Genomic DNA, 57,537 nt, shown 5'->3' on the forward strand with positions numbered 1-57,537 from the left:
GAGCGCCGGTCTTCCCCTGCCCAAAAGCGTTTTCGCCCACGGCTGGTGGACTGTTGAGGGGCAGAAGATGTCCAAATCCCTCGGCAACGCCATTGACCCTTACTGGCTGGCGGATACCTTCGGCGTGGACGCCATCAGGTATTTCCTGCTCCGTGAAGTGCCTTTCGGACTGGACGGCGACTTCTCGTTCAGGGCGCTGATACACAGGGTCAACGGAGATCTGGCAAACGATCTCGGCAACCTGCTGAACCGTACCCTCGGCATGCTCACACGCTACTTCGGCGGTGTTCTGCCCGAGTACAGGGTCGGCGATCCCATTGATACTGCAATGGATGCGAAAATTGACTCGGTATTTGCCGATGTGGAAAAGCATCTGGATACACTCGCCTTCAATAAAGCGCTGATAAGCATTTGGGAGCTGGTGAGCGCATTCAATAAGTACATTGATGACACAGCTCCTTGGGCTCTCGCCAAGGATGATGCGCATAAGGACAGACTCGGTTCCGTTCTCTATAAAATTCTGGACGGCGCAAGGCTCATCGCCACGCTTATCTCCCCGTTTATGCCCGAAACGGCAAGAAGCATGCGTGTTCAGCTCGGTCTTGAACCTGAGATAGCGCCCGCACCCATCGAAGAGCTCAAAAAAAACGGCGGACTGAAAGCGGGAACACTCCTTGACAAGTCAGTGCAGCTTTTCCCCAGAATAGATGAAAAGGAAATGCTGGATAGCATACAAAAAACCCGCATGCCTGAGACAAAAAAGGCGGAGGAGGACGCAAAACCGGAGGCGATCTCTGTTGCCATCGAGTTCGCGGATTTCCAGAAGGTTGCGGTCAAAGCGGGTAAAATCCTTGATGCTGAAAAGGTTGAGAAAAGCGAGAAGCTCCTCAAGCTGAAGGTCTCTCTCGGTGAAAACAGCGAGAGAACCATAGTGGCGGGCATAGCGAAGAGCTATGAGCCCCAACAGCTTAAGGGCAAAACAGTGGCAGTTGTCGCTAACCTAAAACCGGCTAAGCTCATGGGCATAGCGTCAGAAGGGATGGTGCTTGCCGCCTTCGATGGCGAGCGTCACCATGTGCTGATCCTCCCTGACGGAATACCCGCAGGCACACCCATAAAATAAAATGTTGCGTCAGGCGGTTGATCCGCCTGCGAGCGTGTCAGCAAACTGACAGGACGTACACGTTTGCTGCTGTTATAACTCATATTATTCCACGGAAGGAATAACGCCGTGCGGAGCGAAGACGAACGAAGTTCGGCGCGAGCGTGTCAGCAAACAGGCAGGACGTACACGTTTGCTGCTGTTATAACTCATATTATTCCACGGAAGGAATAACGCCGTGCGGAGCGAAGACGAACGAAGTTCGGCGCGAGCGTGTCAGCAAACTGACAGAGCGTACACGTTTGCTGCTGTTATAACTCATATTATTCCACGGAAGGAATAACGCCGTGCGGAGCGAAGACGAACGAAGTTCGGCGCGAGCGTGTCAGCAAACTGACAGGACGTACAGTTTGCTGCATTAATATGATATTGCCTATCAATAATATTGACACAAACACATAAATAAAATAATCTGTCTTCGGACTTGATTTTTCACGAATCGATCCGCATCTTAAACAAAAACATGGGAACAGATTATAAATGATTTCAAAAAAGGATACGCCCGAACACAGGGAATTTCTTGATAAATTAGCCGGACTCAACGGCTTTTTCACCGATTCACATGCGCATGTACATATGCAGCCGCTTTCTGAAGATGCAGACGCTGTGCTTTTAAGAGCGGCGGAACATAAGATCGGACGCATTGTCACCATCGGCATAGATGTTGAAGACAGCCGCCGGGCGGCGGACTTTGCGGCGAAACACAGCAATGTATACGCAGCCGTTGGTGTGCACCCGCACGACACGAAGGATTTCCCCGAAAGCGGGCTTGACTCTCTGCGGGAACTTCTCAAGGCGCCGAAGGTCATAGCGCTGGGCGAAATCGGGCTGGACTTCTATTACGACCACTCACCGAGAGAAACACAGGAAAAGTGCTTCGCCTCTTTTCTCGCAATCGCGGAAGAAACGGGCATGCCCGTTATTATACACAACAGAGACTCAACCGCCCGCCTGACGGAAATAATGAAGGCGGAGCTGCCCCCAAGGGAAAAGAGCGGCATAATACACTGCTTCAGCGGAGATACTGATCTCCTGCGGTATGCGCTGGACAACGGATTTTATATATCTTACGCGGGGGTGGTGACCTACCCCAAGTCGGAAGAGCTGCGCAGAACGCTTCAATTTGTGTCGAAGGACAGGCTGCTGATCGAAACAGATGCCCCGTACCTAGCGCCCGCTCCCTACAGAGGCAGAACAAACGAGCCCGCATACACGGCATACACCGCGGAAACAATAGCGGCGGAGCTTGGTATGAGCTTGGAGAAAACGGCGGAGCTTCTGGAAAGTAACTTTCAGTCACTATTCGGGGACAGGTTATGAAAAAGAAAATTTTGATTGTTGAGGACAACAGATACGAACGGGAAGGTCTCGCTTCTCTCCTTTCCGAACAGAACTACGATGTGGACACTGTGGAAAACGGGCGTTTCGCTCTTGACAAGCTTCATGAGACAGAGTTTGACCTAGTGGTGACAGATCTGATGATGCCCGCCACCGACGGGCTCCAGTTTCTGCATAAGCTCAGAAGCAACGGAAGCAGTATGCCCGTTCTCGTGATCACCGGCAACGAAAACATGCAGAATATGCTCTCGGCTTATCAGCTTGGCGCATTGGATGTTATATACAAACCGTTCCAGTTCAGCGAGCTGATGGACGTAATCAAAAGAGTAATTCCCGTCTGATTTAGTCTTTCTTAACTGTCAGCTAAGGTATATAATAGATTTATCTCGATAATTTATTATGTTCCGGAGGACAGTGATGATAAAGATTAAAAAAATACTTTACCCTACGGATTTTTCCGAACCTTCAAAAATTGCCCTTGAATATGCCGCTGAACTCGCCAAGCAGTTCGGAGCAGAGCTTGAGATACTGCACGTCATGTTTGACGAAACTCAGGTGGTCTCTTTCTATCTTCCGCAGGTGACTATGCAGTCCCTCTCAACCGATATAGAAACGGGCTCCGCAAAGCAGCTTGATGAGTTTATACAGAATCAGCCCGTGCTCAAGGGAATTAACTACACCACGACGCTGATAAAGGGTACGCCCTTCATTGAAATCACCAAGCACGCCAAGGAAACAGGCGCGGATATGATAGTAATCGGCACCCACGGCAGAACAGGGCTTGACCATGTTCTCTTCGGGTCAACTGCCGAAAAGGTAGTACGCAAGGCGCCGTGCCCCGTATTTACTGTGAGACCGGAGAAATAAGGGCAGAAAATTTTAATAATTGGGAGAACCTTTCTTTAACGAAAAAGAACGGTTCTCTTTTTTTATGATCTGAAATTCACCCTCCATGGGAATTTCAGATACACGCTCGCGCCGTGGTAAACACGGCTTCGCTTCACACGGCGCAGTCCCATCCATGGGACTGTACAGTTTACGTCATTGCGAACTCCGCAGGGGTGAAGCAATCTCTCTGTATAATAATACTTAGTGCGCTCACTCCAGCTCAACCGATGCCAATATCCTTTCAGTGAGTTTCTCAAGTTTATCGTCATTTCCGTCAAAGCTGACCGCTACGTGTCTCAGCAGTTTTCCGGAGGAAAAGCTCAGCGCCTCCACACGGATTTTCTGCCCGCCGGTGTTTGCTGTTCCCGTGAGCCGCCAGCCGGAATGCCCGCCTGCCTTTTCCGGTTTTATTTCATACTCAAAAACAGATGCAGCGCCGGAATTTTTTATCTTATTCACAAGATCCGCCGAGAAAGCCTCCCCGCTGATCTCCGCGGGAGCCTCCGCCGCAAGGACAGTAAGCCCGAAGGTTCCCAAAGAGAACTGCCGGACATCCTGCGCCGTGGCATTATCAAAGATTTCTGCCGCCGCTGAAACATCCCTCATATTATCAGGCGCCAGTATCTTTATGCCGGTATTGCCCACTTCCCGCTCTTCCCAGTTCTGCGCGAGAATCACATCAGCTATTCCCTTCTCCGCTTTCGCCGCTTTTTTGTGATATTTAAAAGCCGCCGTTCCGGCGAATACTGCAAGCACCACAGCCGCTGCTATTACAAATGTCCTGATCATACCGTTCAAAATAATCCCTCCGAATGTCTCTGCTGTATTTTTTCAAGCTATCAGACAAAAGACCGCCGACCAAGCAAAACATTCCATTGACTTAGTAATAAAATCGGATGTAATATTGCAGACTTTTTTACTTATCAAGAGTGGTGGAGGGACAGGCCCGTCGAAACCACAGCAACCGCCCTTTGAGGAAAGGTGCTAATTCCTGCCCTGCGTGCCGTGAAGACAGGGGAGATAAGAACCGTTAAGACGACTCTAACGCCTCTTTCCCCTTGGGACAGAGGCTTTTTTTGTATTCAGGAGGCAAACTATGAGCAAGCACCGCATTGAAACCATCGCAGTACACGGCGGACAGACACCAGACCCCGTAACAGGCGCCAGAGCCGTACCCATATACCAGACAACGGCTTACAAATTCCGTGACGCCGACCACGCGGTGAAGCTGTTTGATCTGGAAGAGGCAGGCTACATTTACACTCGCCTGAACAACCCAACGGTTGAGGTACTGGAAAACCGCATAGCGATGCTTGAAGGGGGAACAGGTGCTGTCGCCGCTTCCTCCGGTCAGTTTGCAGAGTTCATGGTTTTCTCCACCATAGCCGAAGCCGGAGACGAAATAATCACCACAAACAGGCTCTACGGCGGGACGAACAACCTGTTTTTCCACACCTTCAAAAAGCTGGGAATAACCTTCCGCCCTTTTGACCAGAATAACCCTGACGAAATTAAGTCTCTGATAAATGAAAAAACCAAGGCAGTCTATCTTGAGACAGTAGCAAACCCCGGCAACGATATAGCTGACTTTGAGACAATAGCAAAAATCACCCATGAAAATGGTCTGCCACTTGTGATAGACAATACATACCCCACTCCTTTTCTCTGCCGTCCGAAGGACTTCGGCGCGGATGTGGTTGTCCACTCCGTAACCAAATTTTTAGGCGGACACGGGAACTCCATGGGCGGCGTCGCCGTTGACCTCGGCACATTCGACTGGGCGAAGAGCGGACGCTTCCCTTCCTTCACCACTCCCGATCCCAGCTACCACGGCATAGTGTATGCGGAAAGGTTCGGCAATATGGCGCTTGCGGTTAAGATGCGCGTGCAGACCATGCGTGACATAGGCGGCTGCATGAGTCCCATGAATGCCTTCCTCCTTCTTCAGGGGCTTGAGACACTTCATGTCCGCATGGAAAGGCATGTGGAAAACGCCCGCAAGCTTGCCGATTATCTTCAGAAAAGCGACATGGTGGACTGGGTGAATTTTCCCGAGCTTGAGGGTAACCCCAACTGTGAAAGAGCGAAAAAATACATGCCCAAGGGAACAGGCGCAATGCTGAGCTTCGGCATCAAAGGCGGGCAGCAGGCGGGCAAAGCCTTCATAGAGGGGGTAGAGCTTGCCACTCACCTCACCAACCTAGGCGACACAAGAACCCTTGTCACCCATCCCGCAAGCACAACTCACCGCCAGCTCAACGCAGAGCAGAAAGCAAAAGCGGGCATAACGGACGGGCTTATCCGCCTCTCTGTGGGCATAGAGCACATCGACGATATAATAGCCGACATAGAACAGGCATTTGCGAAGGCAAAGAAGGCTTAATATATGGAAAACTCCGCAGGCATAGTAAAACCGCAGTACGTCACCTTCAGGGATGATTTCTCATTTGAGAGCGGCAGGGTTATATCCTCCGTCACCTGCTGTTACGAGACATACGGTAAGCTCAGCGAAGACAAATCAAACGCAGTCCTCGTCTGCCACGCCCTCACCGGAAGCGCCCACGCAGCGGGCTTTCACAGGGCGGATGAGCAGAAGCCCGGCTGGTGGGACTCCATGATAGGTCCGGGCAAGACCTTTGACACGAATAAATACTTCGTTATCTGCTCCAACTTCCTCGGAAGCTGCTTCGGAACCACCGGACCTTCCTCTGTGGATCCGTCAACAGGCAAGAGATACGGTATCCGTTTCCCCGTGGCGTCTGTTAAGGACATGGTGAAGCTTCAGAAAAGGCTCATAGACCATTTAGGAATTGAAAAGCTTCTCGCTGTGGCGGGTGGCTCCATGGGCGGCATGCAGGTTCTGGAATGGGGAGCGACATATCCGGACATGATGAAGACTCTGATCCCCATTGCCACCACTCACGCCATAACACCCATGGCGATCGCCTTCAACAGCATAGCCCGCTTCTCCATCACCAAAGATCCCAGATGGAACAAGGGCGACTACTACGAAGGTGAATTCCCCGTGGACGGACTGGCGATCGCGCGCATGGCGGGGCACATCACCTATCTTTCCGATCCGGCTTTTAACGACAAGTTCGGGCGGAGATATTCGGCTTTTGAAGGCTTTTACGATTTTAACGGCTTTTTTGAAGTTGAGAACTATCTCCGTTATAACGGCTATAAATTCACAGAGGTCTTCGACGCCAACACATACCTTTATGTGCTGAAGGCAATGGATATTTTTGATCTTTCCTACGGCAGGGGCTCTTTGTCGGACGCTGTGGAGCTCATAAAGGCGGACACGCTGCTCATATCTGTTTCGTCAGATTTCCTTTTCCCCCCGTACCTTACAGAGGAAATATATGATATAATGAAGTATCAGGGCAAAAAAGCCTTCTGGTACAACATACAATCAAACTACGGACACGACGCCTTCCTCCTTGAGTTTGAAGAGCTGGACAGGCTGATAAGGGAATTTTTCGCTGACAGAGGGCTGTAAATAATGGGATTCAATGAAGCGGCGTTCAACTACTACATAAGCTCGGATCACATCAAGGGTGACGACCTTGATTTGATAAGAAAAAACTTTAAGAACAAAGAGTTTGAATGCCTGCTGGACATTGCCGCTGGCGCAGGGCACTGTGCGGCGGCTGTTCCGGCGAAGAGACGTTATACACTTGACCCCAGCATGCCCATGCTGAAAACCGCCAAGGAAAAATTCGGTCTTAATCTCCCCGTATGCGCCGTGGCGGAGTCGATCCCGTTTTCGGACAACACTTTCGACATTCTCACCTGCCGCATAGCCATGCACCATTTCAAAAACCCCGACCTCTTCTTCCGTGAGGTGAAAAGGGTTCTGCGCCCTCTCGGCTGGATGGTTCTCATAGACAACATAGTGGATGTTGAGGACTCATACCTCAATGTGATAGAATACATAAGAGACAACACGCACATACGCAGCTACAGGCTGGATGAGATACTCAGGTTCGCCCGTGACGACTTCCGCCTGATAGATTACGCCTGCATATTCAAAAAGCATGACTTCCCCGAATGGGCAGGCAGGCTCGCCGAAGGACCTGAGGCTGTGGAGCGGATTGAGCAGGCATTCAAGGATCTGCCGGACAGCATACAGAAGGAGCTGGAGGTGGAAAAGACCTACGGCAGAATTTCCGCATATACGGATAAGAAAGGATTCTTCATTTTCCGCTCCGTGTGATAAGGATGGTAAGTGTTTAAATTCAGATTAAAGGAATTTAATCTGCCGGTAATCGGCAGATGGTTCATACTCGGCTCGCTTGTGGGAATCGTGGCGGGCTTAGGCGCGATTATTTTCTTCCTGATGCTTCAGGGATGCTCGTATATCTTCCTCGACTACATCGGCGGCATGAGGGTGGAGGAGACGGCGGGAGAACCTGCTTTCTTCGGTCATGCGGCAACTCAGTTCAACAGATGGATAGTCCTCTTCCTCCCCGCTCTCGGGGGGCTTATCAGCGGTTTTCTCGTGTATAAGTTCGCACCGGAAGCGGAAGGGCACGGCACTGACGCCGCCATAAAAGCGATTCACCATAAAAACGGCTATATAAAATGGAACGTCCCGCTGATCAAAACCTTAGCAAGCTCCATAACCATCGGAACAGGCGGTTCCGGCGGGCGTGAGGGTCCTATAGCGCAGATAGGCGCAGGCTTCGGTTCCTTTCTCGGAAGAGTGCTGAACCTCACCGACAGGGAGAAACGCATACTGACAGCCGCTGGCATGGGAGCGGGCGTGGGCGCCATATTCCGCTCACCTCTGGCGGGCGCGATCTTCGCTGCGGAAGTGCTTTACAGCAGTTCGGACATGGAGTTTGAAGTCCTTCTGCCATCAACCATAACATCAATCATAGCCTACTCAATATTCTGCTCTTTCTTCGGTTGGGATCCGCTGTTCGCCACTCCGGGCTTCCGGTTTGACAGCCCGCTGGAGCTCGCCGGATATACAATACTCGGTTTTGCCTGCGCCTTCTTCGGCTGGCTTTACGTCAACACCTTTTACCGCATCCGTGATTTTTTCAAGGTAATGAAGCTTTCTCCTTATCTCAAGCCCGCCCTCGGCGGTCTGCTCACGGGGATAATCGGTTTCTGGCTTCCTGAGGCTATAGGCGGCGGCTACGCCAATATAGAGCTGGCGATGAACGTTCACCTGAGCATCCTGCTCTTGTTCGTGCTGATATTCGCCAAGATACTCACCACCTCCTTCAGCATAGGCAGCGGCGGCAGCGCCGGCATTTTCGGGCCCTCCATGGTGATAGGCGCCTCCGTCGGCGGTTTTATAGGTCTGGCGCTGAACATGACACTCCCTGTCATTGCGCCTGAGCCCGGGGCATATGTAGTAGTGGGGATGGCGGGCTTCTTCGCCGGAATCGCGAGCGCACCCCTCTCAACCATAATTATGGTCAGCGAAATGACAGGAAACTATCACCTTCTGGTTCCCTCAATGTGGGTAAGCACTCTGACGTTTCTCCTGCTCCGCAAAACAACCATGTACCGCAGTCAGGTGGAGTTCCGCAGCGATTCACCGATTCACAAGGGCGAGTTCTTTCTTCAGGTGCTTCAGGACATCAGAGTGAAGGACATTATGCGCCCTGATCCCATTGTCATAAGAGAAGATATGAGATTCAGCGATATTGTTCACTTCATATCAGCCACCAAGCACAACAACTTTCCCGTGGTGAAGGAGAACGGCGAGCTTGTGGGCGTTTTGCTGTTTGAGGAGATAAGGGAGTTCGTATTTGAGGAAGGGCTTGAGAGTATTGTTGTGGCGGGAGAGGTCTGCGAGAAAGACATCCCGGTGATCAAACCCGCAAATAATCTCGCCGACGCCATAGAGATGATAGGCTTCAAAAACATAGAGCTCCTGCCCGTGGTCGACACTGATAAGGATAATATCCTGATCGGCATCATCACCCGCAGGGACATCATATCCACATACAACAAGGTGCTCCGCAAGCGCAAATTTGAAAACGAGCAGGAAGCGGACTTCTAGCCAGCTATCTTCAGTCCGGTTATCCCCGCCGCAATGAGCAGAACGGACAAGCCTCTGATAAAACTCAGCGGTTCATTGAGAAAAATCACCCCGCAGATGAAAATACCCGTCGCTCCTATTCCCGTCCAAACGGCATAGGCTGTGCCCATGGAAAGAGTTTTCATGGAGTACGAAAGCAGATAAAAGCTTACGGACATTGCTGCGATTGTGATAACTGACGGAAGGGGTTTTGAGAAGCCCTGACTGTATTTAAGCCCCATAGCCCAGATGATTTCAAAAAGTCCGGCGATGAAAAGAGACGTCCAAGCCATTTTAGACCTCATTTAAAAAAGCGGAGCCGTCCCCTGATGTAACCGAGAGGTGAGGTCGTCCTCACATCGACAGTTTTTTAAATTAGGCTTTCCCCCGGAAAATCAATCTATCCTTTTCGCTATTTCCCTGAAAAAGCCTTCCCCGTCATTGAGGGCTATGTCTATCTCGGCGTAGGCGTATTTATGTCTGCGGTCTTCGGGGATTTTCACAAAATCCTTCTGCGTGGTTATGATCATGTCGAGTTTATAGTGCTCCGAAATGTCCTCCAGCTTATCCAGAGTCTTGCGGCAGTAGTGCATATGATCGGGAAACTGCCTGTTTTTTACTATGTTTATCCCGTTTTCATAGAGAAATGCGAGAAACCTGCCGCCGCCCGCAATCCCTGCGAAGCCGAGACATCGTTTGCCCTGCATATCCTCTGCCGAGAGCAGCCTTCCGTCCGCAGTCCTTATTCCCTTAAACTCTATATTGCTGAAAAACACAGGTCTGTCCTTCACCAGCGGAACAACATTGCTCGGAACCTCCGTATTGTCCGCCCTTGTGAAAACGATTATATCAGCCCTGCGTATTCCTTTCGGAAACTCCCGCAGATACCCGAACGGAAAAGGGAGTCCTGTTGAAATCGGCTTTCTGTGATCCAACAGGAGAATGTCCAGATCCCTGTGCATTCTTTTATGCTGAAAACCGTCGTCCAGAATGAACAGATCCGGTCTGAAGTGCTCCATCGCGTATGCGGCGCTGTCCGCTCTTTCCTTTCCGGTGATTACGATCGCCCCTTTGCAGTTCTCTGCTATCATATACGGCTCGTCCGCTGCCAGCGGCGGCTTCATCAGTATATTCTCCCCGTCGGAGATTACATTGGTTTCAAGCCCTATCTTCCCCTTGTACCCTCTGGAGAGCACGCAGACCTTTTTCCCCTGACTGAGAAAATAGTTTGTGAGTCTGATAGTGAAGGGTGTTTTGCCTGTGCCGCCGAGGGATATATTGCCGACGGAGATAACTTTAGGAGTCACGGTTCTTCATCTCCAGTTCCCAAAGGAAAACATATTTGAGAAATACATAAAGAAGGCTGCTGAACGCTGCCAAGAAGCCTCTGAACCCGTCCAGAAAACCAAGGCGGAGTATGTATTTTTTCAGGAAAGCCGCAGGCGGGTTAAAAATAAGCCTGCCGAAGGACATTTTACGTCCGTTTTTCCTGTACATTTCAGCGGATAAACGGGCGTATTTCACCAGTCTGTGCATGTGGTCTTCTATGTCCTTATACGAATAATGCTGCAATTCACCCTCAAGTCTGCCAGTTTCGCCTTCGATGTGAAGGTATTCGTGCACATCCCCTCCGCGCCATTCGGGCTTGGCGGAAGCCTTTACAAGCCGGAGCCTGCGGTCGGGCTGCCACGAAAAGCGGAGGAATTTTCCGGCGTAAAATGTGCGTCTGCTGAGAACATACCCGCCGCAAGCGCCGCTCAGAACAGCGCCGACTATGGAATGCCTGAGCGCGTCGTCCGGCACCTCATCACAATCAAGTGAGAGTATCCACGGCTGGGAGCATTTTTCCAGAGCGGAGTTCTTCTGTTTCTCAAAGCCCTTCCAGTCCTCGGAATATACCTTTGCGCCGAACTTTTCCGCGATCTGCACAGTTTTGTCCGTGGAGCGAGAATCCACCACTATTATCTCAGATGCTATATCTGCAACGCTTTTCAGCGTTTTTTCCATGTTCGCTTCTTCGTTGAAAGAAATAAAGCAGACGGAAAGAGGAAGCTTAGCCATTCTCCTTTGTTCCCCCGTTTTTCTTTATCGTGTGTCTGAAAAAATCTATTGTCTGTCTGAGACCTTCGTAGATACTGACAACCGGTCGCCAGCCGAGAACAGTCTCAGCCTTTGTTATGTCCGGGCACCTTCTCTTGGGATCGTCCTCAGGGAGCTCTTTATGCACAAGCTCGGACTTTGAGCCGAGAAAACCTATTATGAGCCGCGCAAAATCCTCCACAGCGTACTCGTCGGTATTGCCGAGGTTGAAGATCTCGCCGTTCAGCCCGTCCTGCATGGCTGTTCTGTATATCCCCTCCACAAGGTCGGAGATGTAGCAGAAGCTGCGGGTCTGGCTGCCGTCGCCGTAGACCGTGACCGGCTCGCCCTGCAAAGCCTGATAAGCGAAGTTCGGTATTATTCTGCCGTCATTCAGCCTCATGCGGGGACCGTAGGTGTTGAATATACGGACTATACGTACGTCCACGCCGTGAGTGCGGTGATATGCCATTGTCATGGCTTCGGAAAACCTTTTCGCCTCATCATAAACGGAACGCACGCCCACCGAGTTCACGTTTCCCCAGTAGGTCTCCGGCTGCGGATGCACCTCAGGATCTCCGTAGACTTCGGATGTTGAGGCGAAAACATATCTCGCCCCCTTCTCCTTCGCCATTCCGAGGGTGTGCATTGTACCCACGGAATCCACCTTGAGTGTCTGGATCGGGAAATTGAGATAATCCACAGGGCTCGCCGGACATGCGAAATGCAGAATCAGATCCACTCTGCCCTCAACATGTATATAGTTGGTGACGTTGTATTTAATGAACCGGAAGCAGTCATTGCCCATGTGGTGGGCTATGTTGTCCATGGAGCCTGTTATAAGGTTGTCCATGCCTATGACCTTCCATCCCTCCGCCAGAAAGCGGTCGCAGAGATGGCTGCCGATGAATCCCGCGGCGCCTGTTATCAGAACGGTTTTCCGTCTACCTGCCGATGCTGTAATATTCCACCCCTTGCTCCTTCATCTTTTTAGGATCAAAAGCGTTTCTGCCGTCTATAACAAGAGGCAGTCTCATAATTTTTTTAAGTTTCGCAGCATCGACCTCAAGAAACTCCTTCCACTCTGTAACGAGAAGAACAGCGTCTGCGCCTTCCGCTGCTGCGTACATATCTTCAAAATATTTTATCTGCCCGCTCTCGGGGAAAAGCCTTGAGAAGTTTTCCGCAGCCTTGGGATCACAGAGCCGGAGCTTGGCTCCCTGCGCGGCGAGTTCCCGCACTATATCGATCGCGGGCGCTTCCCTTATATCGTCCGTATTGGGCTTGAAGGCAAGTCCCCAAACGCAGATCTCTTTCTCTTTGGTTATCCAGAGAAGCTCCTCCACCATGGCAAGATATTTGGTTCTTCTGGCGGCGTTGATATAATCAGCCTCCTCAAGGAGGGAGAAGTCCACGCCGTTTTCGTTCGCCATGTTGATGAACGCCTTTATATCCTTCGGAAAACAGCTTCCGCCGTAACCGAGACCGGCGTTGAGAAATGCCCTGCCTATGCGCTTGTCATAGCCCATGCCTTCCGCCACAAGCTCAATATCGGCGCCTACCTTTTCGCAGAGATCCGCAACCATATTTATATATGATATTTTAAGGGCAAGGAATGAGTTTGAAGCATGCTTTATGAGCTCTGCCGCCGCAGGTGTTGTTATAAGCAGCGGAAATCCTCTCTCTGCGAAGGGTTTGTATATCTCTCTGAATATAGCCTCCGCCCTTTCGCTCTCAACTCCGGCAACTATCCTGTCCGGATTGGTAAAATCGTAAAGCGCCGAGCCCTCACGGAGGAACTCGGGGTTTGAAGCCACATCAAAAGTCACGTTCGGATTGGCGTATCTTTTCAGCGTCATCTTCACCCTTCTGTGAGTGTTGACGGGAACTGTGGATTTTTCGATGATCAGCTTGTATCCGTCCGCAACTTCGGCTATCTGCCTCGCAGCTTCCTCAACCTGAGAGAGATCCGCCTTGCCTGTTTCGCTCTGGGGGGTTCCCACGCAGAGGAAAACCGCTTCGGCAAACTTCGCCCCCTCTTCTATGCTGTCAGTGAAGCGTATATTGCCGGAGGCTATGTTCTTTTTGAGAACTTCCGTAAGCCCCGGCTCATAAATGGGCGATTCGCCTTTTTTAAGGGTCGCAAGCTTTGAGGAAATCTTCTCAACACACATTACTTCGTTGCCGGTGTCGGCAAGACAAGCGGCTGTCACGAGACCTACATAGCCCGCACCGATTACAGTAAGCTTCATACTTTATCACCTTCGTTATAAAAATGTATTTTCGCACTGAATAACCGGACTTTAACCGCAGGCGGGGTAAGTGTCAATTTATAAAAAAGTGAGAATTACCTGCTACAATAGGTAATGCGGCGGCGGCATAAGCTCCCTTGAAATGTTTCACCATGTATTTATATTATATGCGAAGGAGATAGCTATGAAATTACGCACAGTGAGAGAGACGGTAACAGGCAGAGCCTCCGTAGACGGAGCCGGAGTGCACCTAAACAGAGTGCTGAGCAGAAGAAACACTGAAAAATTCGATCCCTTCCTGCTTCTGGACGCTTTTGATTCCGTAAATCCCGAGGATTATATAAAGGGCTTTCCCATGCACCCCCACAGAGGGATTGAGACTGTAACCTACCTGATTGAGGGCGAGATTGAGCATCAGGACAGTCTGGGGAACAAAGGAGTCATCACCTCCGGTGCGTGTCAGTGGATGACCGCCGGAAGCGGCATCCTCCATCAGGAAATGCCGCAGCCTTCTCCCCGTATGCTCGGGCTACAGCTCTGGGTGAATCTCGCCGCGAAAAATAAAATGACCGAACCGGCTTACAGGGACATAACCCCGGATCTGGTGACAAAGGTTGAGGATGAAACAGCTGCGGTTGCGATTGTTGCAGGTGAATATAAAGGAAAAAGAGGCGGAATGAGGGGCGAGCACCTGCCCGTGACCTTCCTTGACGTGACTGTAAAGCCCGGGCAGACATGGACACTGTCCACTCCTGCGGATGAAAACCTCTTCGTATATATTATGCAGGGAGAATGCAGCTTGGGAGACAGCACACCTTCGGCGGCAAAACAGGCTGTTCTCTTTAATTACGGAGACACAGTCAAGGCGTATTCGGAAAAAGGCGCAAGGTTCATCCTTGTTCACGGCGCACCTCTTAACGAGCCCATCGCATGGGGCGGACCCATCGTGATGAACACCGAAGAGGAACTTAAACTTGCCTTCGATGAGTTGGACAGGGGCACATTTATAAAGAACCGCTAGACATTAATTCTCAAAGCAGTGTAATGAAGGATCTCAGAATGACGCTCTGCTGTGTCACTGCAAGGGGCGGAGCGACGTGGCAGTCTTTCTCTGCGGAGTTCGCAATGACTCAAACAGTTCCATGAACGGAACTGCGCCGTACGAAGCGAAGCCGTGTTTACCAAGGCGTGAGCGTGTGCGTAAAAGGAGCAGGATGTACCCTTTTCTGCGGCAAGACGGATTGATCTTGACTTTCCATTTTAATCTATATAAGATTTTCCCTCATTTTGACCGCTTGAAGTGCGCCCTGCCGAAGGGTGCTTGGAAACGGCTGAAAAACACGGTCAAAAGCCCTGACACACAGGGTTTGCGCAAAGGTTTAGGACATTGAAAGTTATACTGGAAGACATTGAAAACACAGGAATCGAAATAAAAGCGGAAAGCTGCTTCGCCTTTGACGGCGGAAAGTTTGAATCCGTTATTTTCACCGGACGTCTCCTCCCTGTGGGGGACAAAAAAAGTGAGTTTTACCTTGACGGCAAAATAACGGCAAAGGTTGTTATGCCCTGCGACAGATGCCTTGAGGCAGTTTCCCTCGAACTGGGGGGAGATGTGAATGTCAGAATAGTCAGAACATCCGCTGAAGAGCTCCCCGAAGAGCTTGAGCTTGAGGATGACGATGTTTCCGCATACACTGTTGAGGGCGATGAACTCGAAACCGACGAAATAACCGAACAGGAAGCTCTGCTTCTGCTTCCCATGAAAGTGACCTGCGCAAAACCCTGCGGCAGTGAGCTTATAAAAGACGAAAACGACGAAATAGTGAAAGAAGGCGATCCCCGCTGGGACGCTCTCAATAAACTCAAAAACAACTGACGCTCTTTTCCGCATAGCCTGCGGATACGGCGAAAATATTAAGGAGTACTGTAATGGGTGTACCCAAGAAGAAGACCACACGTCGCAAAAAAGGTAACAGAAGAAGCCACCACCACGCAACCGCGCATTCTTTCGGAAAATGCGAGAACTGCGGAGAGCTTAAGCTTCCTCACAGAGTTTGCCCTTCCTGCGGATATTACAAAAAAGTGCAGGTAATCAAGACGGCTGAAATCTGACATGAGGATTGTGGTTGATGCCATGGGCGGCGACCACGCCCCGGAGGAGATAGTAAAAGGAGCCGTTGCCGCCTGCAACGAATACGGAGCAGACATACTCCTTGTGGGCAGAGAAGAGCAGATAAAGAAAGAGCTCGACTCATGCGGCAGGTTCCCCTCCTCTAAAATCGAAATCGACCATGCGGAAGATGTGGTTACTATGGATGATTCTCCCTCCATGATAGTGAGAGGGAAGAGAAACTCTTCCATACACACAGGTCTGAAGCATGTTAAAAACGGAAACGCGGACGCGTTCTTCAGCGCGGGCAATACAGGTGCGGTCATGGCTGTGGCAATCATGGTTCTGCGCACCCTGCCCGGTATAGACAGACCTGCGATAGGCGCTGTCCTCCCCAACATAAAGGGGCATACCGTAATGCTTGATGTCGGCGCCAACGTCGACTGCAAGCCGCTGAACTACTTCCAGTTCGCTATAATGGGCAGCGTATACGCCCAGATAGTTCTCGGACTTCCCCGACCCTCCATAGGTCTTCTCAGCATAGGCGAGGAAGACATGAAGGGGAACGAAACCACAAAATCAGTTCATACTCTCCTGCGTTCTGTGGGAAGCGCAATCAACTTCTACGGAAATGTCGAAGGCAAAGACCTCTTCAGAGGGACAACGGATGTTGTCGTCTGTGACGGTTTTTCCGGAAATGTCGCGCTCAAGGTTGCGGAATCCGCCGGATGGTACATATCCAAAATGCTCAAGGAAGAGATAACAAGCTCCTTCTGGGCAAAAGCCGGCGCCCTCATGGCGAGAAAAGCGCTGATGAGAGTGAAGGAAAGAGCTGACTACACCGAATACGGCGGAGCGCCCCTGCTCGGCGTTGAAGGTGTCTGCATTATCGGTCACGGAAGCTCAAACGCGAACGCCGTGAAAAACGGCATAAGAGTGGCAAAAGAGCTCGCCGAGCATGATCTCAACAAGGTTATTCAGGAAAAGCTTGCCGATTCCATAGGGGTTTTAGAAGTTGACAAAGATGTGTCTTTTTTGGATAATATCATCGGCAAATTCAAGAAAAAAAACCCGCAGGCTGAGTAAAATCAGCCTGCCTGCGGCGGTATAAATGAACATATATTCAAGATTCCTAGGGACCGGCTCCTGCTTTCCGCCGGATGTTATGACCAACCATGATTTTGAAAAATTTCTCGACACTTCGGACGAGTGGATCGTCTCCAGAACAGGCATAAAGGAACGCAGAGTAGCCAAAACCATGACCTGCGGCGAAATGGCTTACGGAGCCGCGCTCAATGCTCTGGATATGGCAGGCGTTAAGCCTGAGGAGCTGGACGGAATAATCGTCGCCTCGCTCACCCCCGACACAACCATGCCCTCAACGGCGTGCAACGTGCAGAAGATGCTCGGCATCAGGGGCTGCTTCGCGTTCGACCTCACTGCCGCCTGCTCAGGGTTCATATACGCAGTAAACATAGCCAACGGACTGATACGCTCAGGCTCAGCCAAAAAGCTCCTTGTTATCGGCGCTGAAAGGCTCACCGCCGGACTCGACTGGACAGACAGGAGCACATGTATCCTCTTCGGTGACGGAGCGGGCGCGGCTGTCATAGGTGCGGATACAGCACCCGGGATACGCAGCGTACACGCATACGCAGACGGCAGCTTCGGCAACCTCCTAACTCTGGATTCCCTCGGCTCCACATTTTTAGCTGAAAGAAAAGAACGCAACATAGAAGACCACCTGCTCCATATGAGCGGGAACGAGATATTCAAAATAGCCGTGCGCGCCATGTCGGACGCCGCGGACGCCGCAGTTCTCTCAAGCGGGCTCACATATGAGGACATAGACTTCCTCATACCCCATCAGGCGAACCTGCGTATTATTGACGCCACAGCAAAAAGGCTGAAGCTTCCGCCCGAAAAAGTTGTGATAAATCTTGACAAATACGGCAACACCTCTGCCGCGACCATCCCCACCGCATTTGACGGAGTCGTGAGAAACGGCACGCTCAAAAGAGGCATGAACATTGCCTGCGCAGCTTTCGGCGGCGGTCTCACTTGGGGAAGCATGGTTTTCACTTTCTAAAAGCAATAATACGGACGGTAAAAAGATGACAAAAACCGCAGTGGTTTTTCCCGGTCAGGGCTCACAGTTCGCCGGAATGGGGAAAGATTTTTACGACAAATACGCAGAAGTACGCAAAGTTTTTGATAAAGCCGATGAAGTGCTTGGCTACAGCCTCACTTCAATTATGTTCAACGGACCCGAAGAGGATCTCAAGCTGACCTCCAACACCCAGCCCGCTCTGCTCACCATGAGTATTGGCATTTGGGAGGCGGTGAAAAATAAAATAAAGGCTGATTATTTCGCCGGACACTCCTTAGGCGAATACTCAGCCCTCGTTGCCGCTGGCGGCATAAGCTTTGAGGACGCCGTTCTTGCGGTGCATAACAGAGGGAAATTCATGCAGGAAGCCGTGCCCGTCGGAACAGGAGCAATGGCAGCCGTCATGGGTGCTGATGACGCAATCATAGCAGATGTCTGCAAGGCGTGCAGCAAACCCGGCTCCGTTGTGGAACCCGCGAACTTCAACTGTCCCGGGCAGACTGTCGTCGCCGGAAACGCCGAAGCGGTAAACCTCTTCTGTGAAAAAATCAAGGAAGCCGGCGCAAAAAGAGCGATCCTCCTCCCCGTGAGCGCTCCATTCCATTGCAGCCTGATGAAACCCGCTGCGGAAAAAATGGCAGCTTACCTCAAAAACATAAAAATAAACGATCTCCAAGCGCCCGTTTTCAACAATGTTAACGCAGAGATTGAAACGGACGCCGAAACAGTGTACAACTCGCTGGTTAAACAGGTGGCAAGTCCCGTTCTCTGGACAAAATCAGTTGAAAACATGGCGGCATCAGGCGTAAACACCATAATAGAAGTCGGCGCAGGCAAAGTCCTCACCGGACTTGTGAAGAAGATCAATAAAGAAATCGAAGTCAGAAACATCGGAACCCTCGGTGACGAAGACGGAATATAGACCACACAACCCCAAGGAAGGGGTTGCGCCGTGCGAAGCGAAGGATTGCTTTGCAATCCGCGAGCGGTTAAGGAAACGGACAGGATGTGCCGTTTCCGAATATAGTCAATACGAAGACGGAATATAGACCAGATAACCCGTTTACACTTTGCGGAGCAGGTAAAAGTTTTTGAAAGGGTCGGGGAAAAGCTTTTTTCAAAAAGTTTTCCCAGAAAAAACTAAACAAAGAACAGACTATAAACTTTTGTACTAGGGTATTGTTATGAGAAACCCTTTTTTAACAAAAAAAAAGTGTTTCTCAAACTCTTCCCAAAAAACTGTATCTTAGGACAGGATGTACCGTTTCCGAATAGAGTCAGGGAGTCAACAGTATGCTTAAAGATAAAATCGCGCTTATAACCGGAGCATCCAGAGGCATAGGCAGAGACATAGCTATTGCATTTGCCGCACAGGGTGCATATGTTGCTGTCAACTATTCATCCAGCCCCGTTAAAGCGGAAGAGGTCGTGAAGGCGATACTTGACGCGGGCGGACGGGCATTTGCCGTGAAGGCGAATGTTTCGGACGAGGAAGAGGTTAAGGCGATGTTTGACAAAGTGGAGGAAGTAACAGGCTCCACTGTCGACGTGCTTGTGAATAACGCAGGCATAACGAAAGACGGTCTGCTCATGAGAATGAAAACCGAAGACTGGCAGACAGTTATGGACGTTAACCTTAAAAGTGCTTTCCTCTGCACACGTTTTGCAGTAAAAGGCATGATGAAAAAGCGCTACGGCAAGATAATAAATGTGTCAAGCATAGTAGGCTTCATGGGCAACGCCGGACAGGCAAACTATGTGGCAAGCAAGGCGGGGCTCATAGGTCTCACCAAAACAGCCGCCCTTGAGTTTGCCTCAAGGGGTATAAGGGTGAACGCAATAGCGCCCGGATTTATAACAACTGATATGACCGACGGACTCAGTGAGGAGATTCAGCAGAAGATGATCTCCATGATCCCCCTTGCGGCTTTCGGCTCAGGGAAGGACGTGGCGGATACAGCATTGTTTCTCGCGGACTCCGGTTCGGATTACATAACGGGACAGACCATTCATGTTAACGGCGGAATGTACTTATAGGCACTGCCGAAAAAAAGAAAGAAACTCCAGGAGGATTTGAATGGATATCGCAGGAAAAGTAAAAGACATTATTGTTAAACAGCTTAACGTTGACGAAGCTGATGTGAAACCCGAGGCTTCCTTCATCGATGACCTTGACGCTGACTCTCTTGACACAGTGGAACTCATCATGGCTTTTGAAGAAGAGTTCGACCTTGAGATTCCCGATGAGGAAGCAGAAAAAATCAAAACCGTCGGCGACGCGATCAGCTACATCGAATCAGCGCAGTAATTAAACGCAGAATACGCACTTCCCGCAGAGCATAAAACTGCGGGCAGTGTTTCCACAATCGTCAAAGCACGAGTAACTAACAAACAGGAGGAACCTGTGAGCAGAAGGGTTGTTATCACCGGAATCGGTCTTGTGACACCGGTAGGAGTCGGAAACGATGAAAACTGGACAAACCTCATAGCCGGTAAAAGCGGTATCGGACAGATCACCAAATTTGATACTTCCGAATTTCCCGTCACTATTGCCGGTGAAGTTAAAAACTTCAATCCCGAAGAACTTGTCGATAAAAAGGACATCAAAAGATACGATGAGTTCATAGTTTTCGCACTTGCCGCTGCGGAAATAGCGTTCAGGGATTCAGGCATGAACCTTGAAACCATCGACAGAGAACGCTTCGGCGTTATCATAGGTTCCGGCATAGGCGGCTTCAAATCTACAGAAGACACTAAAGCGGCGTACCTTGCGGGCGGAATCAAAAAGATTTCTCCTTTCTTCATTCCCGCTTCCATCATAAACATGGGCAGCGGAGCCGTTTCCATACGCTACGGACTTAAGGGTCCCAACCTCAGCATAGTCACAGCATGCGCCACGGGAACACACGCCATAGGCGATGCCTTCAGAATCATTGCGCGCGGCGACGCGGACTATATGGTAGCGGGCGGAGCCGAAGCCTCGATCACAGAGCTTGCCGTGGGCGGCTTCTCCAATATGAAAGCCCTCGCCAAAAGGAACGATGAACCTGAAAAGGCCAGCAGACCCTTTGACAAAGACAGAAACGGATTTGTTATGGGCGAAGGTTCGGGCATACTGATCCTTGAGGAACTGGAGCTGGCAAAGGCGCGCGGAGCGAAAATCTACGCCGAAGTCGTGGGCTACGGTCTCACAGGAGACGCTTACCACATGACCGCTCCCGATGAATCCGGCGACGGCGCCATGAGAACAATGAGAATGGCTATAAAGGATGCAGGCATAACACCTGAAGACGTGGACTACATCAACGCCCACGGCACATCCACACCATATAACGACGCCATCGAAACAAGAGCGATCAAGGGCGTTTTCGGCGAACATGCGAAAAAGCTTAAAATCAGCTCCACAAAATCGATGACAGGTCACCTGCTCGGCGCGGCGGGAAGCGTTGAGGGAGCAATCCTCGCCCTTTCCATCAGGGACAGCATTGTGCCGCCCACAATCAACCTTGACACGCCCGACCCTGACTGCGACCTTGACTACGTACCCAACAAGGCCGAAAAAATTAATATACGCTACGGCCTCAGCAACTCTTTCGGCTTCGGAGGCACAAACGCAACCATTCTGCTGAAAAAATATGAGTAGCTACGACGAACAGATCAAATACGAAAATCTTGAGAGACTCCTGTCGTATCAATTTACGAGCAGGAGTCTCCTCCTTGAAGCTCTCACTCACCGCTCTTATTCCCATGAAAAAAGAACGAAAACCAATTACGAACGTCTGGAATTTCTCGGTGATGCGGTTTTACAGCTTGTTATCACCGAATATCTCCTCGAAAAATACAGGGATTACGATGAGGGAACCCTCTCAAAACTCCGGGGCTACTTCGTCAGCGAAGGCTTCCTGAGCATCATAGCCCATGAGATAGGTCTCGGCAGGTTCGTCCTCCTCGGCAAAGGAGAGAAGGCATCGGGCGGGATGTTCAAGGATTCCCTCCTCTGTGATATTTTTGAATCACTGGTTGCGGCGATCTACCGTGACGGCGGCTACGAAGAGGCAAGAAGAACAATAATTCACCTTTTCGGGCAGCGCATCGATGAAGACATATCCACCAACAGCTTCATAGACTCCAAAAGCGAGCTCCAGAAGCTCACCCAGAAGATTTACGGTGTTCTGCCCGAATACACCGTGCTTAAAGAGGTGGGACCGGAACATAATAAGACCTTCGTTGTGGAGCTTCATATTGAAGGCATCCTCCACGAAACAGGCGAAGGCAAAAGCAAAAAAAGCGCTGAAAAAGTCGCCGCCACCAAGGCATTGAACCGCCTTGCGCACGTCTCATAAAAAAATACTCCCTGTTTTTATCCCCTTTGCGGGATGCAGAAACAGGTGTATCTACTGCAATCAGCATAAAATCACCGGAACGGGCGGCTGCGGTCTTACGGAAAGCGCCGAACGGCAGATCGATAAATATCTCACATACTCAAGTACATGGGACGAGCTAGCCTTTTACGGCGGAAGCTTCACCTGCCTTCCTCAAAAGGACAGAACAGCTCTCTACTCACTTGCGCACGCAAGAGGATTCAATGCCCTGCGCTTCTCCACAAGTCCCGACTGCGTGGGGGAGGATGTTCTGGATGAGGCGGAAGCCTGCGGCGTGAGAACCGTTGAGCTCGGTGTGCAGTCGCTGTCCGAAACTGTTCTGCGCATGAATAAGCGTCCCTATGACGCAGCAGCCTGTCTTGAGGCGGTGAAAGCCGTTCAGAAGCGATTCATAACAGGCATTCAAATGATGACGGGCATGCACGGTGAATCAGCGGCGGATGTGATACATACCGCAGATACTCTCGCTGCCGTGAAGCCCGATTACGCCCGCATTTACCCCACTGTGGTTCTTGCCGATACTGAGCTTGCGGAGCTGTTTGAGTCCGGCGCGTATGTCCCCCCTTCTCCTGCTGAGATACTTCTCCGCACAGCGTACGCATATGCAGCCCTGACCTCGGCGGGCACAAACGTAATCCGTACCGGACTGCAATACACGGATAATCTTGAAAATTCCATAAAAGGCGGTTTTTACCACCCAGCTTTCGGCGACATGGTAAAGACGCTTATCACACTGATATATCTTCATAATTACGGCGAAATCCGTACCATGGAAGCGGATGCTCACAAGCTCCGCGGCTATAAGGCGCTTGCAAGAAAACATTTCCCTGATAAAATCATTACCGATGAAAGCTTTCAAACAGATTTCACTGAAATCTGCATGAAGACGAAGGAGCACATTTTTGAGAATAACGGCAGGAACCCTGAAAGGCATGCAGCTTCATACTCCGAAGAACTCATCCGTCAGACCCACAACGGATAAGGTAAGGCAGGCTGTCTTTTCCTCTCTTTTTGACGAGACCGAAGGGGCGGAAGTGCTTGATCTCTGCGCCGGAACGGGCGCATTCGGAATCGAAGCAATGAGCCGCGGGGCAGCGTCAGCCGTTTTCATAGACCTTTCAACAGACATAATCAAAAAAAACGTCCTTGACTCGAAGTTCAGAAACACACGCATCATCAAAGGCGACATCAAAAAAGAGATCCCCAGACTGACAGGTGTTTTCAATATCATATTCATCGACCCGCCGTACGGTCTGTTTCTTCCTCAGGAAATAATGAACCTCATCCACGAAAGCGGTATCTTACATCCTGAGGGAACCCTTATCTACGAAGAGAGCACCCGCACTGCTTTCCCTGCGGAGCCTGAACATTTCAAGGTGCTGAAGGAAAAGAAGTACGGAGAAACGGCAATATACTATTTAAAACGGATGCAGATATGAAAAGAGCAGTTTATCCCGGAACCTTTGACCCCATGACCATGGGGCATCTTGACATTCTCAAACGAAGCTCTATGCTTTTTGACGAGGTCATCCTCGCGGTGGCAAAAAGCGAAAAGAAAACCACCCTCTTCTCCATAGAGGAAAGAACCGAAATGGCAAAAACCGCCACGAAGAATATTAAAAACATACGTGTAGTTCCATTCTCCTGCCTGCTGGTGAATTTCATGAAGCGCATGGACAGCCAGATAGTTATCAGAGGGCTGCGCGCCGTGTCTGACTATGAGTATGAGCTTCAGCTAGCACTGATGAACCGCAAGCTGGATCCGAAGCTGGATACTGTGTTTCTCATGCCTTCACAGGAGTTTATATTCCTCAGCTCCAGTATGGTGCGCGAGATCGCAAGTCTCGGCGGTGACGTTTCCAAGTTTGTTCCTTCGGCAGTTTATGAAAAGCTGGTGAACAAACTCGGCTACCCGCCGGAAAATCCATGCGGCGGACAAAGCTAAGGTTTTGCGCCTCTTGTACGATTCTTAAACGGTGCGGAAGCTCAAAAAAGACTAATTATTTGATTTTGCCGTTATTTGGTGTTAGTTTAGCGTATAAGGGCGAAAAATACGCACAGTACAGTACCGTTCGGTGAGGAGTTCCATGAAAAAAGTCTTACTGATTGACGACAGCGTTACCATTCACAGGGTAATAGACATCTGCCTTGACAAGGACAGGTTCATCACGGAAAAAACCTTCTCCGCAGACGATGCAGTAATGAAGCTGAAAAACTCTCCCGCCGACATAGTTCTGCTGGATAACAAGCTCGAAGGGATTCTTCTGGGTGATTTCATCGCAAAGATCCGTTCGCTGGCTCCTGTTTCATGGATAATTCTCCTGACCGGAGCATTCGACCAGTTTGACGACAGCGACCTAGCCAGATCCGGCGCGGACGACTACCTTTTCAAACCCTTCGATTCACAGGCAATAGATCTTAAAATAAACTACGGGCTGAATACAGCGCACCGACCTGCGGCAGCGCCAGCAATGCCGGAGCAGATTATATCCGAGGAACAGACGGAGATTCTCCCCGCTGAGGAAGAATCCCCGGCGGAGGAAGCTGCCTTCATCGACCTTCGGCAGGAGGAACCGCCCGCTGAAGAGGCTGTCCCCTCATTTGAAGAAGAATCGGCAGAGCCGGAAACCGCTGAAGAGGAAATCCCCTCCGCGGAGGATATATTCTCCGAAGACGAGCCGGAAACCGAAGAAGCCGCAGGGAAATACGGAGAAGAGGACAGCGAGGACAGCTTCCCCTTTGACGATACGGAGCCCTCAGCAGCAGTATCCGAAGAAGAGAAGGCTGAGTTGGGGAATCTTTTCGGAGATATTGAAGGTCTTGCTGACATAGCGGATATTGCTGAGCCAGAAACAGCTGAGCCCTTGGAAGAAAGAGAGGAAGAGTCCTCTAAGGCTGAAGAACCGGAAGAGGATCTCGATTCCTTCCTGAAAGATCTCGACACCGCAGAAGCTCCCGAGCTTGAAATCATAGAGGAAGAGGAGACGGTTCCCGAACCTGCGGCTGAGGATTTCAGCGGACTGCTGGAAGAGCTGGGAGAAACAGAAGAACCGGCGCCGGAAGACATCCCCGAATACATCATTGAGGAAGAGGAAGCTTCCGACCCCTTCTCGGGGCTTACCCTGACGGATGAAGAGGACATGTTCGCCTCACCCGAGCCGGAAGCGGAACCCGCAGCTGAGTATGTCATAGAAGAAGAAAAAAGCGATGACGGCGACATCTTCGCGAATCTCATGCAGATAAGCGTTGAAGACGTGATAGACGATAAACCGGCACTCACGGAGGAAGAGATTCGGCAGGAAGCCGCTGAACCCGCAGAGACTGATGAGACTGATGAGACTGATGAGACTGCCCTCGATATTATCACTGAAGGCTTTCCTGAAACAGGAATACCTGTGGACGGAGAAATAGTTGACGAACAGCAGGAAGCGGATCTTTCCGCCGATGCGATAGAGAGCATGCCCATTGAGACGGATTTCTCCGAACTCACACCGGCTGATGAATCAACGTTTGAAGAAACCTCCGAAGAAACAGTGGAGGAGCCCGTTATAATCAGGGATGAGGAAACGGCTAATGTGATTGAGGAAGAGGTCACCTTCACTGAAGAAACACTGCCCGAACCGGAAACAGCCCCTTCTCCCGATGCAGATGCGCCTGAGGAGATCACTCCTGAGAAAGAGGAGCTCCCCGAAGCAGAGACAGAACCCGCCGAACCGGAATTCATCACAGTAGAAGAGCCCGAAGCGGAGCCGGCGGCATTTGAGGAATTTCCGGCTGAGCAGTTCGCCCCGCTGAAAGAGATGGAAGAGGATCACGAACCTGTTAAAGCACCCGCGGTCGGACTGGCGCAGGACGAAATAAAAGAGATTGTCTACCGCTCCTTTGACAGCGGAATGTTTAAAAGCGCCATTCAGGAAGTGCTTGCGGAAAAAATGGAGGAAGTGCTGAGAGAAGTGCTTCCCGAAATTGCCGAAATGGTTATAAGAGAAGAAATAGAGCGCCTTAAGAGAGGAGAATAAGTGGCAAAGATCGACTACAGAAGCAGCGGAGTTAATATAGACGAGGGGAACAGGTTCATAACACTCATAAAATCCATGGCAGAATCCACCTACACCGAAGGGGTTCTAGGCAGTCTCGGCGGCTTTGCCGGATTTTTCAGCCTGAAAGACGCGGCAGGGATGACCGATCCGGTTCTTGTAGCGGCGACAGACGGCGTGGGAACCAAGCTGAAAATCGCCTTTGATTCCGGCAAGCTGGACACAGTCGGTGTTGACCTTGTCGCAATGAGCGTGAACGATCTTGTGGTAACCGGAGCTAAGCCGCTCTTCTTCCTTGATTATCTGGCAACAGGCAAGCTGGCGCCGGAGGACATGGCGGAAGTGGTTAAGGGCATAGCAGACGGATGCAGGCAGTCCGGAACCGCACTGATAGGCGGTGAAACAGCCGAAATGCCCGGGTTCTACAAAGAGGGCGAGTTTGACCTCGCCGGCTTCTGCGTCGGTATACTTGACAAGGCGAAAATGGTGGACGGCAGCAAAGTCTCCGCCGGAGACGCCATAGTGGGCTTCGGCTCAACAGGTCTGCACAGCAACGGGTATTCTCTCGCCCGCAAAATCTTTTTTGACGAGCTGAAAATGGACGTGAAGGATGAAATAAACGGCAAGCCGCTTTATGAACTGCTCCTTGCGCCCACTAAAATATATGTTAAAACAGTCCTCACCCTTCTTTCCGAAGGTTTCGGCATAAAAGCCATGGCGCATATCACAGGCGGCGGCTTCTACGAAAACATACCCAGAGTGCTTCCCGAAGGGCTGAAAGCCGTTGTGGACAAAGACAGCTTTGCCATGCCGGAAATTTTCGGTATTATCACCTCCAAGGTAAGCATAGACAGCCGCGAGCTTTACAGAGTTTTCAACATGGGTATAGGCTTCATCGCTGTAGTACCGGCTGACGAAGCCGGAAAGCTCAGAGTCCGTGCTGAGGAGCTCGGCGAAAAAGCCTTTATAATAGGCAGGATAGCCGAAGGCGTGAAATCAGTTGAGATAAAAGGAATAGACTTCTGATGAGAATAGGGATACTGCTCTCCGGCAGGGGAAGCAACTTCAAGGCTATAAAAGCGGCAATAGACAACGGCGAAATCAAAAACGCGGAGATCGCCGCGGTAATCAGCAATAAATCCGACGCGGCGGGTCTCGCCTACGCGAAGGAATGCGGTCTGAAAACCGTTTACCTCAATCACAAGGACTTTGACGGACGGGAAGCGTACGACAGGGAGATAGTTAAGCATCTCAGCGAATCGGGCGTTGATCTCGTCTGCCTCGCAGGGTTCATGCGCATAATCTCCCCATATTTTGTGGAACAGTACCGAAACAGGATCATCAACATACACCCTTCACTTCTTCCCGCCTTTCCCGGGCTGGACGCACAGAAGCAGGCTCTGGACTACGGAGTCAAATTCGCCGGATGCACGGTGCATTTTGTGGATGAGAAGATGGACAGTGGCGCCATCATCCTCCAGAAATGCGTTCCCGTTAAGGATGACGACACGGAGGAAACACTCTCCGCGCGGATACTTGAGGAGGAACACAGGGCATACCCCGAAGCTGTGCGTCTGATCGCTGAAGGCAGGCTGAAGACAGAGGGCAGACACGTAAAAATATTATGAAAAAACTGCTGGCAGCATCGGCTCTCTTTCTGATAAGCCTCACAGCCTCCGCAGGAGACACAATGACACTTGAAAACGGAGTCAGATTTACAGTAATCGAACGCCCCTACACCGAGACGGTTTCCGTTTCGGTTTTCATAAAAGGCGGATTATTCAGGGAAAGCAAAACAAACAACGGCGTGGGCGCGCTCATGTCCTCCGTATGGGTCAAAGGGAGCAACATGCTCCGTGAGATGGAATTTTACGGAGGCAGCGTCGGGGCGGGTCAGGGAACTGATTCCTTTGAAATAGGCTTCTCCTCCACAGCCGAATACATGGACAAGGCTATTGAGCTTTTTTCCCCCTTCCTCTTTTCACCCGAATTCAGCGGGGATGTATTTGAAAGGGAGAAGGCTATACAGCTTGAAGAGATCAAAGCCATTCAGGATGATCCGTCATCTTTATCTTTCCGCAATTTCATGAAGCTCAGCTACGAAGGCACACCCTACGCCCTCACTATAGAGGGAGAAAAGGACAGCGTGGAGAAGCTCACACTTGATGATGTGAAAGACTTCTACCCTGTTATACTCCAAGGGAAGAGCACATTTGTAACCGTCGCAGGCAGGATAACGCCCGAACAGGTGCAAAAGCTTAAGACGATATTCGCAGCCGTTCCCGCAGGTACGGAATTTACGGCAGATTGTGCCTATCCGGCTCAGAAGGAAGAGATTTACAAGGAAGACCGTGATCCCAGAACTCAGCAGGCGAAGCTCTACGTGGGTTATGAAGCCCCCGAAGCGTCATCTCCTGAATACGCCGCGGTTAAGGTAATGACGGATATAATGGGCGGCGGCATGAGCTCACGCTATTTCTCGGAAATGCGTAAAAACAGAGGCTACGCATACTCGGTCGGCGCATTTTACCCGTCCAGACTCTGCAAATCAAGATTCGTTGGACACATAGGGCTGGAATACGCAAATGTTCCGGAGGCGGTCAAAGCCATGGAAGAAATAAACAAAACCTTCCTGAACACGCTGACGGATGAAGAGCTCACCAAGGTTAAAAACTACATGCTGGGCAGACTGCTAATAGAAACCGAAACCAACAGCAAGCAGGCATGGTACGCTAACTTCTTCCTGAACGCAGGACTCGGCAGCGGCTACCTGACAAAATATATCGAAGACATCAAGGCAGTGGATAAGGACGCGCTCAAAAAAGCGGCGGAGATATTCAACAAACCAAAAACTGTTTACGTGCTGAGGTAGAAGTTCAGATACCTGAAAAAACAGAAATCACAAAAGAATTGAGTCTTTGAAGGATTCGGGAAACTTTGTTCCAAAAAGTTTCCTGAAAATAGCCGGATTATAAAACTTATAACTCTTCATCATCTTCAAAGTCGGCAAAGTCGTCTGCGGTTTTGGCGCTGTATTCGAGGGTTTCGATGTAGAGAGGAAGATCTTTCTTAGGGATGCTTTTCTTTTCGGGAACCTGAAGCACTTTTATCTTTTTGCGGAAATTCCACATATCAAGCTCTATAACATCGCCCGCCTTAAGATTACAGGCGGGCTTGGCTGTGCGTCCGTTGACTGTGATGAAGCCTTCACCAGCCGCCTCATTGGCAACGGTTCTGCGCTTCATCAGGTTCATTGTCTTCAGAAACTTGTCCAGCCTCATAAGCGATTAGTACATATACTGCACAAGGATGCGCTGTTTGCTGTCCTTAAGCCATTTATCGTAAACGATTTTCGTTTTCTCATCGGCTATGGCGCCTGCGGCGGTCTGCCTCACTTCCGCAGTGCCTTCGTATTTATCCTTGAAATTTTCAACATAGAGAACCCTGTACTCCCCGCCGAAAGACTGAACCGCAGTAATGTCTCCTTTGTGCTTGCCCTTAAGGAGATCTTTCAGGGATGAATCCAGAGCATCATACTCAAACCAGCCAAGGTAGCCGCCCTCTTCATCTCCGGCGAATTTCGCAGTGGTTTCCACAAAGGAACCGTTCTTTTTGAAGAACTCCAGAGCCCTTTCAAGGGCAAGGCGGTTTTCAAGCTTAAGCATCCTCAGCTCAAGCTGATCGCTGATGTCGAGCTTATTCCCGTTTTCTTTTATATACTTATTGATTTCATCATCAGTAACAACCACTTTCGGCGCAAGAACCCTGCTGCGCACCCTCGTGGAAAGAATATCCATCTTTATCTGCCACTTGTAATGTGCCATTGTACGGTTTTCCTTCGCGAGAAGCTCAAGAAGCTGCTGCTCGGTGATGCCGTTTTTTTCCATAACGTCCTTCACCGCATTGTCCACTTCCTGATCGCTTACACGAACACCCTCACGGCGGGCGGAGTTCAGCACCACGTACTGATCCACAAGGAAATCCAGCGTTTTCTTCGTGTAGTCGGCAAGAACACGCTTTTGCTCTTCCTGATCCTTAATGGCGTATATAGCCTTTGTTCTCTCGGGGTTGAGGGATTCAATGTCGAATTTGGTTATAACGTCATCCCCTACGCGGGCGTAGACCCTGTCAATTACCTGCGCCTGAGCCTGCTGTGAGAGGCTCAAAAGCAGCAGGAGCAACATTAATAATCTCAGCTTTACCGTAAATTTCATCTATAAAATTCCTTACGCTTTCTTCTTGTTTCTGTGAATAAAGTCTTGCGTATATATCCGATTTAACCTGTTCAAACTTTCTGTTTTCACCGTTTCTGTATGCTACTGTGCGGAAAATATGAAAGCCGTATTCCGATTTGATTATACCGCTGGTTTCTCCCGCTCTCAGCCTGAAGGCTTCGGCGAATACTTCGGGGTAGTCATCCATTGAAATCCAGCCAAGGTTCCCGCCGTTTTTCTTTTCATCGGAAATGGAGTACTGCTCCGCCACTTCCGCGAAGGGCACGCCTTTTTTGAGCTCGCCCATGGCTTGTTTGGCGCTCTCCTCTTCTATGGTGAGGATCATGAATACGTTCGCAGTTCTCTTCCCTGTGAAGCGATCCTTATTACTGCCGTAATACGCTTTCAGTTCTTCATCCGTGACAATGACGTTGGTATCCGCCACCTGAGTAAGCAGATTCTGCACCAGAACATTCTCAATCATCTGTTTTTTCAGACGGTTTTTCAGTATCTCATCCGTTGCGTTGTCATCATTTTCCGCGGCTCTGCCCTCTTCCATCTTATCGATGTATCCGGCTATTTTAGCGCTTCTTTCATCACCTATATCAAGTCCGCGTTTTTTCGCCTCGTCCAGAAGGAGCCTGTGGATTATGAAGTTGCGCACTATGCGGTCTTTCACTTCCTGATTCTCAACGGTGAGGGGATCCATCTCCAGCACAGTAAAATAGGCGTAGTCAAGAAGCTCGGAGTTATCTATCTCCACGCCGTTGATTTTCAGAATTGTGCGTTTTTCAACCTTCGGACGCGCGTCTCCGGACTTTTTGCCGTTGTCGCCGCAGCCGAAAAAGAATGCCGTTAAAAGAAGTAAAATCGCTGTCTTTTTCATCATCCGCATAAATTACAACATTAACTCCCGCAGGGCAACACAAAAGGGCTGCAATGATTCTGACAGTTTCAGCCCTCAGCCAGTTCAGAAAGAATTTCGCATGTTTTCTCTAGGAAATTGTCCTTTTTCTCAAAATAAAGCACTAAGCTGTTCTCGTTTTCAAACTTATAAACCGCTTTAACTTCGGCAAGAACCTGAACCAGCCTTGACGGGGAAACGGGTGTGTCCTTGTCGAAAATGATTCGCACACGCCCCGTATGTATGGCGAGTTTCTCGGCATAAACCTTCCCTGCGAGATTCTTCATCAGCATTATCCAGCCGAGATTTTCAGTCTCCTCACGCATTTCGCCGTAAACCTGAGCAAGGTCGTCCAGAAGTCCGCGCATCTCCTTCTCTGACTGAATTTTGGAAAAGCGCCTGTAATAATCGAACCTCAGCGAAACATCCTCCACATACTCGGCGGAGATAAAATACGGCAGAGCGGAGGCAACCTCAGTCTCTCTGGAGCTGTTCAGTTCACCCTTAAGCTCCTTGACAGCGTCCTCTATCATCCGGAGGAAGAGCTCATAGCCGATCTTCACCATGAAGCCCGATTGATCAGCACCGAGGAGATCCCCCGCACCTCTGAGCTGGAGATCGTAGAAGGCGATCTTTACCCCGCTTCCGAGATCGGAAAGCTGCTGGATAATCTTCAGTCTCTTGCGGGCTATCTCATTAAGGCTTGTCATGCTGGGTACAAGCATATAACAGTAGCCCCGCCTGCGGGAGCGCCCGACACGCCCCTTAAGCTGGTAAACCTGTGCCAGTCCGAAATGAGCGGCGTTGTTTATGATAATCGTATTTGCGTTCGCAATGTCTATTCCGTTCTCGACAATCGTGGTGCAGACAAGAACATCCAGCTCACCCTGATAAAAACTGTAGAGCACGCTCTCCATAGCGTCCGCAGTCATCTGCCCGTGGGCGATTCCAAGCCTTGCGTGGGGCACAAGCTTCCGCACGGATTCCGCCACGGATTCTATGTCCTCAACCTTGTTATGGAGAAAATAAACCTGCCCGCCCCTCTCAAGCTCTTTCAAAAGGGCGTTTTTGATCTCCTCATCCGTTTTGATTACACGGGTGATAACCGGAAGCCTCTCCTCCGGCGGTGTTTCTATGACGCTTATGTCACGGATGCCGGACATGGAAAGCTGCAATGTTCGGGGAATAGGCGTGGCTGACAGGTAGATTATATCTATATTGCTCTTGAGCGCTGTTATTTTCTCTTTGTGGGCAACGCCGAAACGCTGCTCCTCGTCTATTATCAGAAGCCCCAGATCTCTGAACTCCACATCCTTGGAAAGAAGCCTGTGCGTTCCGATGATTATATCCACCTCACCCGCAGCCAGCCTGCGGAGGGTCTTTTTTATTTCGGCGGATGTCTTATATCTGCTGATATAGTCGACATTCACGGGCATATCGGCGAAGCGTTTCTTGAAGTTTACGTAATGCTGACGGGCAAGAACCGTGGTCGGCACCAGAACCCCTACCTGCTTTCCGCAGGCGGCAGCCTTGCAGGCGGCACGCATGGCGACTTCTGTCTTGCCGAAGCCCACATCGCCGCAGACGAGACGCTCCATCGGCTTCTCATCCTCCATGCCCTGATAAACATCGTGTATGGCGGAAAGCTGATCATCCGTTTCGTCATACTCGAACCCCTGCTCAAACTGCTCAAGAAGCACGCCGTCGTCCATGAAAGCGAAGCCGTTTCTCACTTTTCTGTCTGCGTACAGCTTCAGAAGGTCGATAGCCAGCTTCTTCGCCCTTGTGCTTGCCTGAACCTTCAGCTTTTTCCAAGTAGCGGTCTGGAGGCTGTGAACCCTCGGCGCTCTGCCTTCTGCGCCTATGTATTTCTGGATCTGTCCTATTTTATCAAGCGGAACGTAGAGTATCTCCCCGTTTTCGTACTCAAGAACGAGAAAGTCCCCCGCAACACCGCCTATCTCTTTGTGAACAAGTCCTCTGTATATTCCGATTCCGTAATCCACGTGAACAACGTAATCATTCGGCTCAAGGTCGCTGAGACTTGTGGTGTAGACTTCCTTTTTTGCCTTCTTGACCTTTCTTTTAACGGTTCCGAAGATGTCCTCATCGGTCACGACAGCAACCTTCCCTCTCGGGTCTATGAAGCCGCCGCTGACCTTCTCGCCGTAGAGCCCTATGCCGTGGGCGGGAAGTTTATAGTATGAGGATATTTCCGTGACCGCTATTTCATGGTCCCGCATGAAGTCCAGAAACAGGCTTTTAAGCTTGCGGCTTTCGATACAGACCAGAACACCGTATCTGTCGTCCAGCAGATCCTTTATCTTCGCCGCCGCGTCTGTCACCGACTGGTAAAGGTTCTTCTTCTCATGAGTGAATCTCGCGGCGGAACCGGCAAGCCCGCCGTCCTCGCTGTCTGCGTCCGCCGACTCCTCAAAAAGGTGCACCTCGCGCGCAGCCAGAAGCTTTTCCACTGTCTCCGCGTTTATGAAGTTTTTCTCAGCGCCCGCAGGAAGACCGTAATGATCCTGTTTGTCCTTAACCGTGTTGTCCAGCTCTATGAACGCATCGGTTAGATCCCGCTCCAGAGTGACAACCTGCACGCCTGCGCCAAGGTAATCAAACAGGTTAGCCATGCTCCTGTATATAAAAGGGCTGAACCAGTGGCATCCGGCAAACTTGCCGAAGTTCTTCGCCTTTTCACTCACTGACGGAATATTCACCGCCGCCAGATCATCCTCATCAAAAAGAGCTTCCCCCGCCGGAAGAATCGTGAGCTCCTCAAGCTTCTTCTCCGTTCTGCGGCTGAATGACTCAAAAACGTCCATACGGTCGATCTCGTCATCAAAAAACTCTATCCTCACAGGGTTTTCCATCTGCGGAGTAAAGACTTCCGCTATGTCGCCCCTGAAGGTGTATTCCCCCTGACCGGAAACAAGCTCAACGTTTACATAGCCGGAATACTCAAGAGCGTATCTCAGCTCCTCCCTGTCCGCAGTGCCGCCTTTTTTCAGGCTGATCACCGACGCGCCGAAAACATCAGCCGGCGGAAGAGTCTTCGCGAGTGAGCCGGGAGTTACAAGCACAACCCCTTCAAAGCCGTTCGTAAGTCTGTGTAAAGTGCTGATACGCATGGAAAGGACATCGGTAAGAACCCTTGCTTCCTCGAAAGGTTCCTGTGTGTATTCGGGAAAAGGCGCAACCCTATCCGCCCCGAAGAAGAAAACCAGCTCGGATAAAAGAAGGTCAAAACGGTTTCTGTCGGAGGCAATGACAAGCACCCTGCCCCCGCTGAAATTTTTTCTGAGGCGGTACGCGGCGCCTGCGCCCCATAAACCGCCTGTTATTGAAGTGAAGTCCATTATTTTTTACAGTTTTTTTCGATTTCTCTTTTAATAATATTTCGGTTAATGAACAGCCTAACTAAATTTGCCGAACATTATCTCATCCACCAGCTCGCATATAATGTGAGCGGCGGCGATGTGTATCTCCTGAATCCTCGGAGTGCACTCCGAAGGGGAAATCAGCAGATGGTCGCAAAGCCCGCGCATCAGCCCGCCGTCCTTGCCGGTGAAGCCTATGGTGGTCATGCCCTGCCTGCCCGCGGTACGCAGAGCAGCCAGAACGTTAGGCGAATTGCCGCTGGTGGAAATGCCCCACGCTATATCGTTAGCGTTGCCCAATGCCTTGAGCTGCTTATCAAAAACCTGTTCAAAACTGTAGTCGTTCCCGATAGCCGTCAGCGCGGAAGTGTCAGTCGTCAGGGCAAGCGCAGGCAGAGGAGGACGCTCCATCTTAAAGCGGTTGGTAAACTCCGCCGCTATATGCTGGGAATCCGCGGCAGAACCGCCGTTACCGAAAATCAGCACCTTGCCGCCGTTTTCAAAACATCTCACTATCTCAGTGGATATGCCTATCAGCACAGGCATAGACTCGGCGGAAAACCTCGCCTGAGCCTCCCGCATCTCATCAAAAATATCACTTATGAAATCTTCCATTACGCTACCTTTTAGATTTTAAACTCTATCTGCTATGAGAGAACCCTTTTTCCACAGGAAAAAAGGGTTCTCTCATACTCACTCCCAAAAACCTGAAATTCGGGTTTTGAGGGGGAACGGGGGAACTTTTGCCTAAAAGTTTCCCCGAAAACAAATCTATGCACCGAATGCGTTTATTATGTGCGTTATTTCAGCTGTCTTAACAACAAAAATCCGCACATCCTGTCGGATTTTTGTACACGCTCGCGCCGAATTCTCATTCGGCTTCGCTTCGCACGGCGGGTTTCCGATCCTCGGAACCGGAGTCAAGCACCGAATGCGTTTATTATGTGCGTTATTTCAGTTGTCTTAACAACAAAAATCCGCACATCCTGTCGGATTTTTGTACACGCTCGCGCCGAATTCTCATTCGGCTTCGCTTCGCACGGCGGGTTTCCGATCCTCGGAACCGGAGTCAAGCACCGAATGCGTTTATTATGTGCGTTATTTCAGTTGTCTTAACAACAAAAATCCGCACATCCTGTCGGATTTTTGTACACGCTCGCGCCGAATTCTCATTCGGCTTCGCTTCGCACGGCGGGTTTCCGATCCTCGGAACCGGAGTCAAGCACCGAATGCGTTTATTATGTGCGTTATTTTATCATTGTCTATGGAAATCACATCGAAGCGGCAGAGTTTTTCCGGATTATTTTCCATGAGATAGAACTCGGCTGTGCGTATAATTTTTTCCTGTTTGGCGTGTGTTACTGACTGGTAGCCTTCGCCGAAGGCGTCTGAGGAGCGTGTCTTGACTTCGACAAACACCAGTGTGCCGTTCTTTTCGGCTATTATATCGATTTCGCCTGTTTTGGCTCTGTAGTTGCGTTTTACGACGGAGTACCCGTTTTTTTTCAGGAACACTGCCGCCTTGTCCTCGCCGGACTTACCTTTTAATATCCGCATTTTTCAGAAAGCTCATCCGGTGCAGTTCGGTTGCGCCGTATTTTTTCAGTGCTTCAAGGTGAACCTTTGCCCCGTAGCCCTTATTGGAATACCAGCCGTATTCGGGGTATGTCATATGGAGTTTCTTCATCATGGCGTCCCTGTGCACTTTCGCCAAAATTGACGCGGCGGCAACGCAAAGGAAGCTGTCCTCCGCCTTGAACGGGTTTTCTATGGGAACGGAGACATTCAGCTTAACGGCGTCTACTATTATGTTGTCGTAAGAGGTTTTCAGGCGGGAGAGGGCAATGTGCATAGCCTGCCTTGTGGCACGGAGTATATTGATCCGGTCGATAACCCTGTTGCAGACGACACCGAAAGCGTAGTCCACTGCATTGCGCCTTATGCTTTCGGCAATGACCTCACGCCTTTTCTCTGTGATTTTTTTGGAGTCGATGATGCGGGAATCCTCATATCCTTCGGGCATGATAACTGCACAGGCGACAACGGGTCCCGCGAAGCATCCTCTGCCCACCTCATCCATGCCGACGGTGACTATCTATTCCCCCTTTTTCCTGCGGATTTTAGCCTTGATCCAGCCGATGAACTCGTCAAGTCCCTGACCTGTTTTGCAGGAGGTCTCAAAGATGTCCAGAGTGGGGTTAACGCCCAGAGCGAAGTCACGGCATTTCTGCATATCAAAATCCACATAGGGGAGAAGATCCGTCTTATTGATGATGAACGCTGATGAAACATGGAACATAGAGGGATATTTGGCGGGTTTGTCCTCTCCCTCGGTAACGCTGAGCATGCAGACTTTGGCATCCTCACCCAGTTCGTAAGAGGAGGGGCAGACAAGATTGCCCACATTTTCTATTATGAGAAGGTCAAGTCTGCCGAAGGCAACCAGAGACTTTTCTATGTCAAGGGCTTCAAGATGGCATGAACCGTTGGTGTTCACCTGAATGGCGGGGATTCCGGCGGCTCTGATGCGTTCCGCGTCAAAGTCCGTCTGGAGGTCGCCTTCGATAACGCCGACTGAATACTCTTTCTGAATCTCCACAAGGATATTGGAAAGGAGAGTGGTCTTTCCGCTGCCGGGAGAGGAGACAAAGTTCAGCACAAGCGTTCTGTCCCTGTCAAAACCTTCCTTCAGGGCTTCCGCCAGTTCTTCGTTTTTGGAGAGAATCCTTTTATTCACATCAAGCTTTGTCATTAACCACCTTCTTTTATTCTTTTAAAGACTGAAAGGTCAATCCACTTCAATTTCTGTAATCTGCAACTCTTCCCCTGTGAGGATTTTAACAGCGTGGGAGCCGCATTTCGGGCACTGCATAAAAATCTGCTCAAAGGTATTTTCGTGTCCGCAGTCAATACACTTGCCGGTGAGAGGAACATTATCGATGATAAGCTCGCCCTCTTCGGCTATTGTACCATCCTTGAGGGCGTCAAAGGCAAACATCAGCGGAGAGCTTTCCACCGCCTGTAATCTGCCTATTTTCACGAACACTTTATTAACTTTCTTCGCGCCGTTGTTCTTTGCCGTCTCAAAAACGACATCCATTAAGCTCTGAGCTATACTGACTTCATGCATGGAAATATGTATAATATCCTATAGTGTCTTAGTCAACCGCATAATAGAGTTCGTGAACCTCGCCCCTGCGGAAGAGCCTTCCCCCGCACTCCGCTTCCTCTATTATTATTGTCCCCGAGCCGCAGGCAATCTCCGCCCCGTACGGGGTGAGTTCAACCAGTTCTCCGGGTCTGCCGTATTCCCCCTGCCATTTCTCCGCCGATGCCCGCCAGACTGTTATCTGCCTGCCGTCCTTCATGAAATACGCGCCGAAATACGGGCGGGAAAAACCCCTGATGTGGTTGTATATGTTGTATGCGTCACGGTTGAAGTCTATCACCCCTTCTCTCTTTCGTTTGCGTGGAAGATAAAACGCCTCCCGCTCATCCTGCGGTGCTGCCTTGAAGCCGGCTAATCCTTTTTCCATGAACTCCTTTATGAAGCGTGCGCAGACAGCGGAGTATTTTTTCAAGAAATCTTCCGGATATTCGGTGAAGCCGATCTTAATTTCTTCGGAAAATAGGACATCCCCGCCGTCTACCCTGTCGGACGCTGTATAGAAACTCGCTCCGGAAACCGCAACGCCCCTGAGAAACTGTTCAGTAACGGCGCTGTAGCCTCTGTACAGCGGCAGGAGTGACGGATGGGCGAATACCGCTTTAGCATCTGTCTCCATGAAGAAATCCTTTGTCCAGTCCACACAGACGGCGATCGTCTCAGTGTCAAGCACCGCTTCCGCCGCTTCGCCGTATTTATTTGATGATATAAAGGTTATGGGAAAAAGACCCCTGTATTTGGTGAAGTCTCTTGAGAGGGCAGTCTTCTGAAAGCCTGCGGGATAAGTGTACACCTGCGGATATACCCCCAGAGCATCCAGTGCGTCCAGCAGGTATTCCCCTGTGAGATTCGATGTAAAAAGCGCTGTTTTCACCAGCTTCGTCCTCCGCCTCCGCCGAAGCCGCCTCCCGAAAAGCCGCCACCGCCGGAGAAGCCGCTTCCGCCTCCGCCCGCACCGCCCTGAGGCGCCGGCTGTGAGGTCATAGCCCTGCTCATGGAGGATATGCCGGAATTAAGGGAATCGGCAAAAGCATACATTGTGAACCCTCTGCCGTTATGGGAGACATACCAGTCCGGCGGCTCCCGGAGAAGCCCCTCAAACTTGCCCGCCCAGTCTTTAAGCATTCCGAACGCCACGGCATAGGGTACGGTCAGATTAAAGTATTCGGGATTTTTTGCAAGCATCCTTTCAAGCCTGCCCTTCTCCGCACGCTCCACAAACTCCTTAAAGCCCGCAAGCTTGTTGTACAGCCCCTGCCCCTTGGCGGTTCGTTTGGGAATAAACCGCCCGAAGAAAAATGTGGAAATTCCCATGAGAAGGCAGGCGACAAACCAGCCTATATCGCCGGAGAAGGCTGTGAGGAACACGCCGAGGAATATGAATATAATGCTTGCGCCCTTCATAAGTCCGCCTGCTTTTCTTGTGCCGCCCTCATAGAGCCCCATGGCGGTCACGTCTCTGTCAAGCTGCTCACGGGCAATGAGCATGGTTTTATAATACACGTTCTTCAGGTCGGACAGCCTGCGGTTCTTGAGCCCCGCGGGGAACATCCCCGTGAAGAGCGTCTGCTCATAGGAGGGCGCGCTTTCGGGCAGCTCGCCGAGTTTTACAAAAATATAGTCGCTCCTGCCGAGGAAGGAGCTGTAGTCCTCCGCCTCTTCTATCCTGATAACCTTGTCCACAGCCCACTTAAGAAAGACAGAGACAAGATCCCTGTTGTCTATTTTATCATCCGCCAGAACACCCGCCACGGCAGAGCTGACCCCCGCTGGCGGTTCATAGAGGGTGACCAGCGGTGACGATGTGTCCCTGCCTTTTTTGTACCAGATAAAAAACAGCAGAGGGATATAGATCAGAACAGCGATAAGATAAGCGTTGTTCACTGAAAAAAGCCTTAAACGCAGCCACGGGGTTCCGTAATCCAGATAGCCCTCAGGCAGGAGAATGCCTATGCTTAATCCTTCTTTTGGATTGAGCCTGCGCAGGGTTCCGCCGCTCAGCGTCTGTCCGTCATATGAATACGAAGCATCGGCTCCCTGTTCGCCGTAGTGACCAGTGTAAGCGAAAATTTCCTCATCCGGCAGATCAAGCCTCTCCGGCAGGCGAACGCTGAAAGTGACGCTTTCCGCAGGAACATCCCACAGGGTTCCGTGTATATTCCAGTAGATTTCGCTTCTTGAGTCAAAAAAGTTCACCGCTCCGAAAACTCTGTAAGTGACGATATACTCCTTCTCACCCGTTATATACTGATCGGGCGAGCCGAGGCGCACCTCACGGAAGGCGCCGCTGTCAGAGACTTTTATCTCGGCACTTTCTGTCTGTATGTCATCAATGAGGATCCGGTAGCCGCCGCCGAAGATATTGGGACGCTTCGCCGTGCCCTTGACGCTTCCTTCACGGTAAATTCTCGGCAGTTCAAGGATTATCCCTCTTCTGGGCTGACGGAAGTTTATGAGGTAGGTCTCCGTCACCTCAAGCACGGAGGTTTCCAGCACATCAATACGCACATCGTGCTTCTTTATAACGAAATCCTCCCCGAAGACGGGCAGAACCGTGAGGATAAAAATCAGTAGAACAAAAATGAAGCGCATAAGCGTATCCGGTTTAGAATTTGACCTGAACGTTTTCCCTCTGGGCGGAATCCATCTCGAAATATTCTTTTTTGGTAAAACGGAACATGCCCGCAACTATAAGAGAAGGAAAACTTTCGCACATGGTGTTCAGATCACGAACTACTGCATTATAATACCTTCTGGCGAGCTGTATATCGTTTTCTATGCTGTTTATGCTGTTCTGAAGCTCAAGGAAGTTCACATTCGCCTTAAGCTCCGGATAGCTCTCGGACAGGGCGAACAGGCTTTTCAGCGCTCCGGTGAGCATGTTTTCCGCCTTGGCGTGCGCCTCCACACTGCCTGCCCCCATAGCCATATTGCGGGCTTTTGTCACATTCTCCAGAGTGTCCTTCTCGTGGCTTGCGTATCCCTTCACCGTCTCCACCAGATTGGGAATGAGATCCCACCTTTTCTTGAGCTGGACGTCAATATCACTCCATGAAGCCTCGCTGAGGTTTCTGAGGGAAACAAGCTTATTATAATAGTAGATGAAAAGAGCTATAATGAGCGCCACAACGCCTACGAACACCAGTCCTGCCATACGATCCTCCACGGCTAAAACACCTATATAATTTCACGCAAAATAATTATAATCCTAAATTGAAGGCACTTCAACATCATTGATAATATTCTGAAATCATCACAGGTTCAGGTCAGCACAAAATTCTAGACATAGTATTATAATTGTGTTATACGAAATTGTATACAGTATACGATTGCCCATTTATAATTTCGCCGTGGAGAGTGTAATGCCACAAGTTTGCTACGGATTCTGGAAAAACGCCAAATTCGATAACAGAGGCAAACCCGCATCAGAGTGGAGCGAATCACCGTTCAAAACCTCTGAAGCATATGAAGGAAAGCCTCTGAAAGCCCTTGTTAACTGGGACGGGTTCCTTGTTTTTGATGAAACAGCAGATATTCTTGCCATTCTTGCTAACTATATGAACGAGATAAGCTCGCAGGGCTGTTGCGGACGATGTTTCCCCGGCAGGGTGGGCACAAGACTGCTTGCCGAACAGCTGATGAAGATCCGCTCCGGCTGCACAGACAAGTTCGAGCTGGACAAGGCTTACGAAATTGCGCAGTCTATCCACCTTTCCGCAAAATGCACTGTAGCACCAACGGCTTCTATCCCCGTTATGCGTTTCATAGAAAACTTCGCAGATCAGGTTAAGGCAAGTGTTGTCCCCGCCGAAACAGCGTATTATAAACACATAACCGCACCCTGCACCGCAGGCTGCCCCGCTAATGTTCAGATTCCCGAATTTATCGAGCAGATAAAAGATCACCGTTTCCTTGACGCGCTCTCCATAATACGTGAGACAATGCCCCTCGCCGGAGTATGCGGAAGGGTCTGCCCTCATCCCTGTGAGCTTAACTGCCGCAGAGGGCTTGTGGATAAAGACCCCGTGAGCATAATGGTGCTTAAACGCGCTCCGTGGGATTACGAATATTATCAGGAAAAAGCGCCTATTCTTCCCCCTAAGGCTCCCGCCAAGGACAAGAAGATCGGCATAGTCGGCGCGGGTCCCGCGGGGCTCACGGCGGCTTATTACCTCGCCCTAATGGGGTACGAGTGCAAAATATACGAATGGATGCAGGAACCGGGCGGAATGGTTGCCCTCGGAATCCCCGATTACAGAGAGCCCAGACACCTTCTCCGCAGAGAGGTTGACATTATAAAATCCCTAGGTGTTGAGATAGAATACGGGCGAAAGCTCGGTGATGACCTCAGCCTTCAGTATCTTAAGAAGAATTACGACGCGGTTCTGCTCACCATCGGCGCATGGAAAAGCAGAGACATGGGAATAGAGGGCGAAAAGGAAGGCTTCACAGGCATCCACGAATCGGGCATACTTTTCCTTCGTGAACAGGCAACAGGCAAGGATACGGGCGTTAAGGGCAAGAAGATTGTGGTTGTCGGCGGCGGAAACACCGCTATAGACTGCGTGCGTGTTGCCCTGCGTGAAGGCGCCGCGGATGTAAACCTTGTTTACCGACGCTCCAGAGACGAAATGCCCGCTGAAGACTACGAAATAGTTGACGCCATGGAGGAGGGAATTAACTTCCACTTCCTCTGCAACCCCACAAAAATAATCGCTGAAGACAATGTGGTCACAGGCGTTGAGTGTGTGCGCATGGAGCTCGGAGAACCCGATGAATCCGGCAGACGCAGACCCCAGCCAGTCAAGGACTCCGAATTTATAATAGACTGCGATGTGATAATCCCCGCCATAGGTCAGTTCACAGACCTCACCTTCCTCAAAGAGGAGGACGGACTTGAGGTGACAAAGTGGAGCACCTTCAAAGTTGCGGACGACCTTTACGTAACCAGCGATCCGCAGATTTTCTCCGCAGGGGACTGCGAGTGGGGACCCATGACCGTGGTCAAGGCAATAGGCGCGGCACGCTGGTCAAGCATCATGATCGACCGCTACCTCACCGAAGGCAAGCCCTATCTTAAGCCGGAGGAGATACTCCAGCTTGATCTCCAGAAGAACAAAGTCTTCGACAAAAAGGAAGACGTGAAGGAACAGGAATGCCCCACTATCAAGCGTGTGCATCAGCATAAGCTCACAGGTGAGGAAAGAAAAAGCAACTACGAAGAGGTTGAAAAACCCTATACCGATAAACAGGCATACGACGAGGCGACCCGCTGTCTGAGATGCGTGCGCATGGCTATGGTAGCCCTTGAAAATAAAGGGGAAGGGGAGTAACCGATGGCAGAAATAATCATAAACGGAAATACATACAGCTTTGAAAAAGGCGAATCAGTTCTTGACGTCGCTAACAGGAACGGTGTGCACATACCCACCCTCTGCTACCTCAAGGAAATTACCCCGATCGGAGCGTGCAGGCTCTGCCTTGTTCAGGTGGACGGAGCGAAAAGGCTTCAGGCGGCATGCGTAACCTACGCCATGGACGGAATGAAAGTTGAGACCGACAATGAATACATCTGGACTCACAGAAAGCAGATGCTCGACTTCATCCTGATCAAGCACCCCCTTGACTGCCCCGTGTGCGACAAGGCGGGCGAGTGCATGCTTCAGGATACGGCATACGAATTCGGAATGATGACCGAGAAGGTCTCATCCGAAAAGCCGAAGGATCCTAAAGCGCACTGGAATAAGATTGTTTATAACTCGAACCTCTGCGTTCTCTGCGAGAGATGTATAAAATCCTGCCACGAAATGACAGGATGCAGTGCATTGAAAATGGAGGACAGAGGCTTCTATAACCATGTGGTTCCCGCTAAAGGCGATACTCTCAACTGTGATTTCTGCGGAACCTGTATTGACCGCTGTCCGGTGGGCGCACTGCTCGATACTCAGTTCCACAATCAGGCACGGGTGTGGGATCTCAGTGAAACCGTAACCGCCTCCCCTTTCTCCGCAAGCGAAAGCGATGTTGTGTACGGAGTGCTGGACGGCAAAATCGAAAGAGGCAAATCCGTTGAGGGAGCCCAGATCTCAAGCCAGAGCCGCTTCGGCTTCAACTACATAGAAAATCCCTCAAGGGTGAAAACCCCCCTTGTGAAGTCAAACGGCGAAGCCGCTCCCAAGTCATGGGAAGAGGTTATGACAGTTCTCAGGGACAGGCTAGCCGGCTGCAAGCCGGAAAACACAGCCATGCTCATGGGGTCCCGCCTCACCAACGAAGCAATAGCCGCCTACAAAGCGCTCATGGGCGCCATAGGCTCCAAAAAAATCGTCACCGAGGCGGACTTCACGAAGCCCGTTTTTATGAAAAAATATAAAGAAAAGTTCGGCACCTTCGCCAATATCCGCAGAGCGGACGACCTCAAAAAGGCCGACGTGATCTTCGTGATCGGCGCGGATCTCCGCCGTGAGGCGGTTGGTCTCAAGTGGAGAATGATGAACGCAGTCATCCACAACGACTGCAAGCTCATAACTGTCGGCTTGAAGAAGTATGAATACGATGTTTTCACAAACAAATCGCTCCTTGCCGACGGCGGCGACTTCGGCGGCGTTTTTGAGAAGATCAAGACCGACACAGGGGAAAGCTTCAGTGACATCAGAGAATATATAAAGGACGCAAAAAAAGTCGCCTTCATAGTGGGGAATGAATACGCCGCAGCCTGCCCGCAGCCGGAAGCGGTTCTCGCCTTTGCCGATTTTATAGGACAGGAGAAGCTCAGCGCCTTTCTTGTGGCGAATGACAAAACAAACATCTACGGGCTTTACGCTCAGGATCTTTTCGCTGGCGGATACTCAGCGGATGAGCTGATAAAGGATCTGGAAGCGAAAAATATAAAAAACCTGTTCCTCATAGGCTTCAACAACACCTACACAGGCGAAACGGCGGAGAAGCTGAACAATGCTCTGCGCTCCCCTGAAACGGTTGTTGCGGTTGACCTTTTCAATGACGGTACTTCGGCGCGGGCAAATGTCTTCCTCCCTGCTAAAGCCGCTCTTGAGGTCGACGGCTCATTCGTAAAAATCGGCGGAAGGCTGGCAAAAGTCCGCAAAGTCGTGGACACGGCGGGCGAACAGAAGTCAGACACAGAAATAGCCTCCATGCTGGCGGGGCTCTTCAAGGCATCCGTACCCGCATGCCCGGAGGAGATCTACAACACCATGCTTGCCGGCAAATACGGCTATCCGGAAGTAAAATTCAGCATACTTGACAGCTGCCTCGTAATCAAAACCGCTCCGGCGTTCAATGAAACTCCATTTAAATATGAGCAGCCGAAAAATGCGGAGAAGACTGTCTTCGTCAACCCCAGACATCACAGCGGCACCATAACCGCCAAAGCGAATTTTACGGTAAGAGACGAATTCGCTGTGCAGAACTTCCATTTTCAGCAGGCGGAAGAAACAATCACCTCCGAAAGCTGCGAATGTGCGGCAAAAGGTGTTAAGCTGATCACAAAGAAATTTCAGTAATCCAAGCAAAAGCAAATCGATAGAAACACAAAGGCCGCTGCTGACCCAGCGGTCTTTGTGTTTGTTGACAAAGTCATTTCCTGAACAAAAAACGCTGGTGCCTGCGAAAAATCCGCCGCCCTCTTTTTGCAAAAGTAGAGCGCTCGGCTTAAATAACAATCACCTGCCCTTTTATAAAAGGCGGGATAGAGAGGATTTAATAAGCGTGCCGGAGAAAGCCTCAGAGACTGAATATTCTCACTATTTAGTTCCGGTAATATTAATACTGGTGTGCTTTACACCCTTCATCGTCTTGAGCGAGCTGTAAAGCTTCTTGATGCTGTTGCCGTTGCCTCTCACTGCGAGGATCTCAAGGCAGTTGTCATGATCAAGATGTATATGCTGGATGGAGATCACGGAATCGTGATAATCGTGCTGAATATCCATGAGAGAAGAAAGAAGATCCCTGTTATGATGGTCGTACAGAATAGTCACTGCGCCTGCGACATTGCCGCCTGAGGCAAATTCCTTTTCTATCACGTATTCCTTAAGCAGATCACCCACAGCCTTCGATCTTGTCTCGTACCCTTCTTCGGCTATTTTGCGGTCGAACTCAGAGAGAAGATCTTTATCAAGGGAAACACCGAACCTAGCTATCTCAGCCATATGAATATCCTTTTTTTGCTTTATTTTATAGTTTTGCGCGCCTGACCGCAAGGCTTTTGCTCTTGGAAATCACTGTGAAAAAGTGTAATCTCTCATCTATGGAATCACATAAAAAACCTTACATCAAACTGCAGTTTAAAATAACCCTGCTGTTCTTCGCCCTGCTCTCCCTCGTGAGCTTCACAGTGAGCAGCATGCTTGCCGCCAATATCGAAAAAAAGGCGAAGACAATAGCCAGCGACTATATAACCAGCATCCCTTTCCTCATAGACAGCTCGCTGGACAACTACATGATGATGGAGAACAAGGGCGCCATAAAAGAGCTTATCCTCAACCTTCAGAAAGACGCCAATATCCTCGGAATCCACATCCTTAACAGGAACGGACAGATCTCGTGCATTTTGCAGGATCTCAGCAAATATTACAGCAAGGACTACCTTGATCTGATAAGGCACAACTTCAACAGCACAGAAGGCTTCACAGAACTGACGTACGCAGGCAAAAAATACCTCTCTTTCAATAAACCACTGCTGAATGAGGAGAAATGCCAGTCCTGCCACAACCCCTCCGAAGGAGCCGTAATAGACACGCTGAACATAAACATAGACCTCTCCCGTCTTAAGGAGCTTCTGAGCCGTGAGGTGTTTGAGGTGCGTCTGTTCCTGTACACTGCGGATATTCTGCTGTTCATAGTGCTTTTCTTCCTGATCTACATTCTGGTGATCCGCCCTGTGCGCATACTTGAGAACGGCATGCAGGCTGTTGCGGGCAACAATCTGGACATAAGAACGCAGATCACCTCCAACGATGAGTTCGGACGTATGTCGATCCTCTTCAACTACATGGTGTACTCGCTGCGCAAGGCGTTCAGCACCATAAGCTCCATGCACAAAAACATGCTCCACAACGACAGACTGATGACTATGGGAACACTCACCGCCTCCATAAGCCATGAGATAAAAAACCCCCTGAACTCCATAATGATCAACGCCGACATAATGACGATGAAACACCCCGAAACCAAGGCTTACACCGAGAAAATTCTCAAGGATGCCGAACGCATAAGAGACATAATAGACCAGACCCTGAAATTCTCCCGGGTGGGGAACGACAAGCTGGAGTGCATAGACGTTGCCGAATTCATAGGGCGTATAGCGCTGTATGTTGAGCGCACGCTGCTGAAATGGGCCGATGTTCCGTTTGAGACCGTCACGGATAAAAATCTCGGCTGCATAAAGGCCACCCCAGTGCATATAGAGCAGATATTCATCAACATACTCCGCAACGCAGTGGAAGCTGTGGAACACAAGCCCGGGGGCAAGGTCACCCTCACAGCCAAGCTTGACGGTGAGTTTGTAGAGTTCGACTTCATAGACAACGGTGAGGGTATACCCCCGGAAGCCAAGCAGCATCTATTCACCGAGTATTTCACCACCAAGCACAACGGAACAGGCTTGGGGCTCACCATCGTGAAGCAGCTCATTGAAAACTACGGCGGAACCATATCCTTTGAATCGGTGCAGGGGCAGGGAACAATATTCCGTGTCCGCTTCCCCGTTGTGTCGGAATGCGAATGCGCCGCCGATCTGGAAAATGAAAAGAAAGCCTGATCAAAACATATAATTTGCCTGCACTACCGATATTTGCTATAAATGCAGATGGACTGCGCACTTGAACTCAAAACCCTTTTAAGCCGGTCAGAGAGAACGGTTTTCTTTTCCGGAGCAGGTATAAGCACGGAAAGCGGAATACCTGATTACCGCACGCCGGGAAAAGGGCTCTGGGCTAATCTCGCGTCCGAAGACTATCTCAACATAGACTCCTTCACCGCTAATCCCGAAAAATTTTACACACTCTTTGCGCCGCTGTTTGATGTATTTAAAAACGCGCTCCCCAACAATGCCCATGCCTTCATCGCTAAGCGGGAGGCAGAGGGAAAAACTATAAGCGTTATCACCCAGAACATAGACGGACTCCACCAAAAAGCGGGCTCAAACAAGGTGCATGAGCTGCACGGCTCCCTCATGACCTCCCGCTGCATGCACTGCGAGGAGGAGATGGCGACAACGAGAGTCTTCCGCATTCTCTCCAAGGGCGGGAACCCGCCGAAATGCCCCGTGTGCGGCGGCGTTATGCGCCCGAACGTGATCTTCTTCGGGGAGATGCTGCCCCCCGCCGTGATGGACAGCGCCGTGAAGGATTCCATGAGCTGCGACCTGTTTATCGTGACCGGCTCGTCTCTTTCTGTTATGCCTGCTGCAATGCTGCCCGGATATGCGAAGTCATCCGGCGCGAAAGTTGTTATAATAAACAGAATGCCCACGCCCTATGACTCCATGGCGGATCTGGTGATAAACGGTTCTCTGGGCGAAGTTTTTAAATCTTCGGAGGTTGGTTAAGTGGCTGAAGAACAGAAAGAAAGACTATGGGCGCCGTGGCGCATGTCATACATAAGCGGACTTGGCAAAACGGAAAGCTGCATCTTCTGCGATAAACCGTCCGAAGATGAAGATAAGAAAAACCTTATCCTCCACAGAGGGAAAAAAGCGTTTGTAATCATGAACCTTTTCCCTTACAACAACGGTCACCTCATGGTAGCTCCCTATAAGCATACCGGCGATTTTCTGGAGCTGGATGATGATGAGATGCTTGAGATAATGCAGCTCACACAGCTTGCCATAAGAGTGCTCAGAAAAACCATGAATCCCGCAGGCTTCAACACCGGCTTTAACATTGGCAAGGCGGCGGGAGCGGGCATAGACGCCCACCTGCACTTTCATATAGTTCCCCGCTGGGTCGGGGACACAAACTTCATGCCCGTTGTAGGGGAGATGAAGGTAATATCCGAACATATAGAGGTCACTTACGCTAATCTGCTTGAGTGCTTCAGAAGAGAGGCGGAATAATGAAAATAATCAGCAACACGATCAAGCTGCTCATAATAGCGGTGGTAGTTATTTTTGCGGTAATGAATGTTCAGCAGGTGGAAGTCACCTACTTTTTCAACTCTCCCGCTGTGAAGATGCCCCTTTTTCTTGTTATCATAGCGGCAATGGTGATAGGGCTTGTGCTCTCCTCCATGCTGTATTTCTTTGACAGGATGAAGCTTACAAGCGAAATACGAAAGCTTAAGAAAAAGGTGAAAACCGGAGAGGACGAAATAAAAAGGCTCCGCAGTCTGCCGTTTAACGGAAACTCATCCAAGGAGATCTGATGAAAAGCGCGGATCTGTACGCTCTCAGGGCAAATGCCCTGCTTAAACTGATCGACGGCGACACCGACGCAGCCCTTGAGAGCCTTAAGGTTCTCTCCTCCGCCGATGTGGAAGCGGCAGACGCGTATATTGTCAGCGGAAGCCTGCTCAGAGACAAGGGCGAGTTTACCAAGGCTGAGCGGATCCACAGAAGCATTCTGGAAAAGAAAGACCTCTCCAAGCATGTGCGGGAAACCGCGGTACGGGAGCTTATTAAAGACTGCATAGCGGCGGCGGACTACAAGAGCGCCCTCCTCCTCACGGAGAGAGCGGAGCTTGCCCTCCTTCCCTTCCGTGCCTATGCCCTTGAGAAGTCAGGACATCTGAAGGAAGCGGCGGAGCTGTACAAAAAATGCGCCAAGATGGAGCCCGTGTATCTCAAAAATGCCGCCAGATGCTGGTTCGGCGCCTCGAAAAACGATAACGAGACAAGGTCATACTCCATAAAGCTCCTCACATACGCCGAGAAGTGCGATCCGTCATTCTTTGAGGCGAAGGCGGAGCGGGCTAACCTGCTGTTTCTTGAGGGCAAACGGTACAAGGGACTCTCCCTCTGCGAGGAGATAATAAAATACGAGCTCCCTAAATGCCCTGAGCATATGAACATACTTGAGGAGTTCCACTACGCTTACTCTGACATAGGCACACTGTTTAACTCAGTGATGAAAAAGATAAACTCCGGCTCGGCGAACCTGTCGTTCTATGTATACGCCGCCCGTTACCATATGAGAAAAAATGAGGCGGAAAAGGCTAAAAGCCTGATCTCAATCTGCGCGGCAGGGCACAGCTTTCCCACGGCGCTTGCCGCCGTATACGCCGAAATGAAAGACGACGCTGTAATGACGGATTATTTCAAAGCCCGCCCCATGTACAAATGCTCCGCCTGTTCCGCGGAGCAGGTCCACTACGCCGATGTATGCGGCGAATGCGGCTCCTTGGGGACGCTTACTTACTTATAAAAAGGACAAAGCCTTGGAAACACCGCAAAAGACAACCCCCATGATGAGGCAGTACGGCGAGATTAAGGATAATTATCCGGAGACCATACTCTTTTTCCGCATGGGTGATTTTTATGAAATGTTCTTTGAAGACGCACAGGCAGCCTCTAAGATAATGGGCATAGCCCTCACCAGCAGAGGTGACGGAGTGCCCATGTGCGGAATCCCCTACCACGCCTATCAGCCGTACCTTATGAAGCTGATCAGGGCGGGGAAGAATGTGGCGATCTGCGAACAGCTTGAGGATCCCGCAACAGCCAAGGGGATAGTGAAAAGAGGCGTGGTGCGTGTTGTCACCCCGGGCACAATCCTTGAGGACGAAGGGCTTAACTCCGCCTCAAACAATTTCGTTGCCGTGCTCTGGACTGAGAAGGAACAGATTTTCGCCGCAGTTGCGGATATATCAACCGGACAGATTTTTCTTGAGAAATGCACTCCCGCAAATATTAACGATATAACAGGCAGGTGGAAGCCTGCCGAAGTGATAAGCCATAAGGAGATAGAAGGTCTGAACCGCCCCGTCTCCGTCATTGACGCATCGTTCGGAACAGACACCGCAAGGCGCAGAGTGCTTGAGCATTACAGCGCCGCCAGCGAGAAATCCCTCGGAATAGACGGCGAAGGCTACCTCAAAGCCATTGCCCTGCTCCTCACATATACCAAAAACCTGATGCTGGATGTTAAGCTGAAATATCCGGTCACGCTTGCGCCGGAGAACAGGCTTCACCTTGACTCCATAGCGGTGAAAACTCTGGAGCTTGTGGAAAACTCGCAGGACGGAAGCGAGCGGAATACCCTCTTCTCCGTGCTGAACTTCTGCCGCACTTCAATGGGCGCAAGGCTCCTGAAGAACTGGCTCCGCTATCCCCTGCGCAGTAAGGAGAGCATTCTCCGCCGCCTTGAGATTGTCGAATACCTCTCCACCCAAAGCGAGCTGCGGGGGGCTCTGTTTGATGCTCTCTCCACAGTGTACGATATGGAGCGCATAACAGCCCGCCTCCTCGCAGGAAGATGCAGCCCCAGAGATCTCGTGTGGCTGAAAAGCTCAGTGGTATCCTTCCCGAAGATAAAGGAGATGCTTCTCTCCGCCGCTAACCCGCACCTCAGCGAAACAGGGGAGACCTTCAACGCTCTTGAGGGCATATACAGCGTAATAGATGCCGCCATAGTCGATGAACCGCCCCTGAACATAAAGGAAGGCGGCATAATCCGTGAAGGATACGACAAGAACGTGGACGAGCTCAAAGCCCTCCGCAAGGACAGCCGGACACACCTTCTGCGCATAGAGACCGAAGAGAAGAAAAAGACAGGCATAAGCACTCTTAAAGTGAAATACAACAAAGTGTTCGGCTACTACATCGAGATCTCCAAATCGAACCTTGACCGTGTGCCGGAATACTATGACCGCAAGCAGACGCTGGTAAACGCGGAACGCTTCACCATCCCCGAGCTTAAGGAGCTTGAGACAAAGCTGGTGTACGCAGAAGAGCGTCTGGGCGAGCTGGAATACGCTCTCTTTACGCAGGTGCGGGACACTCTGGCGAATTACAGCGAGATGATAAGAGCCTCAGCGGAAACCGTATCCGAGATAGACTGCCTCTCCTCCCTTGCTGAAGCGGCGGTGAGAAACAGATACACCCGTCCGCAGATAGGCGCATTTGAGGAGATGGACATAAGAGAGGGGCGCCACCCCGTGGTGGAGAAGAACATCACGGATAACTATGTGCCCAATGATCTCTACCTCAACTCAGATGATTCACGCATGGCTGTGATCACAGGTCCCAACATGGCGGGCAAGAGCACATATCTCCGCATGACTGCCCTTGTGGCGCTCATGGCTCATACCGGTTCCTTCGTTCCCGCCGCCGAGGCGAAGATTCCCCTCCTTGACAGGATATTCACCCGTGTGGGCGCCAGCGACAATCTGGCTGGCGGCGAATCCACCTTCATGGTGGAGATGACGGAAACTGCCAACATTCTCCATAATGCTACGGATAAATCACTGATCATTCTTGATGAAATAGGCAGAGGAACATCCACTTTTGACGGGATCTCCATAGCGTGGTCAGTCGCCGAATACATACTTGAAAGGCTTAAGGCTAAAACCTTATTCGCCACACACTACCACGAACTCACAGACATACCCTCATCCATACGGGGCGCCGTGAACCTCACAACCGAGGTGCGGGAATGGAACGATGAAGTGATATTCATGCGCAGGGTAATCAGAGGCACGGCGGACAGAAGCTACGGAATACATGTCGCCAAGCTTGCGGGACTGCCTGATTATGTGATAAACCGTGGTTACGAAGTACTCTCCAAGCTGGAGAAAAACGAGTTCGGCACTGACGGAACGCCGAAACTGTCCCAGAGTAAGATAAGACAGGAAAAAGTAGTTCAGCAGATGCTTATATTTGAGGACAGCCCCGCGCTGGACGAATTAAGAAGCATGGATATAAACAATATGACTCCTGTTGAGGCGCTGAACACCCTTGCCAGACTGAAAAAGATCTCGGAGAAATAATGCGGAGCCTCTTTCTGTATTTTGCCCGCAATCCGCTGTTTGCGCTTGCTTTTATATTCTCACGCCTCCCCTTCTGGGCGCTCCTTATCTCTTTCTCCTTCGGCTACATCGATGCTCCGGGCACTGTTTTCACAGCTGTTCTTGTTTTTTTTTCAAGAGGTTATGTAGAGCAGGAGATCTCCTTCGGGCACCCTGTCTCCCGCTTTTTCTCAACGGCGCTTATCAAGCCGCTGCTGATAATCACAGGAATCTTCCTCTTCGTTGCTGCATATCCTTTCCTGCTGTATTTTCTCGCCTCGGAGGATATTTATATACAGACAGGCTTTATCATTCTGCTGATACTCGCAGCCTACCTGCTCCTTTTCGCGGGGCGGGAAACCTTCGGGCTGAACACCTTCGGCGTGCGGGGACTGAGAAAACCCTCGGGGAGCCTGTCTGTCAGACTGCTTATAACCTTTTTCTGGGTGTATATATTAGCAGGGAACGATCACCTCTGGCTCATCATCCCCGCTCTTCTCACAGTCTTCATCCTTGAAGTATACCAGTTCACCAAAAAATATGAGGGAATCATCTGATGCCTGTTCTCAATGTAGCCGCCTCCGGCAGCTCCGGCAACTGCTGCTGCATAGAGCACGGGAACAATCTCATATTCATTGACGCAGGAACAGCATATAAAAACGTTGCCGACGCTTTAAGTGAAACAGACATATGCGGGAAGAGAATAAGCCTGTTTCTCACCCACGAGCACAATGACCATATCAAAGGGCTTAAGCCCTTTCTCAATAAACTTAAACCCACTGTTTACAGCAGTGAGGGCACTGCGTGCGAGCTTGAGAGAAAAGGGTTTGACGTGAGCCGCTTCATGATAACTGACCCCGATTTTCTCTATGAGCTTGAGGATTTTTCCGTGACTCCCTTCGCCATCACCCATGACGGGCATGAGCCGTTCGCCTTCCGTTTCGACTTCGGAGATAAAAAAATCGCCATGGCGACAGACCTCGGAGTAGCGGGAACATATATCCTTGAGCATCTGGGTGAGGCGGAATCCGTAATTCTCGAATCAAACTATGAGGAAAAGCTGCTCACCGAAGGGGCATATCCCGAATACCTCAAACGACGGATCCTCTCCCACAGGGGGCACCTATCCAACAAGGATGCGCTGAACACCGTGGGACTTCTCAGCCGTGAGAGACTTAAAAAAGTAATCTTCGCCCATGTGAGCCATGAAAATAACTCATATGAGCTCCTTGACAGGTACTCCGCATTCTGCCGTGATAATTTCGGCGTTGAGGCAATGTATCTCCACCGTGAAACCGTCATAAGGAAAATAGAGCTGTGAGCCCCGAGCTGGAACTGATAGCCCTTGTCTCCATTGGGTTGCAGACTGTCTTTGTTCTGCTGAATCTTCTCGGTCTGCCGGGAAACATAGCGGCGCTGTTGATACCTCTTTTCTGGGCGGCGTCCGGACATATGCAATGGAATGTTTTCTACACCGTGCTGGTGCTTATCACTGTCGGTGAAGCGGTTGAGCTTGCGGCGTCCTACTTCGTGGGGAAAAAATACGGTGTATCCAACATGAGCTTTTTCGCCTCTGTCATAGGCTCGCTCATAGGCGGGCTGTTCGGAGCGGGTATTCTTCTGGGAATAGGCGCCGTGCCCGGAACATTCTTAGGAGCCTTCCTCGGAACCTATCTGTATGAGTACTTCAAATTCTCCGACCACAGAACCGCGCTGAAACGGGGTATAGCCACATTCACCGGAAGGTTTATCGGGACAGCGATGAAGGTAGTCCTTGGGTTTATGGCGGTGTTTGAGACGTGGAAGGGGCTGACGGCGGGATTTTAGGCTACTGCATGTTTCTCACAAGAAGATTCGCTATGTTTTCGTGCCCGTACTCCTTGGCTAAATCAAAAGCCGTGCGGCTGTAGGCATCCGCCTTCATCGTATCAACCGCTGAGGCTATCAGGGCGGCAGCTCCGTCCATATTGCCGTACTGAGCCGCGTACATCAGCGGAGTAAAGCCGTTCATATCCGCCTTGTTCACATCCGCCCCGCTTCTTATAAGATCCACAACTATGTCATGAAAGCCGTATCTGACAGCCAGCATCAATGGGGTCACGCCTTCACTGTCTGCGGCGTTAACATCAGCTCCCCGCTCTATCAGCAGCCTTATTATCTGCTCTCTGTTCCTTCTCGCCGCCTTATGCGTAGGAGTTCTGCCGTCATAGTCCTTTATATCGGGATCCGCACCGTGCATGAGCATAAGCTCCGCCGCACGGATATTCCCGCCCGTGATGGCGTACACAAGCGGCGTGTTGCCGAGTATGTCGGTTTTGTTTATATCCTCTCCGCTCAGGATCAGGCTGCTCACAGCCTCAAGGTCGCCCCTGCGGAGCGCTTCTGTCAAGGGAGAGGCGGTGACTTCCGGCGCCGCTTCAGGGTCTTCATAGGGCGATGTATTATTTTCGGATATGGGTGCGGCGGGCATCTCCTCAGAGGGCGTGGTGTTGTCGGTCTGCGGGGATGTGCCGAACACCGTAAGCCTGTCACGCAGGGGAATTATGTATTCGCTTAAGAAACGCCCCACTAATGGCTGCTCCCTCATGGAGTCCGCAAACAGAAGTGCGGTGATTATAATGGCAAGACCGAAAAGGATTCTGAAAAACAGCTTCATGGATTAACTATAGCTGTTTATGAAGAAATTGTCTACAGGGTGCGCTTATCACGCACTATGACTGCGTATGCGCTGTGGTTGTGTATGCTCTCGTAGTTTTCGCTGGAAACCTCAAACCACGTCACCCTGCTTTCCGCCATGAGCTTCTCTGCGGCGTTGCGCACCACATCTTCAACAAATGCCGGATTCATGTAAGAATGTTCCGTGACGTATTTTTCATCCTCACGCTTAAGCAGCGGGTACACAGGGGATGAGGCGGAGGACTCTGCTATGTCTACAAGCTCTTCTATCCAAAGCATCTTTTTGAAGCGCACCTTGATAGTAATTATGCTGCGCTGGTTATGTGCACCGTATTCGCTTATCTCCTTGGAGCAAGGGCAGAGAGTCATCACAGGCACTCTAACGCAGAGAACAAAATCCCGCTCAGTATCGGTGAGCGTTGCGTAATATTCGCAGGTGTAGTCCATCATGGAGGTAAGACCGGAAACCGGAGCCTCTTTCTCTATAAAATACTTGAAGAAAAGCTCAATATGCGACTCGCTTGAGCCGAGACGCTTCTTCATCTCTTCCAGAATGATCCAGACGGTGGAGATCCCCATATTTTCTCTGTGGTCATTGAGAATCTCAACGAAGCGGGACATATGTGTTCCCTTAAAGTCCTGAGGAAGCTGAACATACATGTTGATAGAGGCGTTGGTGTGCTGACGCCCCTTCTTTTTATCATCAAGAATAACGGGGTAAACTATCCCCTTGATGCCCACCTTATCAATACTGATATTGCGGGCATCTTTTTCGTTCTGAATGTCTCTCAATTACTACCTTCTCTTAATGCGCTGGTTAGCGATGAACTGCTGGTAGGGCTTTGCGCCGTCAGGAACTTTGGTAAGCTGGAGCTGAAGCCATACGTTGCCGTATCTCTCCATTTTTATCTTCTTGCCGTTTTTAAGGGCTTCCATGTTAGCCTCAAGCTTCTCGTCCGCGGGGCATTTCTTAACGCCTTTGTTCAGCACCTCTATCGCCTTGGTATCGTTGCCGCTGCCGCTGAGCATCCACGCATAAAAGCTGTATACAAAACCCTCCTTCGGAGAGCCTTTCACAGCCGCCTCAAGGGTTTTCAGAGCCTTCTCCGTCTCCTTTGCCTTATATCGGGATGCTGCGAGCATACTCATTGAAAGCCAGTTTTTGTCGAACCCTTTTTCAAGGTATTCAACAGATTCATCAAGCCTTTTGGTGGAATAAAGAATGATCCCTATCTGAGCGTTGATCTGCTCTTTTACGAAGAACTGCCAGTTGGAGTACTTATAGCCCTCCTTCAGACGCTCAATTGCCTTTTCATACCTGCCCGCACGGAGATCCTTTTCCACATTGCCGAAAAGCTCCTTGAGCTTATTGAGAAAATGCCTTCCCATGAAGAAGTTGACAGCGATGATGCCCAGCACTGCTACGGTAAGCGACCACCAGATGTTGTAAGTCAGCGCGTAAATCCCTATGGCAAGAAGAGCTGAAGCACTGACTGAAATAATAATAGTAAACATAAAAACACCGACCTGTATGAAAAATCTTTTTTACTTTTTCTAAAACAACCCGCCCTCCGAAATGAGCAGGGAAAAGTCACAAATTATATATAGCACATGTCCGTTTTTCAAGCAGGAAAAAACAGGACAGTCAGATACTCTTGCGTCTCAACACAAACGCTCCACGGATGGAGTTCCGCCGTGCGAAGCGAAGGCTTGCTCCGCAAGCCGCGAGCGCGTATCCTGAATTTCCATGGAAGAAAATTCAGAATTATACAAGCAGAGACTGTCGCGTCGCTTAGGCTCCTCGCAGTGACACTGTTGACTGTCATTGCGAA

At 50.4% G+C, this 57,537-nt stretch carries 58 protein-coding genes and 1 riboswitch (1 of these 59 cut by a window edge); of the genes, 36 read left to right on the plus strand and 22 right to left on the minus strand.

Annotated features, from left to right (window positions below; translation table 11 throughout):
- The 4 genes from metG to EP073_RS00280 form a co-directional block, all read left to right on the plus strand.
- Window positions 1-1,123 carry the 3' portion of a methionine--tRNA ligase gene (metG, locus tag EP073_RS00265; protein ID WP_128465175.1) on the plus strand. It extends 824 nt beyond the left edge of the window, so the window shows 1,123 of its 1,947 coding nt (coding positions 825-1,947); the start codon falls outside the window, past its left edge; the stop codon is at window positions 1,121-1,123.
- A gap of 519 nt (window positions 1,124-1,642) precedes the next feature.
- The gene (locus tag EP073_RS00270) at window positions 1,643-2,482 is read left to right on the plus strand and encodes a TatD family hydrolase (protein WP_128465176.1); all 840 of its coding nucleotides are present in this window, start codon (window positions 1,643-1,645) and stop codon (window positions 2,480-2,482) included.
- Entirely contained in the window at window positions 2,479-2,841 is a 363-nt protein-coding gene (locus EP073_RS00275; RefSeq protein ID WP_128465177.1) for a response regulator transcription factor, read from the plus strand. The genes EP073_RS00270 and EP073_RS00275 overlap by 4 nt, the downstream gene beginning before the upstream one ends.
- A gap of 76 nt (window positions 2,842-2,917) precedes the next feature.
- Window positions 2,918-3,367, plus strand: a complete 450-nt coding sequence (locus EP073_RS00280; RefSeq protein WP_128465178.1) for a universal stress protein — start codon at window positions 2,918-2,920, stop codon at window positions 3,365-3,367.
- Window positions 3,368-3,598: 231 nt separating this feature from the next.
- Here the strand turns inward: EP073_RS00280 and EP073_RS00285 are convergent, their stop codons facing one another.
- Window positions 3,599-4,186, minus strand: a complete 588-nt coding sequence (locus tag EP073_RS00285) for a hypothetical protein (RefSeq protein ID WP_128465179.1) — start codon at window positions 4,184-4,186, stop codon at window positions 3,599-3,601.
- A 119-nt stretch (window positions 4,187-4,305) separates the two neighbouring features.
- A riboswitch (SAM riboswitch) is annotated at window positions 4,306-4,415 on the plus strand.
- Window positions 4,416-4,484: 69 nt separating this feature from the next.
- On the opposite strand from EP073_RS00285, the gene EP073_RS00290 reads away from it, so the two are divergent.
- The 4 genes from EP073_RS00290 to EP073_RS00305 are packed head-to-tail and all read left to right on the plus strand — an operon-like array spanning window position 4,485 to window position 9,413.
- Window positions 4,485-5,771 (plus strand): O-acetylhomoserine aminocarboxypropyltransferase/cysteine synthase family protein, encoded by a 1,287-nt coding sequence (locus tag EP073_RS00290; protein ID WP_128465180.1) that lies wholly within the window; start codon window positions 4,485-4,487, stop codon window positions 5,769-5,771.
- Between the two features lie 3 nt (window positions 5,772-5,774).
- On the plus strand, window positions 5,775-6,890 hold the full coding sequence (gene metX / locus EP073_RS00295) for a homoserine O-acetyltransferase MetX (protein ID WP_128465181.1): 1,116 nt from the start codon (window positions 5,775-5,777) through the stop codon (window positions 6,888-6,890).
- Between the two features lie 3 nt (window positions 6,891-6,893).
- Window positions 6,894-7,607: a class I SAM-dependent methyltransferase gene (locus tag EP073_RS00300; protein ID WP_128465182.1), complete on the plus strand. Its 714-nt coding sequence runs from the start codon at window positions 6,894-6,896 to the stop codon at window positions 7,605-7,607.
- Window positions 7,608-7,619: 12 nt separating this feature from the next.
- On the plus strand, window positions 7,620-9,413 hold the full coding sequence (locus EP073_RS00305; protein WP_241654015.1) for a chloride channel protein: 1,794 nt from the start codon (window positions 7,620-7,622) through the stop codon (window positions 9,411-9,413).
- Here EP073_RS00305 and sugE read toward each other — a convergent pair.
- The 5 genes from sugE to EP073_RS00330 form a co-directional block, all read right to left on the minus strand.
- Window positions 9,410-9,724, minus strand: a complete 315-nt coding sequence (gene sugE, locus EP073_RS00310; protein WP_128465183.1) for a quaternary ammonium compound efflux SMR transporter SugE — start codon at window positions 9,722-9,724, stop codon at window positions 9,410-9,412. The genes EP073_RS00305 and sugE overlap by 4 nt on opposite strands.
- Before the next feature lie 102 nt (window positions 9,725-9,826).
- Window positions 9,827-10,738 carry a tetraacyldisaccharide 4'-kinase gene (gene lpxK / locus EP073_RS00315; RefSeq protein ID WP_128465184.1) on the minus strand — a complete coding sequence of 304 codons (912 nt, stop codon included), beginning with the start codon at window positions 10,736-10,738 and terminating at the stop codon, window positions 9,827-9,829.
- Window positions 10,728-11,492, minus strand: a complete 765-nt coding sequence (locus EP073_RS00320) for a glycosyltransferase family 2 protein (protein ID WP_128465185.1) — start codon at window positions 11,490-11,492, stop codon at window positions 10,728-10,730. Before EP073_RS00320 ends, lpxK begins: the two co-directional genes overlap by 11 nt.
- On the minus strand, window positions 11,485-12,474 hold the full coding sequence (locus tag EP073_RS00325; RefSeq protein ID WP_128465186.1) for a UDP-glucuronic acid decarboxylase family protein: 990 nt from the start codon (window positions 12,472-12,474) through the stop codon (window positions 11,485-11,487). The genes EP073_RS00320 and EP073_RS00325 overlap by 8 nt, the downstream gene beginning before the upstream one ends.
- Window positions 12,455-13,762, minus strand: a complete 1,308-nt coding sequence (locus EP073_RS00330) for a UDP-glucose dehydrogenase family protein (RefSeq protein ID WP_128465187.1) — start codon at window positions 13,760-13,762, stop codon at window positions 12,455-12,457. Before EP073_RS00330 ends, EP073_RS00325 begins: the two co-directional genes overlap by 20 nt.
- Before the next feature lie 184 nt (window positions 13,763-13,946).
- Here EP073_RS00330 and EP073_RS00335 point away from each other — a divergent pair, with 184 nt between their 5' ends.
- The 17 genes from EP073_RS00335 to EP073_RS00415 all read left to right on the plus strand — a co-directional run bounded on the left by EP073_RS00335 (window position 13,947) and on the right by EP073_RS00415 (window position 29,273).
- Window positions 13,947-14,783: a pirin family protein gene (locus EP073_RS00335; protein ID WP_128465188.1), complete on the plus strand. Its 837-nt coding sequence runs from the start codon at window positions 13,947-13,949 to the stop codon at window positions 14,781-14,783.
- A gap of 366 nt (window positions 14,784-15,149) precedes the next feature.
- Entirely contained in the window at window positions 15,150-15,638 is a 489-nt protein-coding gene (locus EP073_RS00340; RefSeq protein ID WP_128465189.1) for a YceD family protein, read from the plus strand.
- A gap of 53 nt (window positions 15,639-15,691) precedes the next feature.
- Window positions 15,692-15,874: a 50S ribosomal protein L32 gene (gene rpmF / locus EP073_RS00345; RefSeq protein WP_128465190.1), complete on the plus strand. Its 183-nt coding sequence runs from the start codon at window positions 15,692-15,694 to the stop codon at window positions 15,872-15,874.
- A gap of 1 nt (window position 15,875) precedes the next feature.
- Window positions 15,876-16,958 (plus strand): phosphate acyltransferase PlsX, encoded by a 1,083-nt coding sequence (gene plsX / locus EP073_RS00350; RefSeq protein WP_128465191.1) that lies wholly within the window; start codon window positions 15,876-15,878, stop codon window positions 16,956-16,958.
- 31 nt (window positions 16,959-16,989) lie between these two features.
- Window positions 16,990-17,961 (plus strand): beta-ketoacyl-ACP synthase 3, encoded by a 972-nt coding sequence (locus EP073_RS00355; RefSeq protein ID WP_164885401.1) that lies wholly within the window; start codon window positions 16,990-16,992, stop codon window positions 17,959-17,961.
- 25 nt (window positions 17,962-17,986) lie between these two features.
- Entirely contained in the window at window positions 17,987-18,904 is a 918-nt protein-coding gene (gene fabD, locus EP073_RS00360; protein ID WP_128465193.1) for an ACP S-malonyltransferase, read from the plus strand.
- A 371-nt stretch (window positions 18,905-19,275) separates the two neighbouring features.
- Complete coding sequence (gene fabG / locus EP073_RS00365; protein WP_128465194.1) at window positions 19,276-20,019, plus strand: 3-oxoacyl-[acyl-carrier-protein] reductase; 744 nt, start codon at window positions 19,276-19,278, stop codon at window positions 20,017-20,019.
- 40 nt (window positions 20,020-20,059) lie between these two features.
- Window positions 20,060-20,290 carry an acyl carrier protein gene (locus EP073_RS00370; protein WP_128465195.1) on the plus strand — a complete coding sequence of 77 codons (231 nt, stop codon included), beginning with the start codon at window positions 20,060-20,062 and terminating at the stop codon, window positions 20,288-20,290.
- A gap of 96 nt (window positions 20,291-20,386) precedes the next feature.
- On the plus strand, window positions 20,387-21,625 hold the full coding sequence (gene fabF, locus EP073_RS00375) for a beta-ketoacyl-ACP synthase II (protein WP_128465196.1): 1,239 nt from the start codon (window positions 20,387-20,389) through the stop codon (window positions 21,623-21,625).
- The gene (rnc, locus tag EP073_RS00380) at window positions 21,618-22,325 is read left to right on the plus strand and encodes a ribonuclease III (RefSeq protein ID WP_128465197.1); all 708 of its coding nucleotides are present in this window, start codon (window positions 21,618-21,620) and stop codon (window positions 22,323-22,325) included. The genes fabF and rnc overlap by 8 nt, the downstream gene beginning before the upstream one ends.
- Entirely contained in the window at window positions 22,309-23,346 is a 1,038-nt protein-coding gene (locus tag EP073_RS00385; protein ID WP_128465198.1) for a radical SAM protein, read from the plus strand. The genes rnc and EP073_RS00385 overlap by 17 nt, the downstream gene beginning before the upstream one ends.
- Window positions 23,267-23,803 (plus strand): 16S rRNA (guanine(966)-N(2))-methyltransferase RsmD, encoded by a 537-nt coding sequence (rsmD, locus tag EP073_RS00390; RefSeq protein WP_128465199.1) that lies wholly within the window; start codon window positions 23,267-23,269, stop codon window positions 23,801-23,803. Before EP073_RS00385 ends, rsmD begins: the two co-directional genes overlap by 80 nt.
- Window positions 23,800-24,309, plus strand: a complete 510-nt coding sequence (gene coaD / locus EP073_RS00395) for a pantetheine-phosphate adenylyltransferase (protein ID WP_128465200.1) — start codon at window positions 23,800-23,802, stop codon at window positions 24,307-24,309. The genes rsmD and coaD overlap by 4 nt, the downstream gene beginning before the upstream one ends.
- A 142-nt stretch (window positions 24,310-24,451) precedes the next feature.
- Complete coding sequence (locus EP073_RS00400; protein ID WP_128465201.1) at window positions 24,452-26,383, plus strand: response regulator; 1,932 nt, start codon at window positions 24,452-24,454, stop codon at window positions 26,381-26,383.
- Between the two features lie 9 nt (window positions 26,384-26,392).
- Window positions 26,393-27,427, plus strand: coding sequence for a phosphoribosylformylglycinamidine cyclo-ligase (purM, locus tag EP073_RS00405; RefSeq protein WP_128467739.1), 1,035 nt, complete (start codon window positions 26,393-26,395; stop codon window positions 27,425-27,427).
- The gene (gene purN, locus EP073_RS00410) at window positions 27,427-28,029 is read left to right on the plus strand and encodes a phosphoribosylglycinamide formyltransferase (RefSeq protein ID WP_128465202.1); all 603 of its coding nucleotides are present in this window, start codon (window positions 27,427-27,429) and stop codon (window positions 28,027-28,029) included. The genes purM and purN overlap by 1 nt, the downstream gene beginning before the upstream one ends.
- A complete protein-coding gene (locus tag EP073_RS00415) occupies window positions 28,026-29,273 on the plus strand; it encodes a M16 family metallopeptidase (RefSeq protein ID WP_128465203.1) in 1,248 nt (415 codons plus the stop codon). Before purN ends, EP073_RS00415 begins: the two co-directional genes overlap by 4 nt.
- 106 nt (window positions 29,274-29,379) lie before the next feature.
- On the opposite strand, the gene EP073_RS00420 is transcribed toward EP073_RS00415, so the two are convergent.
- From EP073_RS00420 to EP073_RS00475, 12 genes are all read right to left on the minus strand, one after another.
- Window positions 29,380-29,682: an RNA-binding S4 domain-containing protein gene (locus EP073_RS00420; protein WP_128465204.1), complete on the minus strand. Its 303-nt coding sequence runs from the start codon at window positions 29,680-29,682 to the stop codon at window positions 29,380-29,382.
- Between the two features lie 6 nt (window positions 29,683-29,688).
- Window positions 29,689-30,585: a peptidylprolyl isomerase gene (locus EP073_RS00425; protein ID WP_164885226.1), complete on the minus strand. Its 897-nt coding sequence runs from the start codon at window positions 30,583-30,585 to the stop codon at window positions 29,689-29,691.
- Window positions 30,530-31,510 carry a peptidyl-prolyl cis-trans isomerase gene (locus EP073_RS00430; protein ID WP_128465206.1) on the minus strand — a complete coding sequence of 327 codons (981 nt, stop codon included), beginning with the start codon at window positions 31,508-31,510 and terminating at the stop codon, window positions 30,530-30,532. Before EP073_RS00430 ends, EP073_RS00425 begins: the two co-directional genes overlap by 56 nt.
- A 59-nt stretch (window positions 31,511-31,569) precedes the next feature.
- Complete coding sequence (mfd, locus tag EP073_RS00435) at window positions 31,570-34,881, minus strand: transcription-repair coupling factor (protein ID WP_128465207.1); 3,312 nt, start codon at window positions 34,879-34,881, stop codon at window positions 31,570-31,572.
- Window positions 34,882-34,938: 57 nt separating this feature from the next.
- Window positions 34,939-35,517, minus strand: a complete 579-nt coding sequence (locus tag EP073_RS00440; RefSeq protein ID WP_128465208.1) for a D-sedoheptulose-7-phosphate isomerase — start codon at window positions 35,515-35,517, stop codon at window positions 34,939-34,941.
- Between the two features lie 603 nt (window positions 35,518-36,120).
- Entirely contained in the window at window positions 36,121-36,459 is a 339-nt protein-coding gene (locus EP073_RS00445; RefSeq protein WP_128465209.1) for a YraN family protein, read from the minus strand.
- Entirely contained in the window at window positions 36,440-36,982 is a 543-nt protein-coding gene (rnhB, locus tag EP073_RS00450) for a ribonuclease HII (protein WP_128465210.1), read from the minus strand. The genes EP073_RS00445 and rnhB overlap by 20 nt, the downstream gene beginning before the upstream one ends.
- Window positions 36,983-36,997: 15 nt before the next feature.
- On the minus strand, window positions 36,998-37,654 hold the full coding sequence (gene hypB / locus EP073_RS00455; protein ID WP_128465211.1) for a hydrogenase nickel incorporation protein HypB: 657 nt from the start codon (window positions 37,652-37,654) through the stop codon (window positions 36,998-37,000).
- A 36-nt stretch (window positions 37,655-37,690) separates the two neighbouring features.
- Window positions 37,691-38,032 carry a hydrogenase maturation nickel metallochaperone HypA gene (gene hypA, locus EP073_RS00460; protein ID WP_128465212.1) on the minus strand — a complete coding sequence of 114 codons (342 nt, stop codon included), beginning with the start codon at window positions 38,030-38,032 and terminating at the stop codon, window positions 37,691-37,693.
- A 28-nt stretch (window positions 38,033-38,060) separates the two neighbouring features.
- Window positions 38,061-38,942: a formyltransferase family protein gene (locus tag EP073_RS00465; protein ID WP_128465213.1), complete on the minus strand. Its 882-nt coding sequence runs from the start codon at window positions 38,940-38,942 to the stop codon at window positions 38,061-38,063.
- On the minus strand, window positions 38,939-40,660 hold the full coding sequence (locus tag EP073_RS00470; RefSeq protein ID WP_128465214.1) for a DUF2207 domain-containing protein: 1,722 nt from the start codon (window positions 40,658-40,660) through the stop codon (window positions 38,939-38,941). The genes EP073_RS00465 and EP073_RS00470 overlap by 4 nt, the downstream gene beginning before the upstream one ends.
- A gap of 13 nt (window positions 40,661-40,673) precedes the next feature.
- Entirely contained in the window at window positions 40,674-41,222 is a 549-nt protein-coding gene (locus EP073_RS00475; RefSeq protein ID WP_128465215.1) for a LemA family protein, read from the minus strand.
- A 208-nt stretch (window positions 41,223-41,430) separates the two neighbouring features.
- On the opposite strand from EP073_RS00475, the gene EP073_RS00480 reads away from it, so the two are divergent.
- Together EP073_RS00480 and EP073_RS00485 are read left to right on the plus strand one after the other, a co-directional pair.
- Complete coding sequence (locus EP073_RS00480; protein ID WP_128465216.1) at window positions 41,431-43,401, plus strand: FAD-dependent oxidoreductase; 1,971 nt, start codon at window positions 41,431-41,433, stop codon at window positions 43,399-43,401.
- 3 nt (window positions 43,402-43,404) lie between these two features.
- Complete coding sequence (locus EP073_RS00485) at window positions 43,405-45,591, plus strand: molybdopterin-dependent oxidoreductase (protein WP_128465217.1); 2,187 nt, start codon at window positions 43,405-43,407, stop codon at window positions 45,589-45,591.
- Between the two features lie 240 nt (window positions 45,592-45,831).
- Here the strand turns inward: EP073_RS00485 and nikR are convergent, their stop codons facing one another.
- Window positions 45,832-46,236: a nickel-responsive transcriptional regulator NikR gene (gene nikR, locus EP073_RS00490; protein WP_128465218.1), complete on the minus strand. Its 405-nt coding sequence runs from the start codon at window positions 46,234-46,236 to the stop codon at window positions 45,832-45,834.
- Window positions 46,237-46,310: 74 nt separating this feature from the next.
- Here nikR and EP073_RS00495 point away from each other — a divergent pair, with 74 nt between their 5' ends.
- Genes EP073_RS00495 through EP073_RS00535 form a run of 9 tightly spaced genes read left to right on the plus strand, consistent with a single transcriptional unit; the run spans window position 46,311 to window position 54,856 of the window.
- Entirely contained in the window at window positions 46,311-47,846 is a 1,536-nt protein-coding gene (locus EP073_RS00495; RefSeq protein ID WP_128465219.1) for a sensor histidine kinase, read from the plus strand.
- Between the two features lie 42 nt (window positions 47,847-47,888).
- On the plus strand, window positions 47,889-48,635 hold the full coding sequence (locus EP073_RS00500) for an SIR2 family NAD-dependent protein deacylase (RefSeq protein WP_128465220.1): 747 nt from the start codon (window positions 47,889-47,891) through the stop codon (window positions 48,633-48,635).
- Between the two features lie 42 nt (window positions 48,636-48,677).
- Entirely contained in the window at window positions 48,678-49,142 is a 465-nt protein-coding gene (locus tag EP073_RS00505) for an HIT family protein (protein WP_128467740.1), read from the plus strand.
- On the plus strand, window positions 49,142-49,450 hold the full coding sequence (locus EP073_RS00510) for a LapA family protein (protein WP_128465221.1): 309 nt from the start codon (window positions 49,142-49,144) through the stop codon (window positions 49,448-49,450). Before EP073_RS00505 ends, EP073_RS00510 begins: the two co-directional genes overlap by 1 nt.
- Window positions 49,450-50,448, plus strand: coding sequence for a tetratricopeptide repeat protein (locus tag EP073_RS00515; protein WP_128465222.1), 999 nt, complete (start codon window positions 49,450-49,452; stop codon window positions 50,446-50,448). Before EP073_RS00510 ends, EP073_RS00515 begins: the two co-directional genes overlap by 1 nt.
- Window positions 50,402-53,011, plus strand: coding sequence for a DNA mismatch repair protein MutS (mutS, locus tag EP073_RS00520; protein ID WP_241654019.1), 2,610 nt, complete (start codon window positions 50,402-50,404; stop codon window positions 53,009-53,011). The genes EP073_RS00515 and mutS overlap by 47 nt, the downstream gene beginning before the upstream one ends.
- On the plus strand, window positions 53,011-53,586 hold the full coding sequence (locus tag EP073_RS00525; protein WP_128465223.1) for a hypothetical protein: 576 nt from the start codon (window positions 53,011-53,013) through the stop codon (window positions 53,584-53,586). The genes mutS and EP073_RS00525 overlap by 1 nt, the downstream gene beginning before the upstream one ends.
- Window positions 53,586-54,350, plus strand: a complete 765-nt coding sequence (locus EP073_RS00530; protein ID WP_128465224.1) for an MBL fold metallo-hydrolase — start codon at window positions 53,586-53,588, stop codon at window positions 54,348-54,350. Before EP073_RS00525 ends, EP073_RS00530 begins: the two co-directional genes overlap by 1 nt.
- Window positions 54,347-54,856: a DUF456 domain-containing protein gene (locus EP073_RS00535; protein ID WP_128465225.1), complete on the plus strand. Its 510-nt coding sequence runs from the start codon at window positions 54,347-54,349 to the stop codon at window positions 54,854-54,856. Before EP073_RS00530 ends, EP073_RS00535 begins: the two co-directional genes overlap by 4 nt.
- A gap of 1 nt (window position 54,857) precedes the next feature.
- Here EP073_RS00535 and EP073_RS00540 read toward each other — a convergent pair whose 3' ends face one another.
- Genes EP073_RS00540 through EP073_RS00550 form a run of 3 tightly spaced genes read right to left on the minus strand, consistent with a single transcriptional unit; the run spans window position 54,858 to window position 57,220 of the window.
- The gene (locus tag EP073_RS00540; protein WP_128465226.1) at window positions 54,858-55,685 is read right to left on the minus strand and encodes an ankyrin repeat domain-containing protein; all 828 of its coding nucleotides are present in this window, start codon (window positions 55,683-55,685) and stop codon (window positions 54,858-54,860) included.
- Between the two features lie 32 nt (window positions 55,686-55,717).
- The gene (folE2, locus tag EP073_RS00545; RefSeq protein ID WP_128465227.1) at window positions 55,718-56,497 is read right to left on the minus strand and encodes a GTP cyclohydrolase FolE2; all 780 of its coding nucleotides are present in this window, start codon (window positions 56,495-56,497) and stop codon (window positions 55,718-55,720) included.
- Between the two features lie 3 nt (window positions 56,498-56,500).
- On the minus strand, window positions 56,501-57,220 hold the full coding sequence (locus EP073_RS00550) for a tetratricopeptide repeat protein (RefSeq protein ID WP_128465228.1): 720 nt from the start codon (window positions 57,218-57,220) through the stop codon (window positions 56,501-56,503).
- Between the last annotated feature and the right edge of the window lie 317 nt (window positions 57,221-57,537).

Source organism: Geovibrio thiophilus (genome assembly GCF_004087915.1).
GTDB lineage: Bacteria > Chrysiogenota > Deferribacteres > Deferribacterales > Geovibrionaceae > Geovibrio > Geovibrio thiophilus.

Excerpts from the sequence above, each read along its gene's own strand:
- EP073_RS00530 (WP_128465224.1), top strand. The coding sequence starts at position 53,586 with ATGCCTGTTCTCAATGTAGCCGCCTCCGGCAGCTCCGGCAACTGCTGC.
- EP073_RS00525 (WP_128465223.1), top strand. The coding sequence starts at position 53,011 with ATGCGGAGCCTCTTTCTGTATTTTGCCCGCAATCCGCTGTTTGCGCTT.
- EP073_RS00445 (WP_128465209.1), bottom strand. The coding sequence starts at position 36,459 with ATGCGGATATTAAAAGGTAAGTCCGGCGAGGACAAGGCGGCAGTGTTC.
- coaD (WP_128465200.1), top strand. The coding sequence starts at position 23,800 with ATGAAAAGAGCAGTTTATCCCGGAACCTTTGACCCCATGACCATGGGG.
- EP073_RS00330 (WP_128465187.1), bottom strand. The coding sequence starts at position 13,762 with ATGAAGCTTACTGTAATCGGTGCGGGCTATGTAGGTCTCGTGACAGCC.
- EP073_RS00515 (WP_128465222.1), top strand. The coding sequence starts at position 49,450 with ATGAAAAGCGCGGATCTGTACGCTCTCAGGGCAAATGCCCTGCTTAAA.
- EP073_RS00440 (WP_128465208.1), bottom strand. The coding sequence starts at position 35,517 with ATGGAAGATTTCATAAGTGATATTTTTGATGAGATGCGGGAGGCTCAG.
- EP073_RS00300 (WP_128465182.1), top strand. The coding sequence starts at position 6,894 with ATGGGATTCAATGAAGCGGCGTTCAACTACTACATAAGCTCGGATCAC.
- fabG (WP_128465194.1), top strand. The coding sequence starts at position 19,276 with ATGCTTAAAGATAAAATCGCGCTTATAACCGGAGCATCCAGAGGCATA.
- EP073_RS00415 (WP_128465203.1), top strand. The coding sequence starts at position 28,026 with ATGAAAAAACTGCTGGCAGCATCGGCTCTCTTTCTGATAAGCCTCACA.
- EP073_RS00500 (WP_128465220.1), top strand. The coding sequence starts at position 47,889 with ATGCAGATGGACTGCGCACTTGAACTCAAAACCCTTTTAAGCCGGTCA.
- EP073_RS00320 (WP_128465185.1), bottom strand. The coding sequence starts at position 11,492 with ATGGCTAAGCTTCCTCTTTCCGTCTGCTTTATTTCTTTCAACGAAGAA.
- EP073_RS00425 (WP_164885226.1), bottom strand. The coding sequence starts at position 30,585 with ATGTTGCTCCTGCTGCTTTTGAGCCTCTCACAGCAGGCTCAGGCGCAG.
- rpmF (WP_128465190.1), top strand. The coding sequence starts at position 15,692 with ATGGGTGTACCCAAGAAGAAGACCACACGTCGCAAAAAAGGTAACAGA.
- plsX (WP_128465191.1), top strand. The coding sequence starts at position 15,876 with ATGAGGATTGTGGTTGATGCCATGGGCGGCGACCACGCCCCGGAGGAG.
- EP073_RS00270 (WP_128465176.1), top strand. The coding sequence starts at position 1,643 with ATGATTTCAAAAAAGGATACGCCCGAACACAGGGAATTTCTTGATAAA.
- EP073_RS00420 (WP_128465204.1), bottom strand. The coding sequence starts at position 29,682 with ATGAGGCTGGACAAGTTTCTGAAGACAATGAACCTGATGAAGCGCAGA.
- rnhB (WP_128465210.1), bottom strand. The coding sequence starts at position 36,982 with ATGGATGAGGTGGGCAGAGGATGCTTCGCGGGACCCGTTGTCGCCTGT.
- rnc (WP_128465197.1), top strand. The coding sequence starts at position 21,618 with ATGAGTAGCTACGACGAACAGATCAAATACGAAAATCTTGAGAGACTC.
- EP073_RS00480 (WP_128465216.1), top strand. The coding sequence starts at position 41,431 with ATGCCACAAGTTTGCTACGGATTCTGGAAAAACGCCAAATTCGATAAC.
- hypB (WP_128465211.1), bottom strand. The coding sequence starts at position 37,654 with ATGACAAAGCTTGATGTGAATAAAAGGATTCTCTCCAAAAACGAAGAA.
- EP073_RS00290 (WP_128465180.1), top strand. The coding sequence starts at position 4,485 with ATGAGCAAGCACCGCATTGAAACCATCGCAGTACACGGCGGACAGACA.
- EP073_RS00400 (WP_128465201.1), top strand. The coding sequence starts at position 24,452 with ATGAAAAAAGTCTTACTGATTGACGACAGCGTTACCATTCACAGGGTA.
- EP073_RS00475 (WP_128465215.1), bottom strand. The coding sequence starts at position 41,222 with ATGGCAGGACTGGTGTTCGTAGGCGTTGTGGCGCTCATTATAGCTCTT.
- mfd (WP_128465207.1), bottom strand. The coding sequence starts at position 34,881 with ATGGACTTCACTTCAATAACAGGCGGTTTATGGGGCGCAGGCGCCGCG.
- metX (WP_128465181.1), top strand. The coding sequence starts at position 5,775 with ATGGAAAACTCCGCAGGCATAGTAAAACCGCAGTACGTCACCTTCAGG.
- sugE (WP_128465183.1), bottom strand. The coding sequence starts at position 9,724 with ATGGCTTGGACGTCTCTTTTCATCGCCGGACTTTTTGAAATCATCTGG.
- EP073_RS00505 (WP_128467740.1), top strand. The coding sequence starts at position 48,678 with ATGTCATACATAAGCGGACTTGGCAAAACGGAAAGCTGCATCTTCTGC.
- purN (WP_128465202.1), top strand. The coding sequence starts at position 27,427 with ATGAGAATAGGGATACTGCTCTCCGGCAGGGGAAGCAACTTCAAGGCT.
- nikR (WP_128465218.1), bottom strand. The coding sequence starts at position 46,236 with ATGGCTGAGATAGCTAGGTTCGGTGTTTCCCTTGATAAAGATCTTCTC.
- EP073_RS00430 (WP_128465206.1), bottom strand. The coding sequence starts at position 31,510 with ATGCGGATGATGAAAAAGACAGCGATTTTACTTCTTTTAACGGCATTC.
- EP073_RS00540 (WP_128465226.1), bottom strand. The coding sequence starts at position 55,685 with ATGAAGCTGTTTTTCAGAATCCTTTTCGGTCTTGCCATTATAATCACC.
- EP073_RS00550 (WP_128465228.1), bottom strand. The coding sequence starts at position 57,220 with ATGTTTACTATTATTATTTCAGTCAGTGCTTCAGCTCTTCTTGCCATA.
- EP073_RS00370 (WP_128465195.1), top strand. The coding sequence starts at position 20,060 with ATGGATATCGCAGGAAAAGTAAAAGACATTATTGTTAAACAGCTTAAC.
- EP073_RS00280 (WP_128465178.1), top strand. The coding sequence starts at position 2,918 with ATGATAAAGATTAAAAAAATACTTTACCCTACGGATTTTTCCGAACCT.
- hypA (WP_128465212.1), bottom strand. The coding sequence starts at position 38,032 with ATGCATGAAGTCAGTATAGCTCAGAGCTTAATGGATGTCGTTTTTGAG.
- EP073_RS00485 (WP_128465217.1), top strand. The coding sequence starts at position 43,405 with ATGGCAGAAATAATCATAAACGGAAATACATACAGCTTTGAAAAAGGC.
- mutS (WP_241654019.1), top strand. The coding sequence starts at position 50,402 with ATGTATGCGGCGAATGCGGCTCCTTGGGGACGCTTACTTACTTATAAA.
- fabD (WP_128465193.1), top strand. The coding sequence starts at position 17,987 with ATGACAAAAACCGCAGTGGTTTTTCCCGGTCAGGGCTCACAGTTCGCC.
- EP073_RS00470 (WP_128465214.1), bottom strand. The coding sequence starts at position 40,660 with ATGCGCTTCATTTTTGTTCTACTGATTTTTATCCTCACGGTTCTGCCC.
- EP073_RS00335 (WP_128465188.1), top strand. The coding sequence starts at position 13,947 with ATGAAATTACGCACAGTGAGAGAGACGGTAACAGGCAGAGCCTCCGTA.
- EP073_RS00275 (WP_128465177.1), top strand. The coding sequence starts at position 2,479 with ATGAAAAAGAAAATTTTGATTGTTGAGGACAACAGATACGAACGGGAA.
- EP073_RS00510 (WP_128465221.1), top strand. The coding sequence starts at position 49,142 with ATGAAAATAATCAGCAACACGATCAAGCTGCTCATAATAGCGGTGGTA.